Source organism: Sphingobacterium puteale (assembly GCF_003627955.1).
Classification (GTDB): domain Bacteria; phylum Bacteroidota; class Bacteroidia; order Sphingobacteriales; family Sphingobacteriaceae; genus Sphingobacterium; species Sphingobacterium puteale.
Map to the genome: position 1 here is coordinate 1 of NZ_RBWS01000024.1, position 57,671 is coordinate 57,671.

Sequence of the window (57,671 nt, forward strand, 5' to 3'; positions counted from 1 at the left end):
ATATGTTCACCCGTGTGACCCTGCTTGTTGACAATAGTGATGCTACCGGTACATTCGGTACTGCAAACTATGTAAAAGGAGGTTACCTTTCGGAGGTGCCAGTTCAGGCGGAATGGGTTTCATCTTTCGCTAACCCAACTGTCGACCTGAGTACCGGTGAAACAGTATCCGCCACGAATGCTACAAACGTGCCCCCTATTTCAAATCTTGATGCAACAGCGCGGACTTTTATCGTCAACCAGAGTCAGTCGACCAATTTTTCAATTGCATTAACCATACCAAGCGGCCAGATCAAAATCGGTCATGATGTCAATGCACAGGCGGTAAGCTTTAATTTTTCAAATGCGGGTCTGGGTTTAAAACCCGGCTTTTCCTACACCATGAAATTACGTTTCAACAGCGACCGCTTTGTCAACGCATCGAATGTTACCCGTAGCACTTCTGATGCTGATGCACGCTACGCTGTAATTGGAGGCCATCGTTGGGATCGCTATAACCTCGGTGTGGCGAATGTAAACCCTGCAACCAATAATCCTGATGCCGTTCCTTCCGTACAGGCACTATATGGGAATTACTATCAATGGGGCCGTCAGGCAGCAGTAGCAAATGCTTATAGTGGCGATGGCGCTATTGCTGGATGGAATACTACATCTGCTCCTGATGGTTCCTGGAACAGTGGTACAGCAGCAGCACCTGTAAAAGCTCCTTTGGATCCATGTGGTACGGGTGATCGAGTACCTAGTCAAGCTGAATATACCCGTTTGGGAAATTATACCCGCCATACTTCCATTGGAAACTGGATTCCAAATACAGGAACTTCTGCTGGATTATCGGACTTTACTGCGGCACATATCATGACCAGCAGAAAGAGCAGTGATATTAAGTTGAGCTTCCCTGCGGCCGGTCATAGAGAAACTACTAATGGATCTCAGCGTGTTAGACAAGCTACTGCTATTTATTGGTTAAATATGGAAGTCGGCGGTAATGACAGAGCATTTCAAGGCCGTGGATTCGAAAATGGTCCATGGGATACACAGAATTATTTTAAGCGTGCGGGTTATCCAGTACGTTGTATCCAGGATAAATAAGAAACTTAAAAATTTTCATAAGTAGTCATTATATAAATCCCTATTTGACTAGAAATTCCTGTTGAAAAAGAGGAATCAAAGCCCGGCTGGTTTATCCAAGCCGGGCTTTTCAATTTAAGATATCTATAAGCTCTTCCCCGCCCCGGTGGACTTCGGATTACATGATGGCTTTTTCTTTATATCGAAAAATGAACCCCTGCTTTTCCTTCGTCATCATGATATCTATCGGACAAATTAAGGGGACGGACACTGCTCAACTATGCGCAAAAGAGCCCTATCCCCACATGGTAAATAAGATTCCTTAAGACGCAGATCAAAATTTCTTTATTACGGGAGAAGCTTAAACATGGGCAGATAGGATCACATGTTCATATACAAGCAAAGCCGCAGCCAGATCTTCTATCGCTAAACCCGCCGACTTAAATAAAGTGATTTCCTTCAAAGATGATCTTCCCTTAATCTCGCCACAGCAAAGTTCTTTAATATCCCCTTTGATACTGTTTGGATCAAGAATTCCTGATGCAATCGGAATCGCCAACTCCCCCGTCTCATGTATTGCCCCGGCTCGAGAATCCACAAATATGCTACTCTTCAATATAGCCATGTCATCTACTTCGCGTGTTTTAGGCGTATGGGATCCAATCAGATCCAGATGTGTACCTGCCTTTATCCACTCTCCTTTTACCAAAGGTTCATGGCTTAGGGTTGCACAAGAGATCACATCTGCCCTACGCACAGCTTCTTCCAAATTATCGGCATATAGCATCTTACTAAACCCTATCTGCTGTAAGCTGGATACCACATCTGCACCTTTCGATGCATTTCTTGTCCAGATCAAAATTTGGTCATACTGACGGACAACCGAATGTGCTTGCGCAAGATGCTGGGCAACTTTCCCACCCCCAACAATTAACAAGGTTTTTGAGTCTTCCCGCGCTAAGTAAGAAGCCGCTAAAGCAGAAGTACAGGCTGTCCTCCGCGAGGTCAGCCCTGCAGCGTCCATCTGCGCTAAAAATTCTCCGGTAACTGCATCCAACAAGGTATACAGGGCATGTATTGCCGGTAGGTTTTTGCTATGATTCCCGGGAGCGACAACAACCTGTTTGATTCCGATATAAGTATCTGTCCAGGAGGGCATCAAAATAAGCGTATTTTCAATTCCCTCAGTATTTTGATAAAAATGATGATGCCGGACAGGCATCGTAAACGTCGATTGAAAAACCTGGCGCAGCGCTTCAATCAAATTATCATATTTAAGGACAGTATCAATCGTTTCTTTATCAATGATTTTCATATTTTCAACAGTATAAGGTAAAATCATAAACATAGTGAATAATTAGCCCTTCGCATCCTTATAAACTAACCATTGATCACCGTTTTTTAGCCAAAGCGTCGTAAATGCTTCATAGACAATGCGACGTTGCTATACCTTTTTTGGTCGTGATCAGGATCGCACCACCGGAAGCTCTTGACCCATAGATTGCAGAAGCATCTCAACAAGTTGATGAAGTTGTTATTCTTGATTAAGGCAATCAACGAAAAGCCATAAAACTAGTATTGCCATATTCTGATATCTTCAAATAAACCATATCCATCCTGATTATTGGTCGCTATCTGGTACAAGCCCACACGCAGTTTCTGTCCCGCCCAATCTGTACGCAGAAACGGCGTATTGGGCAGATCAATCCAGGAAATACCATCCTGTGAACTTCGCAGGAAGAAATAATCACCTATCTTTTGTACTTGGAGATAAGGAAAAAACTGTAATCCCGTTCCATTATTTCCTTCTTGATGTGTTTGATGGCCTATGCTACGCGCTAGATTACCCAAATTCCAGCCCGTTAGTACTGTATTATTGATATAAGAATTGGATTGTTCACCCGCCTGTATCATGATACCAGCTTCACTGGACATACGGTTTTTTGCGGCAAGTCCAGCGACATCTTTTACATAAACTTGAATGGTGAAGTCACCTTCTAATTCTTTATACACAAATGGAGGTAACAACGCCTTATCGCCCCATTTTGTGTGTTTGGAGCCCAGTGTCCATTGTCCACCAACCCCGTTTATGCGAACCTGTGTACTATCTGGATATGCCCCAGCTTGATAAGCATCCCAATAGGAGATTTCTTTTTGCCCCAAACTAAATATCTGGTTAACAGACGGAGCGATCAACGGCGGTTTTGACTTCGGAATATCGATTACCAATGCTTTACTCACATTTCCGAACTCATCTTTTGCAAAAACTGAGATAGTCTTGCCTAGATGTGCTTGATCGAATAAATGATAAGGCTCTTGAATCCAACCTGAATGGTAATGTTCCGTAGAAAATAAATAGACTAAGCCTGATCGATCACCAACGATCTGTACAAATAGATTGCTATCATTTATCCAAGACGGCTTGCCCGCTGTAACCGGGACATAATCTTTCAGATCCGTTGCACTTTTAGCTTTCCAGATCTGATAATTTTCGTGAACCTGATCTAAAGAAAACTTTTCAGGGTAAGCGCTAAAAAAATGAACAGCATGTTTCAGTTCAACTTGATTTTTTTTTATCTGCAACAGTTTATTCATCTGCTTCACCGGTGTATGTTTACCATTGTTATAAAATACAGTCTTCCCCTGATCATGTACTGCCAAACCATGATTCCAAGCCTGGCCATCAAACCAATCAAAAACTAAGGTATGGGACGGTTGAGTAATAATACACGACAATACCGAATCTTTCAATTCATCCATTTTCATGGCGGTCCGATTGCCCTGTAGTAGCACTTCTCCCTGTTTAATCATGATATCATGGTGACTACTGAACCCCTGATTTCGAATCTTGTTGATTTTACCGATAGCAAGATCATCCGTCTGTATGACGAAAGACCTATTTTCAGGCGGATAAAAAGCATTCTTTTCCTTTAATAGCGTAGCGGATAAATCCACATTGGCAACCTTAAAATCTGCCAGATAACCCGAAAAATGTTGATCCAGCAAATCCGAAGCTCCAACCACAAAGTTATCAGCGGGATTAACAAACAACATTCTATTTTCCTCCTGTTGCAACTGCCCGTCGACGTAAATACGTTCCATGTAACCGTCAAATGAGATGATGATATGGTGCCATTGATCCGCTACCGGTAACCTCTTAAACCCCATATCTGGCCAAGCACCATGAATGACAGCACCCCGCTGAGCATCTGCTCCGTAACCGAATATCGCTTTGCTGATATCTTGATTCCCTTTCGACCAAGCCACCACGTTTTCAAATCGATCTATTAAGGGATTGTTGATCCGCATCGATACCGTGTAGGGACTATTACCTGCTAACGATTGCGGGACTGCAAATGTCGAACGAAGTGATGTGGAACCATTCAAGAAAAAAGCTTTCTTCCCTTGGTAGTTCTTGACATAGACCGGTTTTTCACTCTTAAAGCTTCCTTTTAATATCCCCTTGTTGTGGATTGTTGTTATACGTTCACCTTCCTTATAGTCCAGCGCATCCAAATGGACTAAAGAACCAAAAGTCGTATCAATCGGAGCCATATTTTGCGGCGCAGACCATATTGTTTCTTGCTTCAGGGCTTTATCATAAACCTTAATATTCCATACTCCTCGAGGTAGACCTGCTAATTGTGTATTCAATACCTGTACACGTACATATCTCGCCACGGCCTTGCCATGCGACAATACGGGACTAGCCCAACGGTTATTCTGCGACTGATCCTCATAAGTCACCCAATTTTTAGCATCCGTGGAAGTTTCGATCCGATATTGGTAAGCATAGGTCGGATATTCAAATTGAATGGCCACAGTCTGTATTGCCGTTATTTTTTCCAGGTCAATCATGAGCCAAGCGGGTTGATGATTGTCTTTTGCTCTCCATAAAGTTCCGTTATTGTCATCAACCAAAAAAGAGGGCCTAAAATCATCATTGTAAAAAGAAGAAGTCGTTACAGGCTTTCCAAAAGCCCGATCCTCGGGATCAGTTTTTGATTTGATGAGATCAGTAATTCCCTGATGTGTCGGAGCAATTTTTTGGATATCGCCCTCTGGCGTAAAGAATAGTTCATCTACCGCAATCTGCCTGTGAAAACCACCACCTGAATGCGGATTGTTATGCCGATGATACACGATGTAGTAGCGCCCCCCTTCTTCCAGCACACTGTGATGCCCCGGACCATGTATTGTACCGTCATCATTTGTCACCAATATCGGATTAGCAGTAGGATATTCAAAGGGTCCCATCGGTCCGACCTTACTTTTTACATATTGTACGCGGTAGGTGTGGTCTTCGCAATGCCCAGATGAATACATCATATAATATATGCCCCTGCGTTCAAACATATATGGTGCTTCAAAAAATTCCTTTGCCACCGTATTGGGAATCAACTCTATTTTTTCAAAACTCTTCATGTCCTGACGCATTAAACCCACAGCGCATCCGTGGTCCGGATAAATACCCCAGGTACCCCAATACATATAAATTCGTCCATCGCGATCAGTAAACGTCTGGCCATCCAAGGTAATCACTCCCGGAATCATATAATTGGGTATAATAGATTTATTATGATCCGCCAGAGATTGCCAAGGACCGGTAGGTGTATCCGATACCGCACCGAATATTTCAACGGGCTGACTATAATATAAATAGTACCTACCATCATAGCCTTTTGTCATATCTGGAGCCCAGTACCAATGGGTATTCGGCCAGTTCATCGGCTGTATCGTCCAATTTTTAAAATCTGTGGAGGTCCATACCTGCGATGGACCAGCTCCCCAGCCATTCCCATCCGTCGTCGCATAGATATAATATGTATCGCCTATTTTTTTGATTGTAGGATCAGCGAAATACCCCGGTAACAAAGGGTTTAAAGCATGAGCTACTTGATGCTTTTTCAACGACTGAGCAGATCCAGTTCCCATTACAAGGGCGAAAAAGGCAAAAAAGAATATTTTTTTCATCTTCTATATTTATGATAAAGGGGTACTTCGTCAAGCAAAGTACCCCTCGAAATTTTTAGCATACAGTGCACTTATTTTAAGGTAACATCCAGATAAACTGAGTGTCGTCCATAGGTATCATAAAATGGTTTAAAATCCACTCCATCAATCTTAAACGCTAAACCTTGCGGATCACCTGTTATAGATTTGCTGATATCCTTCGCATCCAGCGTCACTTTACGCCAGTCTTTTCTCGCCTCGGGTTCCTGAGCCGCCAATAAGATCGGTCCATAAAATAAACTGGCGATGTTCTGTTGATCCATGACTGGATCTAAATGAAACTGGAAAGGCATTTTTAGCTTGATACGATCACCGTTTTTCCAATTGCGGCTCAGTTTCAAATAAGTCCCCGGCTGTGCCCGTACATTTTGATCTTTCCCGTTGACAGTCACGTAAAACCCTTTGGTTGCCCAGCCGGGCACACGAACATGCAGATCAAATTTGCCATTTCCTTTAATGGTCAGCTCCGTCTCGTCTTGCTTTGGAAAGCTCGTCTTCTGCTCCACAGTCACCTTCCGTTCGGTCCATTCCAACGTGGAAGGAATAAATAGATTGACATATAAAGCCTGATCATCTCTGCTTTTAAAATAAATACTATTTTGCAATTTGGTGCTACTCTCGATTGCAGTACCGTTACAACAGGTAAAGCCGGTCATATCGGGATTCCCAAATTGCTTTATTGCTCCCGGTCGCAGTGGCACATGGTACGTATTAGCAGGTGTATTTTCAGCCACAGAAGCTAAAATATGGTTATACAATCCGCGTTCGTAGTAATCCATATATTCGGTGCGTTGATCAAAAAGAAACAAGTTGCTTGTTAATTTCAGCATATTGTAAGTTGCACAGGTTTCATTCTGTCCTCCTTCAGAAAAACCATTTTCATATAAGGTCGCCGGTTCTGCTGTAAAAACTTCCGCATTGGCCGGATTACGCGCACCCGCGACCCCGCCTATACTGTACATGTAATCATTTACAGCTTTGTACCAAAAGTTGTCGGCCACCCGGTAGTATTCCGGCAGATTGGAAACCTGATATAGCTCGATACTTCCCACAATCTGTGGAATATGCTGATTGGCATGCAATCCACGAAAAGTATCGACATTCTTGGCTAATCCATGTGCATGATTCGCATTGCCAAAGAACATATCAATGTTATCAAACAATTGTGCGGTTTTCAAATAATGTTCCTTATGGGTGATGCGGTAGAGATGAGCCAATGTCTCATTCATTCCTCCAAATTCACCGGCAATGTATGTATTCCACACCTGTATCAGCGTTTCTTTCGACAGCTGACTAAGCCGCGCATGCACCCAGTCTGCCATACCCGTTGCCACCTGAAGCGCCTTTTCATTGCCGCTCACTTCATAGATATCAATTAAGCCTGCCAAAATTTTATGTAAAGTATAATAGGGCGCCCAAACCTGTGTTTTCTGCCCCCCATATTTCGCCCCTTTTTCCAACATAATAAATTGATCCGGTGGATAGGCGCTAATATAGCCAACCCCCCAATTCCAATAATCCGTGCGGATTCCTTCGCGGCTCAGATCCGAGTCATAGGCTGATTTACCGGGACCATAAGGTATGGCGGTCGGGTCAGCTGTAGCCACAGCACCTGCCTGCTGAGGTTTACCCGACAATTGGGCCAGGTCATACAGTGTATTGACCATGTAGTTCATTTTTTCGGCAAAATTAGCTTGCAATGTTTTATCATATCCGGTACTCGCATAAGCCTGTGCGATCGCAGTCAGATAATGCCCCGTAGCATGGCCTCTGAGTTTGGTATCCTGACTATCCCATACCCCCAGCGGTTTAGCGCCCTGCGGTTGTGGCTGTCCAAATGCATCGCGAAACATATAGAGAAAAGAATTGGGGTCAGTAGCCGCCAAAGTCTTGATAAATTTATTCCGATTTTCAATAAATTTTGTTTCTTGATTTTGCGCGTCAGCTTGTAAAGAGACCTGATTCAGTCCAAAAGTTGCCAACTTCAACCGTGGTGCCGCAGTGGTCTTACTTGGTTTAACGGTCACGATTGCTTTAGGCTGTAAATCCGTTCCCGGAACCCGTCCTGTAATGGTATAACGTCCAGCTTCCAAGACGGTACTGTTATCATTTGGCGAAGGCCACAATACCCGCACTTTGGGACCAACGATATCCTCCTTATAAGTTCCTTGGACATAACTTGGTAAACGTGGTAAATCGCCTAATGCCGTTTCCACCTGCACATCTGGCACTGCAAGCAAGTAAGCATTATAGAGTTGCGCCCGGGTCAATGGAAACTCAGGCAGGTTGTCTTCCACTTTGGTCACATTTACGGCGCGATTACTTACCCCACGTTGTGAATTGGAATAAATCGCAGTAAGCTGATTTTTACTCAACGGAACACGGTAGATGCGAAAATCATGCAACATGCCATCGAAGGCCGGAGATCCTGCCAGCAGTGATTTCCCGATATACAGCTTGTTCTTATCTCCAGAAGATCCAAAAACTTCGGTCAACTCACGCGGTATCTGCTTCGATTCACCAACAGGTACAGCATCGACATAAGTTGTCATCGTTTTGGCCGGAATATCCACCACGATCGTCAGGTAAACCCACCTGTTCAATGCCAATGCTGGCGCGACAGCTCCTTTTTGATTATCTCCCCCTGTCGTCATTACACTCTGGAAACCATCTTGGACATTCGTTCCGGAAGGAGCCGCAAAGAAATGCTTATGCGCATCCTTTCCAAAGTCAAAAAAAACCTGGCCTTTTTTCTCCGAACGCAGATAAATCCAACCCGAGATACTCAATGACTCCATATCGGTCAGCGCATCGGCAGGGATCTGGACAAAATCATTTTTTTCACCCGACAACGACAGTACTTTTCCAAAGCGCTTATCGTTGATAAATGTAGCATTTTGGCCAGCAGTAGCATGCAAATTGTTGCGGGACCAATCTTTCAGATCGCCATTAAAGACATATCGCGCGATCATGCCCGTTTCGCCGATTCCATCCAATATCTGATCACCACTTTGTGCCTGTCCCGGGCTGATCCCTTTCGTTAGGATTGTGGCAATGAAGATAAAACGTAAAAAAACTCTATAACTTTTCATCTCTATCACTTTATGAGCTCGAAAGCTCGATTTTTGTTCGTTAATAAGCCGTCCAAGCCGGAGGTTCCACACCGAGTAAGTGTTTGACAAAATAATCGCGGCGTTTCTTTTCTCCAAAATCACCACCAGAAGCATGTCCCATCCCCGGGACCATAATGAAGTCGTGATCCTTACCATGCTTGATCAACTGATTGACAAACTGATAAGTCGATGCCGGATCTACATTATCATCCAGCTCCCCTACGATCAAGAGCAACTTTCCTTCTAATCTATACGCATTTTCGATGTTAGAACACGCTGCATATTCAGGCCCGATCGGCCAGCCCATCCATTGTTCATTCCACCATATTTTGTCCATACGATTATCATGGCAGCCACAGGATGAAACCCCTACCTTATAAAATTCAGGATGAAACAAGAGCGCTCCGGCAGAAGACTGTCCTCCGGCAGAAGTACCATAGATACCGACTTTTTCAATATCCATAGACGGATATTTAAGCGCGGCAGCCTTCATCCATGCAATACGGTCAGGAAAACCCGCATCTTTCAGATTTTTCCAGGCAACATCCTGAAATGCTTTTGAGCGATTGGATGTTCCCATTCCATCGATCTGCACAACGATAAAACCCAGCTCTGCAAGCTCAGCGAGCCCTGCCGGATTAGCAGAAAATGATTTGGGGACAAAAGCACTATGTGGACCAGCATAAATATACTCGATCACAGGATATTTTTTGTTTGGATCAAAATTTCGTGGCCGGACAATAATACCCCAGATATCAGTTTTACCATCTCTGGCCAAGGACTTAAACACCTCAGGTTTACGCCATCCTGTAGCCTCCAGATCTGAAATATCCGCCTGTTCCAGATTCATGACGATCTGTCCGTCGGCTACCCGACGTAATACGGTCTGTGGAACCTGGTCAACCCGGGAATATAGATCGACAAATAAAGAATGATCTGCATTAAATGTTGCCTGATGATTGGCTGCTTCCGGAGTAAGCTCTTTCAGACCTTTGCCATCAAAACCAATTGCATAATAACGGATAAGATATGGATCCTCATCCTTATGCATGCCACTCGCCTCAAAAATAATCTTTTTGTTATCTTCATCGACATTGACAACTTTGCGCACCACCCAATTTCCTTTTGTAATCTGCTGTTTCAATGCGCCCGTTTTTGCATCAAATAGATACAGATGATTCCATCCGTCACGTTCCGACGCCCAAATGATATCCGCTGTTTTTTTGAGATCGTTCCGGTATTTCTTTCCGCTATAATCAATAAATGTTGCGCTACGTTCTGAAATAATTGCTCTGGTTTTTCCGTCCACAGCACTCAATTCCATCACATCGTACCGTTGATGACCACGTTGGTTATATTCAAATGTAATTCCACTGTTATCCGCTTTCCATACAAGTGCAGAAAGTGAAAATTGATTGGCTACCTGAGCAGGGTCTACAGTTATCACGCGTCCCCCGATGATATCAATAATGGTCGGATAGTATTGCGACAGCGCATCTCCGGGTTTATTATAGTCTCTAGTTTGTAATTTTGGCTGCAATTGATCGGTCGGCGAAGACTCCAATAAAGTCAACTGTCTGATTTCAGCCTTCCTCACTTTTGAAGCAGCCAATTTTTTTGAATCATTGGACCATTGGATGCGGGCGCTATAATACTCCCCGGGACTTCCGTCAAAGGTCAGCTGGCGCTCACTTTTTGAATCCCCTTTTTTACTGATATATACATTGCTATTTTTAATATAAGCCGTATAGACCTTATCGGGCGAATCTATCGGTTCACCTTTGCTATCGTCCCAACGTGCTCCCCAATATCCACTGGATCGACGGTCAGTGCCAGTTGTAGGGATATCATGCAATCTGCTCAGCTTATTTTCCTCCCCATTCCACTTCCACACCACGTTATCTTCCTTAAACTCAACCTCGTTTGCCGACAGCACTTTCAGATCCCTTCCCCACAAAACACCTAATTTTACTTCTTTACCCAGCTGGGCAGACAACTGTTTTTCAATCATAGCAACATCGGTAGCTATTTTTTTTCTGTTGAGCGCATCCACCAGATATAAGCTCCTTTTGCTGTCTTTCTGATTCACCCAATAACAAAAACTATCTCCTTTTTCAGACCAGATAATCTGCTGTGGTACCTGATACACCTTGCCAAATGCACTTTTGATCTCTTTGGCACGTTTATAGTCCGCCAATGTCCCCTGTGCCATTGTAGTAAGCTGAAATATCGTCAATAAAACAGCTGTAAATGTTAACTTCATATCTGTTATTCTTTAAATCCTTGTGTTGATCTGCCTCCCAAAGTAGTTTTATGTCTTCGATTCCTTTTGTTTCACAAAATAATATAACGGAATCCCCAAAAGTGTGATAATAATGCCCGGCCAGGTAAATTGTGGTTTATAGATGACCAACAAAACAATAAACGAGATCCCCATCAAAATATAGACGGCCGGAATAAGAGGATAGCCAAAAGCCCGATAAGGACGCGGCAAATCCGGACGCTTATGTCTTAACCAAAAGATGCCGATGATACACAGCACATAAAACATCACCACTACACAGGTGATCATATCCAGCAGGTCACCATACTTGCCAGTCAGACACCATATCGATGCAATGAGCGCCTGTAACCACAACGCGTAAGCCGGTACTGCATTCTTATTTAGCGTACCTGTCCTCTTAAAAAACAAACCATCCTGTGCCATGGAATAATAGATCCTTGCACCAGCCAAGATCAGTCCGTTATTACAGCCAAAAGTGCTGACCATAATCATGATCGCCAAGATGGCGATTCCAACAGGACCGAAAATTTCTTGCGCCACGAGCATAGCCACGCGATCTTTAGGCGCGCTGGCCATCTGCTCGACCGTCAACACCCCCGTATACATCACATTGGTCAAAATATAGATCACCGTCACGATCAGGGTACCCAAGGCTAAACTCAAACCAATGTTACGTTGCGGATTCTTGATCTCGCCTGCTACCGCAGAAGATGAATGCCAAGAATCACTACTGAACAAAGCCCCCACAAGTGCTGCAGACATCGCACCAAACGCACCAAAGGTGGCATAATCTGCTGTCGATCCATCCACATTTAATTGTTGTAGATCCCACCTATTGGCTGAAGACCAATTTTGATTCCACACCTCCATATCGAAAGCCGCAAAACCGAAAATAACCAATAAAACCAGGCTTAATATTTTGATCAAAGTCAATACCGTCTGTACTGTTTTACCATTCTTTACACCACCTGTATTAATAAAGGTGAGCAGCAAAATAACAGCGATAGCCAACAGCTGAGCGGATGAAATATGATAGTCACCTATTACCAGCAGATAGACATCTTCATCCAGTAGCGGAAACAAATAAGCTGTAAACTTAGCAAAAGCTACCCCCACAGCTGCAATCGTAGCCGTCTGGATAACAGCAAAAAAAGTCCAGCCAAATGTAAAACTGACCACTGGCCCATAGGCTTCTTTGAGATAGATATACTGGCCACCAGCTTTCGGAAACATGGCACTGAGCTCGCCATAGCTCAAAGCTGCGGCCAGCGTCATAAAACCGCAGATCAACCACACCACCATCAGCCAACCGGCAGAACCCGTATTTCGGGCGATATCGGACGATACGATAAAGATCCCCGAACCGATCATACTTCCGGCAACGAGCATGGTTGCATCCAATAAACCCAATGATTTTTTGAAATCTTGACTATTTTCCTGATTATTCATAATATAGGGTTGGATTGCACTTATTTAAATTTATAAAATTTCCATTTTGCCCGATGGTCAGGTTCAAGCTGCTGGTTTGTCAATACCGCCCTGAGCATCTCCATGGGCAAGTAATTTTCCTTGATGACCCGGTCATGAAATTCGCTGTAGGACATTTTCCCCGATCCTACCAATTCATCACTGATACTCAGCAGCTGCAAGCCACCGATCAAATAAGCCAATTGATACAAAGGATCGTAAGAACCTTCAAATGATCGTTTCACCTCACCATGTGCGTTTGCAGGTTCATGACCGACCTGATTAACCAAATAATCAACACATTGCTGTGGCGTCCATTCACCCAAATGAAATTTAATACTGAATGTAATCCGTGCACAACGATGCATTCGCCAGAATAACATCCCGATACGTTCTTCCGCTGTCTTTGCAAATCCCATTCTATAGAGCAATAATTCCCAATATAAAGTCCAGCCTTCCGTCCAAAATGGTGTATTAAAATTTTGCTCCCGATAGGGTTTATACCGTTTATTCATGAAATATTGCAGATGATGCCCCGGATTGAGTTCATGCTGTACCGTACCCAATGAAAAATGCGGATTATTACCCCGCATACTCATCATCTTCTGCTCATAGGTCATCGTATTGGTCGGATAGGAAATACTGATCTCGCGTCCGCCCGTAAAAAAAGGATTGACCAATTGCCGTTCAGGTGTCATCATAATCATTCCCCAGGTTTCATCCGCCAATTCAGGGATGGCGATCAGGTCGTGCTGTTTGATAAATGCCTGGGCTCGATCATATAACTGATTGATCAGACCGGGCTGTTGACCTTCGGGCACATAGGTATTTTTAACCTTTTCTTGTGCTGCTTTCCAATCATCACCAAATCCCATCTCACGGGAAGCTTTTAATAACTCGGCCACACACCATTCCCATTCCTTATCAGCGATACGCAATAACTCATCCGCATCATAAGCGATCATTTCCTCCCGCAATTTTTTGTTGAGCGCAACTTTTCCGATCGGCTGCCCGCCAATATTACTTCCATCATTAAACACTTTCCAATTGCTCTTTGCCTGCAATGCACCTTTATAACGGATCAGTTTTTCGTTTAAACTTTCATAAGATTTGGGCACCCACCAGGTAAACATAGGATCATAACCATTATAGAAATCGAAGGCACTCTCCAAACGGGTTCGCAATGACTCCACCATATTGATTAGGAAGTTGACGTCTGCGGATTCGATCGCTGCGATATTTTCTAACTTGTGGATTTCTGCTTCAACCTGATCTCCCGTTTTTTCCAGCAAAATGGCAATATCCTTTCCCACAACTGTAGCACCTCGACGACGTTGCTTTTCAAATTGAAGAATATTTTCGGCAAATGGTAAGTAAGGTTTCAGCCGATTGTAGGAAGATAATTCTTCTTTGAGTTCTTCTTGATGTCGTTGCACTTTCTGGTTCAGTAGGATATAATCGACCTGACCATTGGTGTTCAATTTCTTATAATCAAATGCTCTTAACTTAGCTAAATAGTCATCGTCGATCTTGAGCAGTCTATTGATCTGCTCGGGTGAGGCTGCGGATTGCTGAAATCCCCAATTTTTGGGCATTGGGCCATAAAAATAATTGACAGCCTGCAGATCATGTCGATATTGGATGATATAGGGCTCAATGGGTGTGGTGTGTTGATACAAATCCATATCTTGGGCATCTGTTAGCGAAGAAGCCATACAAAGCACGCCAATGACTATAAATTTCTTTACGTTAGGGTTATTGTTGTTTTTCTTCATCATTTCGGTTTATCGGTTTATATGTGTCTATTGAAACCGATCCGGACTAAAGCCTGAGATATCCGTTTCCGTGGCTTTGCCGGACAATAAGGCCGTGATAGCTTTTCCGTAAGCAGGTCCGAGGCTCAGCCCCATCATACCGCCCGCCCCCGCAATGCTGACATTGCTGTATTTGGAAGTTCTGCCCAAATAAGGAAGCCCATCCGGTGAACATGGTCTGTAACCAAACCAGATATCCTTCGGATAATCGACCTTTAGATCCGGGAAATATTTAGGGATAGATTCGACGATACCTTTGACACGATTAGGGTATATCTTATCATTGGCAGGACCTAATTCCATGGTTCCACTAAAACGAATCTGATTATTCATGGGCGTCACCGCTACACGAGCCTCCAATAGCAGGGCTGCATGTATCATCCGGTTATTGTCTGTTGTATCATACATGAAAGAATACCCCTTGCCGGGCATCAAAGGCAATTTCAAGTGTAGCTTCGAAGCCAATGCAGGTAGCCCTGCTCCCCCGGTTACGACAATTTCATCGGCATGAAATGCTCCTTTTGACGTAACGATTTCGGAGACCTTTTTGCCTGAAAATCTAAAACCTGTTACCTCCGTCTGATAGTTGATCTGCACGCCATGAGCAAGCAGGTAGTCTGTCAACATTTTCATCAATTGGGGCGGATATAAGATACCGTCACATTTGTATAAAATACCGCCGATCGTATCCATTCGGAGATTAGGCTCTAAGGCCTGAATACCTGCTTGATCAAAAACTTCCACATCCAGGCCCAAGTTTTGGGCCTTTTCTGCCAGCTCAATTTCTTCGTGTGCGACATGATTAGATTTGTAGAGCATCATAATCCCATTTTGCCTAAGCTCAAAATCAAAGCCTTCCTGTTGGGCCAATTCATCATATGACCGGCTACTGGCAAGATTCAGATCACGTATCGCGGCTGCATTTCGGTGGACATGTTTTTCATTGGCATGTTTCAGGAATTTCAATCCCCAATCGATCAGTGAAAAATTCAATGCGGGTCTGACGTAAAATGGACTTTTGCTGTTCAACATCCATTTTACACCTTGTGCCACGATACCCGGCGCTGCCAATGGAGTGAAATGACTGGGAACGATCATTCCTGCGTTACCGTAGGAACAATTGTCCTGTCCGTCACCTTTCTCTAAAATCTGAACTTCCCAGCCATCCCGCAAGAGGTAATACGCGCTAGACAATCCTGCGATACCTGTCCCTATGACAGCAACTTTTCCTTTATTCTTTGTTGACACGTTTTTTGATATTTTAATAGTAATTACATAACCTGAAATCCTTCTTTATAGGGATCTTCATCATCAATAATGATCTGACTATACCCCGTCATTCGTGCCCAGCCTTCCACCGAAGGAATGATGGCCGCCCGCTCGGATATCGTCGTTTCCTGTTCAATACGACCGACGAATTGCGAACCTATGTAACTCTCATGAACAAACTCATCGCCTTTTTTTAACTTCCCTTTGGCATACCACTGTGCCATGCGCGCAGAAGTGCCCGTACCGCAGGGAGACCTATCCAATGCATTTTCGCCTACCAACACCGCATTTCTTCCTGTAGAATTTTCTTTCGTTGGTTTTCCGGTCCATTGAATATGGCTAAGACCATATATATTTTCATCTTCGGGATGAATAAAATCTGTTTTCTCATTGAGTAAGCGACGGATAATTTTTCCATAATGAATGAGCTGGCTCGCCGAAAAATCACTGATATCCCCAAAATTTTTCTGAGGATCAATGATGGCATAGAAATTTCCACCATAGGCAACGTCGGCTACAATCTCCCCCAGATCAGGGCACTGCACCGTCAGCGCTTCTTTATAGAGGAAAGACTTCACATTCGTCAGCTTAACCGTTTTGACTTTTAGACCTTCTTGTACATAATCAATGAGGATTAATCCCGCGGGTGTTTCCAGACGCAGCTTACCCGGTACTTTTGGGATGACCAAACCCTCTTCGATTGCTAGCGTCACGGTACCGATTGTACCATGCCCACACATCGGAAGACATCCGCTTGTTTCGATATAAAGCACGCCCGTATCATTATTAGGGTCTGTTGGAGGATAAAGAATACTACCGCTCATCATATCATGACCGCGCGGTTCAAACATCAATCCTTTCCGAATCCAGTCATATTCTTCCATAAAGTGCAGCCGGCGTTCCATCATTGAGCTTCCGTTCAAGACCGGAGCTCCTCCTGCCACCAATCGCACAGGGCAACCACAGGTATGGGAATCAATACAAAAAAATGTTTTCTTCATCAGTTGCGATACAAATTATCCTAAATACTTTTTGTTGTCACCACAGCACCGTCCACGATGCGAGCGATACCCAATGGGTTTTCATTTTTTAACTCTTCTGGCAAAAATTCATCTGGCCAATTCTGAAAAGCTAAAGGACGCACAAAGCGCTTCACCGAATCCGGCCCTACCGAGGTAAACCTCGGATCGGTACAAGAAGGAAAAGGGCCTCCATGCTGCATTGCATAGACCACTTCTACACCAGTTGGCATGCCATTAAATAAGATACGCCCGGCTTTATCTTTCACCACATGAATAATATCCTGATGCTCATTCACATCCTCCTTGGTCGCTGCAATTGTAATCGTCAATTGTCCTTTAAGTTGCCGCGCGATGGCCAATACTTCAGCATCATTTTCGGCTTCTACCACTACCGCAAAAGGGCCAAAAACTTCCTCGCTCAATACTCGGTTTTTCAAGAAATTGCTGGCTGAGGTACTGACCACGGCAGGACTTCCCTGCCCTTGGGCGGCAGCTATACCCGATTCGGCGATGATAGCCACATCCACCTGGCTACTTAAGGTTGTTTTATTTTTCTCATAATGCGCATAGATGCCCGTATTGAGCATTGTAGCCGGTGCCGTAGCAACGATGGCTGATGCAAGCGCTTTTTTGAAACGCTCCAGACCATCCCCTTTTACCGCTACGAATACCCCGGGATTGGTACAGAACTGCCCCACACCCAAAGTCAGCGAAGCCGCGTATTCCTGCGCGAGAACTTCTGCGCGATCTGCTAAGAGATGTGTAAAGGCAAATACCGGATTGATACTTCCCATCTCGGCAAATACCGGTATCGGTTCTTCCCGCTGATTGGCAATATCAAACAGGGCCTTTCCGCCCCAATATGAGCCCGTAAATCCCACAGCTTTGACAAGCGGGTGGGCAGTCAGGTAGGCCCCTATTTTTGTATCAGTGCCTTCGATATTATTTCCAAGAATATGGCTAAACACGCCCTCCGGCCATCCAATTTCTTTGATCACAGCGGTTATTGCTTCAGCCATGATCGTCGATGTCTGGGTATGTCCCGAATGGCCCTTGACGATCACCGGACAGCCCGCCCCGATAGCACTCGCCGTATCGCCGCCAGCCGTAGAAAAAGCAAAAGGAAAGTTGCTTGCTCCAAAGACGACAACGGGCCCTATCCCCACATTAGACTTCCGGATATCACTTTTACCTGTTTCACTATTTGCTAGGTCGATGCGGGCTTCGGCATAAATTCCCGAAGCGACCGCATTGGCATAAGTGCGCCACTGGCCAACCGTACGAGCCTTTTCCCCTGTAAGCCGGGGCAAAGGCAATGCCGTTTCCGCATGGGCAGTCTCCAGCAACTCGGCGCCTAATCCTTCAATTTTATCTGCAACGGCATGCATAAAAGCGGCACGTTGGGCAACCGTAGTAGATTTCAAAAATTGAAATGCTTCTGCGGCCATGCGAACACGCTCATCCAAAAATGCTTCTGATTGATTCATTATTTATTCCGATTTTTCTTTATAAAAATAACCTTTAGGCGAATAGTATCCACTGATCGCCCGCAGGCTTTTACATGCTTATTAATCCGTAGATTTTAATTTAAGCGCGGGCGACTGGCAATACCATCAGCAATCACTTTGTGGATCCTTTCCGCTTCTTCGCCAATTAACGGAAGCCGAGGTGCACGAAGATGCGGAGTACCTATTCCTTCGGCTGTTGCTGCGAGCTTAATATATTGAATAAGTTTGGGGTGAATATCCAGTTCCAGCAAAGGCATAAACCAACGATAGATTTCCAATGCCTTCTCGTAATCACCATTAACGGCATAATTATACATTGCAACAGTTTCATTTGGAAAAGCATCCACCAAACCAAAAACCCATCCGTCAGCACCCACTACTATTGATTCCAAAGAGATTGTATCCACACCACCCAATATTTTAAAGCGGTCGCCAAATTGATTTTTCATCCGGGTTATATTTGTCAGATCCCGGGTAGATTCTTTTACCGCAGCAATCGTCGGGCAATCTTTCAATTCATCAAACATGGCGGGTGATACAAATACTGCATAATCAACCGGATTATTATAAATTAGTATGGGCAGATCTGTCGCATTCGCTACTGCCTTAAAATAAGTGACAACTTCACGGTCATCAGCCCGATAGCGCATAGGTGGCAATAACATTAACCCATCTGCACCTAGTTCTTTTGCTTTAATAGCAAAATTAACCGCATTTTTAGTTGTATTTTCTGTAATATTCAGTATAACGGGCACCCGGCCTGCAACAACCTGTCTTGCGAAAGTCAATAATTCAAACTTTTCATCCGTATCCAGTACGGCGGCATCGCCCAATGATCCCGCAATGATAATACCATGTACCCCCGCTTTGATCTGTGCTTCTGTATTCTTCGCAAACATATCAAAGTCAATCTCACCGTTCTCTTTAAAGGGAGTCAATACTGCCGGGTATACACCCTTCCAATTTAATTCAGCCATAGTTGGTCTTTAATTATGTAATTTAAATTTTTCTTGTTCAAAGAAAGCAACTATAAAAACACCAAACTAACCGGCTTTTAATCATTACTTACAGGATATTGACATTTAATAATCTATTCGTAAAAAAGGTTTCTATAATAGCTGTCCTGTTCCCTCCTTGATCCAGATTAACTGATACTCCTCATGACGGTGCAAATAAAGATAAAAACTTATCCAACACATCCTTCTGAATAAAAACAGTCCTATCTTTGGGAATAGGAACTTGGTCTTGAATTGGTTTCATAAATTAGAATCGTTTAAGGTTAAAATGATTTTTTAATAAACGTCAATTATACACTAAATTTAGTATTTAGTAGTTTACAAAACAACTCGTCCGGTAGAAATATCAAAAACGTAATGTATTAGGTTAAAATCTGGCAATTAAAAAAGATCCTAATCGATCAACTTTGTACTAGTTCACGCTCTGATCCGTAAAGAATAATAAATTTATAAACCTAACAAAATGAATCTAAAGAATAATTACTATATCCTCATTACCTTACTCTATATCCTACCGACCAATTCCGCATTTAGCCAACAGGAGGAGCATCCCGTATGGAAAGCTACTAAAAGCCAACCTGCAACTTTGGGTATCGATCAAGGATCTAAAAGCTTTGCTTTAGCGCAGCTCAAAATAAAGGTGCTCAATCACTCACAGACTTTATCAGCTTTTCAACAGGTACATGGTGATGCTGCTTTCGACTATACGCCTGTGGAAATGTTAGCGAAGCGGGACCGCAACAATTTCTTTCATATCGGCGACATAAACGTCAGTCTTAAACGTCAGGGAGAAACGCATTGGTCGTATTATTCTTCAGCCAAAGACCGCAAGAGGGTAATCGAATTACCCCCTTCCAAAACGATCTTAGCTGCCGCTGACATCACTCCGACATTAGGCGACATTCCCCTAAAAGTCAAGCGCAGCTGGGAGAATGTGGGGGGCGATCTGATCTTAAAATTTCAGCTAACAAATCCTACCGGTCAGGCTATTGAAATCGGATCATTGGGAATACCCCTTCCATTCAACAACAATATGGATTGGAAAAACCTGAATCAAGCACATGCACAAAATGTATTCTTCGATCCCTATATCGGCAAAGATGCAGGTTATCTCCAAGTGAACCATCTGCATGGAAATGGCCCGAGCTTATTGGTGCTCCCTTACGGCAATGCCGGATTTGAAGCTTACAGCCCCTTACTTGATGACCCTACGCCCAGAAGTATTACGTTCGAAGGTTTCCATGAGTGGATGATCCACAGTAAAGCACTTGCCGAAACAGCATGGAAAGGCGTAGAACAATGGAACACACCAACTTCAACCCTATTAAAACCCAATGAATCAAAAACATTTGCCCTCAAGTTTGTACTAGCTCCAAGTATCAAAGAAATTGAAAATACACTGCTAAAAAATAACAGACCTGTGGCCATCGGAGCTCCCGGCTATGTCGTTCCATTAGATAATCCTGTCAAATTGTTTATCAAGCATAACAGAGCCATTAAAAACATTGCTGTCTATCCGGAGGGCGCTCTAAGCATTCGCAAGCTAAAAGACACACCACAGCAATGGCATCACTATGAGGTCAAAGGTCAACAATGGGGACGTGCACGCCTGACCATTACCTATCAGGATGGCACCGAACAAACTATTCAATATAAAGTCATTAAGTCCGAAAAAGATGTCGTCAATGATCTTGGCAATTTCTTAACGACCACCCAGTGGTACGAAAATGACAAAGACCTTTTTGGACGGTCACCATCTGTTATCACCTATGATTACGAAGAAAAAAAACTCGTTACCCAAGAACAGCGCGCCTGGTATGCCGGTCTGAGCGATGAAGCCGGAGCAGCAAGTTGGCTGGCAGCTATCATGAAACAGGTCTTGCAACCCAATCCTGCTGAGATCAGCAAATTAAAACGTTTTGTCAATGAAACGATGTATGGTCATATCCAGCACAGGGAAGGCAGTCAAAAATATGGGGTGGTCAAGAGCTTGTTTTACTACGAACCGGATACTATGCCAGCAGGCACTTACCGAACAGATATCAACTGGAAGACCTGGTCGGCATGGCCTAAAAAAGAAGCTGATAACATCGGACGCTCCTACAACTATCCCCATGTTGCGGCGGCACATTGGGTCATGTATCGACTCGCTCGCAATTACCGCAATCTGGTACAAGAAGAAAGCTGGGATACCTATTTAGACCGTGCTTTTCAAACTAGTATGGCCATGATTGAAAAAGCGCCTTATTACGCACAGTTCGGACAGATGGAAGGCAGTATATTTTTGCTTGTCCTCCAGGATCTGCGTCGTGAAGGTTTCACAGATCAAGCTAATCAATTGGAAGATGTGATGCGCAAACGTGCCGAACACTGGAAAAGCCTTGCTTATCCTTTCGGCAGTGAAATGCCCTGGGATTCAACCGGACAGGAAGAAGTCTATTTATGGTCCCGATACTTTGGTTTCGACGACAAAACCCGGGTTACCTTAAATGCGATCTTAGCCTATATGCCTACCGTGCCACATTGGGGATACAACGGTAGTGCCCGTCGTTACTGGGATTTTGTCTATGGTGGGAAATTATCCCGGATCGAGCGTCAGCTACATCATTATGGTTCGGCTTTAAATGCAATCCCTGTATTGACCGAGTACCGTGACCATCCGGATGATTTCTATCTTCTTCGCGTGGGGCATGCCGGTATGATGGGCGCACTGGCCAATGTCACTGCAGATGGCTTTGGTCCCGCAGCATTCCACTCCTATCCTTCGACATTGGCTAACGATGGTATTTCGGGCGATTACGGCACTGGGTTTTATGGCTATGCTGTCAATTCAGGCACCTATATCATAGAACATCCAGAATTTGGCTGGCTGGCATTTAGTGGCAATCTTAAAGAAGATAAAGATCACATCGAAGTAGCCATAAAAACAGCTTCCAAAAGCCGCATTTTCTTAGCAAAAGAAAATCTGTGGTTGACCACTGATGCCGGAGAAATCGAAACACTAACATACAATAAAAAAGATAAAAGTGTGATCTTGAAACTTAATCAATCAGCTCTGGTGCCACATGTATTGCTGAATATCAATCCAGCGAGTGGCTATGAAATTGAAGGTCCCCAAAAGAAGGATAAATTCAATCAATATGAATTGTCCCCTTCTACTAGCACGCTAATCCTTAGAAAAACAAAATGATACTCGCTTACGGTCTCATCCCTCCTGTAGGCGGATGAGACCATCACCGTATTGGGTCCATAATAAGGCAAAAATGAAGTAAAAACGAAATCGGATGATAGGCTATAGAACTTTCGTTTTTTATTTTTGAAAACAATGTCCTAAATTAGCTCTACAAACTAGTATCAACTCAACAACCCGGTGCAGTACGATTACCACAATTTAAAAGAAGATACGCTCTTCCAACTTGTAAAGGCCAACGATGAGTTAGCCTACAGGGAATTGTTCGATCGTTATAAAGAACTCCTGTTTCGCCATGCTTACCGAATGACCCAAGACAGCGAGCTAAGCCAGGATATCGTTCAGGATGTTTTTCTCGTCCTCTGGAATAAAAGAGCAACTATAGAAATCAGCCAATCACTCGAACCATATTTGATCAAATCTATCCGCAATAAAATACTGGACTATTTTAGCCATCAGGAGGTGGTAGAAAAATATCGGGTGGATATCTTATCTTTTGTCGAGGAGGGTATCAGTTATACGGACGACTTCCTGCTGGAAAAAGAACTTGCTGCGATGATCGAACACGAAAAGAGCAAACTGTCACCCCGTACCAGGGAAGTTTATGAACTCAATCGCGAGCAGGGCCATAGTTATAAAGAAATTAGTGCGCTATTATCCACCTCCGAAAAAACAATTAAAAAACAGGTTCATAACGCCCTACGCATATTGCGGACAAAATTTGGTTCCTTCTTTTTTTTCTGATTATTTTTTTTTATTTTTTTTATACTCCCTTTTCCCTGTTCGACCGTCATTACTATTAGATAGCCTTCTTATGGCTATCGGCCTAAAGAATGGAGAAAGAAACAATACAGGAACTATTCCGAAAATATAAAGCGGGAACCGCATCGCCTGAAGAACTGCGGATCATTCATAGCTTCTATCTGCACAAAGCAAAGCGTACGTCCACGGAGCTGGAAGATCAGTTTATCCAGGAGCAGCTTGATGCGATGGACAGGAATTTATTTCCACAAAAAACAAAACGTATTGCAGTATGGAAATATGCAGCAGCAGCAGTCCTCACACTCAGCTCAGCATTTGGACTATACCAGTATACGCAGCAGCAACTTACCGAAAAAGAACCCCAACAGGCTACTGAACAGTTTGCCGCCATAAAACCGGGACATGACCAGGCAACACTTCGCCTGCCCAATGGCGAAGTCATCGCATTAGGTCAACAGGACAAACTGATCAATAAGAATGGCGTCGTGCAGCTGAATACAGGCAATATAGATCTCGGCACAGCGGTGGGCAATCGAATGATCACGTTGGAAACACCCCGTGGTGGACAATTTCAGGTTCAGCTCGAAGATGGCACCAAAGTCTGGCTCAATGCCGGATCAACCATCAGTTACCCCGCTAAATTTGTTACTAATGAACGATCTGTCATTTTAAAAGGTGAAGCTTATTTTGAAGTTGCACACAATGCGAAAAAACCATTTAAAGTGACCGTTGGAAACGATGAAATTCAAGTACTAGGTACAGGATTTAATATCCAGAGTTACGATGACAACCTGACTCCGATCACCACATTGGTCCATGGAAAGGTAAAAGTCACCCGTAATAATAAAGCACAGCAAACACTGATCTTACAGCCTGGACAACAAACTTTAGCACAGGCAAATCTACAAAAGGCAAATACGGATATAAGCGGTATTACTGCCTGGAAAAATGGACTTTTCAGCTTCAAACGGAGCTCGATAAAAAATATTGTCCGTGAATTGGAACGCTGGTATAATATTGATTTTGTCGTTGACCAAGCCGCAGCCGAAAATCGCCTGATCACAGGAGAAATCCCTAGAAACGTAAATCTTGACGATGTCATGCAGATCCTTTCTTATTTTGACATCCAAGGCCACATGAAAAACAATAAAGTGTATTTAACCCTCAAAAAACAATAGCATAAACAGATAACTTAACCCAACACCTATATGAAACAAACCTATTCGTCCAGGCTCAACAAAAAAGCCAGGGCCGTGCTGCTCTATGGCTTTTCGGTACTGTGCAGTTCCTACAGTTTTGGCCAGATTAACATCCAGGCCAATAACGAATCAGCACTCGCAGTCATGAAACAGATTGAAAAACAATCGGCCTATCATTTTGTCTATGACGAGACACAGTTAACGATTCCAAAAGTTAAACTGCGCCTCAACGATGTCTCGCTCAAGGAGGCTCTGGATGCGACATTTACAGCCAACAACATCCAGTACAAGATTGTCAAAAACACCATTTTATTAAAAAATGCACCTACCGGAAGGTCCACTTCCACAGCGCCCTCAGTACCCAGCCAACAGTACACATTGCACGGCAAAATTTCCAATGCTGAGGGTACAGTATTAAGTGGTGCTACCGTCACGATCAAGAACACAACGATCTCCACAAAGTCTGATCAAAACGGACAGTTTGAATTGACCTCTCCTACTCGTAGCGCCATACTGAGCGTTTCCTACTTAGGTTATGAGCCTCTAGAAATTAATGCCAATGAAGAATCTGCTACGATCGTACTCAAGCCAAGCAATACCAGTCTTTCGGAAGTTGATGTGACCATCAATACAGGCTATCAGACCATTGCCAAAGAACGTGCTACAGGAGCATTTTCGAGTCTACCGAAAAATAGCCTGCAGCAGCAGCGGCTTAACAACCTGGAAAGCTTGCTGGAAGGCCGCATTGCGGGTTACCACGACGGCCTACTTCGCGGAACAACTTCTATGAGAGGAGCTACATCTCCCTTGTACGTGATCGATGGTTTCCCGGTAGATAATTCTACAATGGATGTCAATGGCCGTATAGTCGAGAATCTTCCGGATCTCAATCTGGAAGATATCGCGTCCATTACTGTCTTAAAAGATGCGGCCGCAGCCTCCATTTATGGTGCCCGGGCAGCCAATGGGGTTGTGGTTATTGTCACCAAAAAAGGAAAAAGTAAAGGAACCGAAATCAATGTTTCGGCCACACTAACGCATACCCCCTATTATTTTAACACCGATCGTCTGGCATCATCCGCAGACATGATCGGCATTGAGCGGGAATGGGCGGAGAAAAATCCTATTTTAAAAACAATGACAGCCGAGCAGGCAAAAAAAACGTTAAACGATATGTCTTACCAGAGTCTTGGTATCCGCACCATCCTTAAAAAATATGCTGGTGAGATCAATGAATCCGAAATGAATGCTGAGCTGGACCGTCTCTCCCGACAAGGCTATCGTTATTATGACGATGTCGCGAAATATGCCAAACGGAATCCTTTTTCACAACAGTACAACCTGAACCTTTCCAACGCTACGGAAAAAAGTAAATTCTACTTTTCGACGACCTATAAAAAGGATCTGCTGGAAGACCGCTTCAGTAAAAACCAGAATCTGGGCATCAATCTCCGGAATATCACCCAGATCAACAAATGGCTGGAAGTCGAGATGAGTACTTTTCTCAACTATATGGATAATGACAAGCAAACCTATGATATACTGAAACCGGGCATTTCTTTTCTGCCTTACAATAAGTTAAAAAATGACGACGGTAGTAATTATACGGCTCACATGGCCGATTATATGAGCCTGGACAAAATTAACAGTATCAAACAGTACGGTCTAAATACGCTGGACATCACGCCATTGGACGAGCTAAAAAACAATATTGAACAGTCCAGTGGCTTCTCCAACCGAAGTTTCCTCAAATTGAATGCAAAGATTGCAGACTGGCTCAGCTATTCGGCCTCTTTTCAATATGAAATCAGCAATAAAAAAGTCGAACTTCTCTACGGGAAAAACTCCTATTATACACGATCACGTGTCAATCAATTCGCGTTAATTGCGGATGGAAAAGCGACACTAATGATGCCCAATGGCAATATTTATAAAACAACAGATCTCAAGAATAATGCATTCAATTTCAGGCAACAGATCAATATTGACAAGGACTTCGGCGAAAAACACAGCCTGAATGCCATATTGGGAAGCGAGCTCAGGAACAACAGGATGCGTTCGCAGATTCAAAATCTCTACAATTTCGATCCCGATGCGCTTACCTACACCATGCTGGACCCGGCTATAGGTAAGGTGGGTTCTTTCAATCAGCTCAATGACAATGCCAGTCAATACGAATTCACCAATCGTTTTGTTTCCTTTTATGGGAATGTCGGCTATGCCTATTCGAAAAAATATCTTCTCACAGGAAGTCTGCGCTGGGACCGGTCAAACCTATGGGGAACAAGCTCAAAATATCAGGACAAACCGATCTGGTCGATAGGTGCGGGATGGAACCTGCATGAGGAAAATTTCGTGCAGCTGGACTGGTTAAATCAGCTTAAGCTACGCACTTCGTACGGTATCGGTGGGAATATACTGCAGAATATCGCTCCTTTTATGACAGCGTATTACAATACCAATTCTCACGTCGGGGGAACACAAGGTACGGTATCGGACCGCCCCAATCCGTCGCTTTCGTGGGAAAAGACGACCACCACGAATATTGGATTGGATTTCGGTTTGTTCAGAAACCGTATTTCGGGAAGCTTGGATTACTATAGAAAACAGGGGAAAGACCTCTTCGCTTCCACGATGGGGGTACCCGTCGAAGGCTTTGGCTATTCCACCTATGTCATCAATAATGGTCAGATGACCAATCATGGTCTGGAATTAACGTTGAACGCTAATATCCTCCAGAAAAATGATTTTAGTTGGAACAGCAGTGTCCTATATGCCTATAACAAAAACAAAGTTACTTATGTCAATGTCAAAGCCCCAGTCTATTTCTTACAATTGGATTACCCCGATGCTTATCCCCGCATAGGAAATCCATACCAGGCGATTTACGCCTACAAATGGGCTGGACTCGATCAGCAGGGCATACCACAGGTATATGACGAAAACGGGAACAAAACCACGCAAACGCCGACGACGTTAGAATCGATTGTATACGCCGGAACAAAAGTGCCTACGCATACCCTTTCCTGGACAAATAGCCTCTCTTACAAAAACTTTGATTTTTCAATGATGCTTACTTATGAAGGCGGTCATAAGATCAGAAATAAGGATCTACCGTATATGGGTGCAGGTAATTATCTGACATTCACGACCCTTGCTCCGATGAACAAAGACATCCGTAACCGTTGGCAACAGGAAGGCGATGAACTGCATACCGATGTTCCGCGTCTGGTATTTCCAGAAGAAACAAATCTATACAACTCAGCAAGTGGAACCGTCTATCAATATGCAGACATCAATGTGCTGGATGCACGCAACGTGCGCATCCGTAATATCAGTCTCGCCTACCGGCTTCCGGCTGACTGGATAAAAAAGATGCGCCTGGCACAGGCAAGGTTACAGTTCAACGCTGAAAATGTAGCCATGTTTACCAAATCCAGCAATGCAAAATTTATGCTGGAAGGCTATCGTGCCCCGAATTATGTTTTTGGCGCTTACCTCACCTTTTAATTTAAAATTCTTATGAAAAAGATACCATACCTACTTGCGATCATACCGGTTCTGTTTTTCGCTTCCTGCAATAAATATTTGGACATATTACCCAAAGGCAAGAAAATCCCCCAGACCTATGCGGATTTTGAAGCGCTGTTGCGCGATGAAGCAACTGTTCATCAGGTTCCTATCCCCCAGGCTATTATTTTGCCCAATGATCGATTTGTTTCCCCTTCCAATCTTAACTATTATAAATTATGGGATATAAACTATAACTGGAAGGAACAGGAGGACCGCAAAATCTACAACAATGCCGATGAAAGCACCTTTTATTATGCCTATTCGAGCATCTCTGTCTGCAATCTCATTCTAGAGCACGCGCCGACGATGACTGAGGCCACAGCCCAACAACGGGATGAACTGATGGCTACTGCCAGAATACTGCGGGCCATCAGTTATTATACCTTAGCAAATTATTATGCCGCAGGTTATGACAGTAAAACGGCGGGCCAATTGCTATCAGTTCCACTGATTGAAAGTGCGGATATTGGCGCACCTTCAAAACAGGTTACGATTGCCGAAATCTACGACTATATGATTAAGGATATCAAAGATGCACTCCCGAACCTGCCTACCACAGGACTAACTATCCTTCATCCAGGCAAAGGAGCGGCTTATGCTTTACTGGCACGGATCTACCTGCAGATGGACAACTATCCGGATGCATTGGAAAATAGCGAAAAAGCACTGGGATACAACGATAAACTATACGACTGGACAGCCTACTATAATGCCAATAAATCACAGATCGAAGACCCTAACAATTATACCTTGAAGAAAACGCCGATGGATTTTACCTATGTTGAGAATTACTATTTCAGACATGGTCAATCGCCAAACTATACATCCGCTGAGTTAGCCCTACAAGTAGAACGTGCAGCTGGTTTTGAAAAAGGAGACAGTAAATTCGCTTCGCGCTGGAAGTTGCGCACAATCGTACCCAACACCTATTACACCAGTACGATGGACGGATTCTATAATACCCAAGGACTGACGACTGTCGAAGTCTATCTGATTGCTGCTGAATGCCAGGCACGGCAGGGAAATATCCAAAAAGCAATGGATCTCGTCAACAAGGTGCGCAAGACAAGGATCCTTGCAGCAAATTATAGCGACCTAACCGCACAAAATGCCACAGATGCCATTAAAAAAATACAGCGGCTTAAACAGAATGAATTGATTCATTCCATTACCCCGTTTGCCGATTACAAACGCCTCAACAAAGAATCTGCTTTTGCGACAACACTGAGCAAAACGATTGATGGCAAGACGGTCCAACTGAGCCCGACATCACACCTCTGGATTATGCCTTTTCCATTGGGAGCAACCGAGAATCCGGGCAACGGGTCCATTAAACAGAATGTTGAAAAATAAAACAAAGAACCATGAAAGTAAAAGCTTTAACACTAGCACTCCTGCTGGCAGCAACGGCAGGTTATGCGCAACAACAAACGGCGAATAGATACGAACAATACCTTCCCATTATTGAAAAAGGTACATTGGCACAAAAAGATTCTTTGGCAAAAGCATTACTTGCAGAAGTAAAAGGTTACAAAACGGAAGCGGACTATCGTACGACCATCAATATCCTCCGTTCGCTGGACAAAGAAAACGAAATGGTTACCGTTGAAAATATCGCGAAAAAAAAATACCCAAAAGGCGCAATAACGCGCGATGTCTTTATCACGGATGTCTTCTACAATGCAGGCACGTCAACGGAGAAAGAAAAGGCCTATAGTGAACTGATCAAAAAATGGCCGGTCAAAAACTTCAGTGAAGAACCCCTGACCTATGATTACGTTCTGGCCAATTTGGCGCAGAGTTTTGCCAATGATGGAAATGCCCCAAAGGCTGTTCATTACTTGGGCGAAATGAAAGAGCGGTTCTGGCGTGGAAATGGCTATATTCCAGTTGGTCAGATCCTTCTAAAGGCAAGCGATACAACGACTGCCGCGCCACTTTTGAAGACTGCAATGGATGACAGTTATTATTACCTCACGCTGCCAGAAGAGCAAAAGGACAATAAAGCCCGCTTTGCATCGATGGGTTATGCCAGCTCGATGTCTGCTTATGTAAATATTCTTGTTGCGCAGAAAAAATATGCTGAAGCTCTCGAATATATCGAAAATGCGCTGAAAGCGGCGCCCGAGCAAGCCGATGGATTAGCCATGGTATACTATAAATCGCTGATGGGAACAGGCAGAAAGCTTGAGGCCTATAATATTTTAACAAAATTATATGCCAAAGGACAGTTTGCTGTCGAAAATGATCTTAAAAGATTATATACCGAATTAAACGGATCAGTCCAGGGTTATGAGCAGTTCAATGCTTCCCTGAAAGCGGAGTTAACGCAAAACATCCGCGACCATATCAAAGAGATGGCGACCTTTAGACCGGCCCCCAATTTCGAGCTCCTCAATCTAAAGGGTGAAAAAGTATCCCTCGCCAGCCTAAAAGGAAAAGTTGTAGTATTGGATTTCTGGGCGACCTGGTGTCAGCCTTGTGTACGCTCATTTCCTGGAATGAAAGCTGCCCAAGAATCCTATGCGAATGATAAGGATGTTCAATTCCTGTTTATGAATACCTGGGAGCGGGATAAGAACTACAAAGAAAATGTTGTATCCTTTATTACAAAAAACAATTATCCATTCGAGGTGCTGTACGACGATCAAAAAGATCCGCAGACAGGAAAAGTCATGGCAGCTCAATATGGTGTCAATGGTATCCCAGCCAAATTTATTATTGATAAGGAAGGAAATATCCGATACTTTCTTACTGGATCCACGTCCAATGTGGACTATATCAAATTGGAAATGAAAGAATTGATAGAAGCCGCTAAAAAACCTTACAAAGGCTAATAATCTTGTCTGCCTCTATCCAGAGGCAGACATACACAGCTCCTACTTTTATTCACTCACTTCGTGCTCATGAGCAGTTTCCGGTGTTTGTTTCCCCACTGGCTAAGTTGAGCTCAGATCGGAATCAATTCTTTGGCCGCTTCCGTCAACTCATATCTTACCCGAGGTGGCACTTCCTGGTTTTCCACCTACAGTTATGTTGATTTCCCCATTCTTAACCTCACAAAAATCTTCCAATATTTTTCCCATCATTTTATAATATCTGCTTTCGTTATACACCTCGACTAGGTCAGACGTATGGGCATCAAAATCACCACTGCTGATAATGATTTCGGAAAATGTTTTTTGATCGGGCCACAATGTTTTGAAAGCCTTAGCATCGCGGTTTTTTATCGCTTCAAATGCTTTGTGCAAATGTTTCTCAGCGGCAGCATTCTGCGCCATCGCTAGTGTATTTACTAGCATAACTAGTACGAGTAAGAGGTGTTTTTCCATAAAAGAAATAAATAATGAATTTTTTAAATATAAAAATATTCATCCCTGAAATGGGTAGTCATTTAACATTCGTCGTACTCGTTTTAAGATTCGTGTTGTTTGTGAACAAGGAAAAAGAGTGAAGCATTAGGAGTATCTAAGATGATGAGGGATATCAAAAAAACAATTGGTAAAATAGCTTCAGGCATTTTATTTTTAAAAATTGCAATTTTTCACTTCCTGAAACTATGAACAAATGTTGACTTTTGCAGTACCGCAAGATCTATTTAAAAACTAAAATAAAATAGGCTAGGGAATCAATCCCTAGCCTATAAAAAATACAATTAAATCAACTGCCTACGGTATCGAAATCCCGTCGTCAGTGCAAAAGGTTTTAAAAATTTTCTGTCTTTTTCACTATTCTTCATTTGCTACCGATACTGATTTTATCCGTTCACGGCTTCCTGTATTAGATTCGCTACGATTTGGGCAGGCTAAATTGATATATCTCGTGGCCCTGGTAGTCGATAATCTGGCATTTCAGCCCTTCTGCATTTATCGAAAAGTAGAAAAATCCATACTGATCCCTCGCGAAACGGCTGTAAGGAAGATTATTTTTGACCGGGGTTATCTCCGATCCTGCACCCGAGATAAACTGATGAAACTTCTTTCCTTCCACTTTTAGATGCTGTAGTGAATGTTCATGCCCAGAGAGGTAAATATCTACCCCCCGTTTTTCAAACATCGTTTCCAATACCTTTCGCACGGCAAGTGTATCGTAATTATCGGTACGTGGTCCGGCCGTATATAATGGATGATGACCAACAACAATTTTCCAATGGGCATCCGAGTTTTCCAACAGCTGATCTAACCATTCCAGCTGCTTTTCGGGCTGCTGTCCTGCCACATGAGGTCCATATTCACTGTTGGTATAAAATTCGGGGATCATCGGATTCGTATCAATAAATGCCATTAATACCTTTTTATCATCCCTGAGCTTAAATATCCTGCTATAGTAGCGTGCGGGCATCTTCCAGCGTCTGCTGATACCACTATAGCGGACCTGTGCATCCGGATCGGATTTGTAATCATGGTTACCCAGGATCGGATACCAATCCCATTGCAATGAAAATGCCGTATAAATATTCTCAAACGAATAATGCCATAAGGGATCATGCTCACTGACTACCCCCGAAGGATAAAAGTTATCACCTGTAGAGATGATAAAATCATTGGCATGCAGATCGGCCCATTTCCCCATTTGCTGTGCTACAGCGAGCTGGTGATCAGCGCCATTGCGTCCCCAATCCCCGACAGCTATAAAATGAAGATCATAGTCATCTTTTGGTTTGAATAATTGCTGTATATCCTCGCTTTCAAGCTGCGTCGGCTCTGCCAGTCCGAAGCTGCTTAGCGAAATTCCCCCCAGGCCAGCTGCTAGCGCCGTGCCGAGGGAATTTTTCATAAAAGTTCTGCGTTTCATAGATCAATTTAATAGCCAGGATTCTGCTTCCAATGTGTGTTTACGTTCAATACGGTAGTCGGTACCGGAAATATACGACGGAATTTCTCACTCATTCCAGCTGGGTAAAGTGAGCGGAAACCCCAGTTATCTTCAAACTTACCGTAACGGATCAGGTCATTCCTACGCCAGGATTCATCCGCAAATTCCCGTGCGCGTTCGTCCAGAATATCCTGTAGCCCCGGCGCGACCGTCAGCGCTGGTGCATTGACATAGGCGCGGACCTGATTGACCAAAGATTGTGGCGTCTGACCATTAGTGGGGGTTGCACCGCGAAGTATCGCTTCGGCTTTCATCAACAGAATATCAGCATAGCGAAATACAGGTACGTCGTTGCTCTGATTGCGCTGATTGGCTGATGTCACGGCTACATCCATATAGAATTTTATGGAGCGATATCCCATGGACCGCCCTTTTTGGTCATTGCCGGCATTTAATGTAGCAGCACCATCGGGACGCAAGACAATATCCCGCGAGGTTTCCATTTGCCAGTCAAATTGCACGTCAGCATCGGCACCTTTATAATCCTGATCTATACCACGTTTAGAAGTTTTGATCAGGAAAGGACGGCTTTTATCTTCAGCGTAGTTAGACCAATAATATTGCTTGCCACCGATATACGATGCGTTGCGTTCGTCTCCTTCCAAATTAAATTTGTCCAGGTAAGATGGTAACACACGAAAAGTACCCCCTACACTTTGCGGCAATTGGGCGAACTGATTCTGCCCACTGCGGTGGATCCAAAAACGTGCATAGGTCATCCCTTGCTGTTTTTCCCGGTCAAAGGGCACGGCGAAAATAAAATCTTTGATCTGATACCCATTGTCAGGGCGAAATTTGGCCATAAACTTATGACTCGTGAGGTTAAACTGACCAGAAGCAATGATCTCGTCGCATAGGGCAACAACATCATTTAGTTTCTGATTCGGGGTAGCGGGCGAATAGCTGGCTACATCCGCCGTCGTGTAGACGTTCCAGTTGAGGTACAATTTTGCCAACAGCGCTTCAGCCATATATTTTGTTGCTTTTCCGTATGTTGCAATGGACACCGTTGTCGGCAGGAGATCTTTTACGGCCAACAATTCAGACTCAATAAAGCGGCAGACGTCAGCCCGGCTGGAACGCTCAGGTACAGCGTCGATGGGCCCGGTAATCAAGGGTACTGCACCAAAGTTATCCATCAGTATAAAATAATAATATGCACGAATGGCGCGTGCGGGGGCAGTAAATTCGGCTTTGTCGGCACCGAACAGCGTAATCGCATTATTGGCTAGGGTGATGCCGGTCGAAGCCGAATTCCACATACTGGGCAGCAAACCATTGTCTGCGGTCCAGTTGTGCAGGTGAAATTCACGGTATCGCCCACCATCGTAATAATCCGTACCGATAGCGACACTGACGGCCTCATCTGCAGAAAGCGTCTGAATCATCCAGTGGTCACGGCCCAGTGCTCCGCGGTAGGCCGCGTATACATCGGCCAAAATCGCTTCGGCGGCACGCTCGGTGTTGGGGAACTCCGTATGCTGTGATTTTATATCAACATCCAGATCGGTGCAAGAAGCTATTGAAAAGGCAAAAGCCGATAGTGTGAATAAACGAATAAAAAATTCTGATTTCATATCTAAATATTATTTGATGAGCCTGCTATGCTCTGTTATCCATTTAATGATTCGATCCATCCCCAGTCTCCTTCGATCTTGTAAAAATCTTTCGAAAGGGGACCTTCCATTGATCAATGTCTTAAAGATTAAAATTTAGGCCAAACATAAAAGTGCGCGTACGGGGGTAGGTCTGCCGGTTATCGATCCCGGGTGTCAATCCGCCCAGCCCCACCTCCGGATCGATCCCTTTGTATTTTGTCAGTACAAACACATTGTTCATTGTGGCATAGACCTTAAGATTTTTCACAGGTATATTTTTGACCGGTAGGTTATACGCTAGCGTGACGTAGGCCAAACGTAGAAAACTTCCATTCTCCAGATAGCGATCTGACAGGTAATGCGCATTGATGTCCGTCATCCGTTCAGTCTCCAGTACACTGGCGAGCAGATTTTTTTGGCCTGCATTTCCGACGACATTCGAATGGCGTGCACGCGTAGCATTCAAGATCTTCTGACCAAAGGTTCCCTGAAACATGCCCGTTAAAGAAAAGCTTTTATAGGATAGGCTATTGTTCCAGCCCAGCGTCAATTTCGGCTGCGGACTTCCCGTTACGGTCTGATCTTTCTTTTGCGGGGTGATCGTGGTCTCGCCGGTACGTTCACCGGTCTTTTCATCCCGCGCATAGAATACAGACACACCATTATCGTTATAGCCAGCCCATTCCCAGGTATAGAATTGCCCGATGGGCGCACCCGGCGTCAAACGCTGCTGAAAAAAATTACTTTGACCGGCCCCACCTAGATCCGAAAGCTCAATATAATCCTGAGTGAACTGCTGATTGGCAATGCTCACGACCTTATTACTGTTATGCGACAGTACCAGTCCAGTATTCCATTTGAACTGCTCTTTATCAATAGCTTTTGCATTTAGTGTAAGCTCAATCCCTCGGTTTTCAATTTCGCCCACATTGGCTGTCAGTATCGGAAAGATGTATTTCGACTGGCTTACCTGATAATCGTAGATCAGATCATTTGTTTTCTTCTTGTACAGTTCCAATGATCCCGTGAGGCGATTATTGACGAATCCAAAATCCAGTCCGAGATTGATCATGCTGGTAGTTTCCCATTTTAGATCCGGATTGCTATTTCGCAGTACCTGCAATGTCCGCAATGGACTTATCAAGCCTTGCGCATTCACATAATCAAAGAACTTCGAAGATGCCCCTTGGACACTTTGTGCGGTAAAGGCATCAAAGCCGAGCGAATTCCCACTTACACCATATCCCGCACGCAACTTTAAGTCATCAAAAATCCCCATTTCACGAATAAAGGATTCCTCAGAAAGCCGCCATGCGGCAGATACCGAAGGAAAGGTGGCCCAACGGTTATTGGTACCAAAAGCTGATGAACCATCGCGCCGTACTGTGGCCTGGAATAGATATTTGCTGTTATAGGCGTAATTTATCCGTCCGTAGACCGAGATCATGCGCAAAGTCGAAAGATAATAATTTCCAAAGCCCAGCAGATCGACCACATTCGCCATTCCCGGATTATAGTAACTTAAATCATCATTGTAGTAATCGGACGTCGTCAGTTGGAAGCCATCGTTGTTGTTATTCTCTTCCCAGGAGTAGCCCGCCAGAGCCGACACTTTATGTTGACCGGCAAATGTTTTTTCATTGTTCAGGTTCATTTCCATCACTTTGCGTTCGTCTTCTACCGCAGCACGGATAGACTTGCCATTTTGTCCGCGTGCAGCCATTGAAAACATGGAGTTGTACTGCGCATTGTTGAATTGCCTGTTTTGCAGGGAAAGATCAATGTTATACTTCAGTCCCGGCAATATTTCATAGCCCAATTTGGCATGCGCTTGCAGTACTTTGGTTTTGGAAAAATTTGTATTTTCCTCGATCAGCGATACCGGATTGGCATATTGTGAGCGGTCAGGTTTTTCAAACCAGGAGCCATCGGCTTTTTTGACAGGAGATACCGGCAGATAGTAGTACATGCCATCATACACACTGAGTCCTTGATCCAGGGCGAGTACATCGTTCTGTTTGGTGATACTCGCATTGATATTAAAGGAAGCAGTCAACCGGTCGTTAAGCGCTTTGGTTTGCAAAAAAGCCCGGGCGATCTGCCGCCCCATATCCGTTCCCTTAATGACACCGTTATTTTTGATCGTATTAAGGCTGATGCTATATTGAGTTTTTTCGGTTCCACCCAGGATTGAAATATTATGGTTATTAGACACTCCTATTCGTTCCACTTCACGCTGCCAGTCGGTATCGGCCCCTAGATCATCCGTGGGCTCCATGGAAAAACCATTGTCTTTAACATACGAGCGATATTGCGCTGCATTCATCATCTCGTAATGTTTGGCCACCTTGTCTATCGCCAGGTAACCATTGTAACTGATGTTTGTCTGACCTGACTTTCCACGTTTGGTGGTAACAATGATAACGCCATTAGCTGCTTTGGATCCATAAATTGCTGTAGCTGAAGCATCCCGTAGCACATCGATGGAGGCGATATCGTCCGGCGCTATCAAAGCCAGAGACGCCCCGGGGACACCATCAATAACATAATAAGGTTCCATCGCTTCACCACTACGCAATGTTGAAGCTCCTCTGAGGCTGATGGAAGGCGTTGCATTGGGATTACTATTGTTTGTCGAAATCGTTAAACCCGCCACTTTGCCCTGAAGCATCTGCGCTGGCGAAGTAAATACACCAACATTGGCGTCTTCAGCTTTGATGGTGCTGATCGAACTGGTTACGTCTTTTCGGGACACACGGCCATAGCCGATGACAACTTCATCCAGTTTAACCGAACTTTGCTGCAGTTTTACACTGAGCGACAATGGCTTTCTGGCCTCAATAACGAAACCCGATAAGGTGTCCGCCTGAAACCCGACGGCGGAAAACACAAATTGATACCCACCCCGTTCGACTAAGTTCTGAAAATGGAATAAGCCTTGGCTATTTGTACTTGTCGTCACGCTTTGGCCTCCATTTACCTGGATAGCCTTCACGCTTACACCCGGAAGAAATTCACCTCTTTCATTCTGTACAGCTCCCTTCACTTGATCCTGCTGGGCATGTACATGACCCAGTCCAGCAGAAAGCAGCGCAAGAACAAGCAGGTTCTTTTTTTGTGGATTAGTTTTTTTGAGCATATCTGTTAGTTGTTTAAATTTTCGGTTTTCGTTTTTTCCTGTTTATAAAGGGTATAACTTCCATCGGGATTTGTGACATAGCGCAATTCATTGATCAGGCAGATTGTTGTCAGGATATCCTTCAATTTCTCTTTGTGTATATCGATCTCTCCTGTATAATGAATCTCGGAAATCAGGTGATCGGCGATATGGATCTTATGTCCAAAAGCATTCTCTAGCCCCTGGAGCACGATAGGCATGGGGATATTTTTCAGGTTTAACAGCTCGGTTGCTGACAGATCAGGTTCTTTTGCGATACGCTTTTTACGCGGTATCTCCACGGTTGTAAGCCCCCGTCTGTTCACAGACAGTCTCTGTCCGGGGCCATTCAGAAATACCTCCCTGAAACGGTTAGAGACAGAGGATATAAGCACCTTGCCTGTATGTAGGGCTACGGTCACGGCTTTATTCTGCATAGAAGTATTGATCGTAAAGGAAGTACCGAGCGCTGTGGTTTTAGTCCCGGCGGCAAACACAGAAAATGGGCGCCCGGGATCAGAAGCGACATCAAAGTAAGCTTTACCGACCAGCTGTATATCTCTGCTCTTGCCTGTAAATTCTTTCGTGTACCGAATATGACTTCGAGAAAATAACCGCACACGGGACCCGTCAGGTAAGTCCAGCAGCATGCTTTGTGGATTCTTATTTTCAATTAGCGTCCAACTGGTATCTTTGTCTGCAGCTGGCTGTTGCGCCACAGCGCCCCCTTTATTGGATAGAGCAGGTTCCTCTTTGGTCCACTGGCTGATAAAATGAAAGGAAAAAAACACAAGAACCGCTGCTGCCGCTGTATAACGCAACATACGAACGACCCTATGTTTACGAATGATCTTCCGCTCTTTCCGCTGCTCCGCTGCCAGAATTTCTTTCTGGATGAATGACAGCATTTTATCCCCGGGAATCTGTTTATCGGACTTTGCTCCATCGAATTGCGCCCAATCTTCGTCCTTGAAAAGACCGTTTATTAAGAACGGCATTTTCCATATCTTCTTTCGGATGTTATCCTGCTTTTTATCCTGCTTCATATACCTATTACGCAGGCCAAAGCCCTATCCCTTACTTCTTAACAATTATTTAATACAGGTAAGGTTTTCTTAATATTAAGGACTTATAACATAATCGTATAGAGGTGCTGTTTAAGCTGCAAAAGTGCTTTGCTGATATGTTGTTCCACTGTTTTGGTGGAAATGGAAAAGCGGGCGGCGATTTCTTTGTGTGAAAGCCCTTCTTTACGGCTGAGTTCAAAAACTTTTCGACGCATATTGGGCATATTCTGGATATCCATCTCCATGATACGGAGCAGATCCTTACTTTCAACGGAGTTTATCAGACTATCTGTAAATGGGGTAACAGCAGTCTGGCCTTCATATTTAAATCTGGCCGCTTCTTTACGTAATAAGTCTATCATTACCTGTCTTGCCATTCCAAAAAGCTGAACCAGAATAACACGTTGCTCGTCCAGCTTCGCTCTCTGATTCCATAACCTAATGAATGTAAGCTGTGTAACCTCTTGGGCGATGTATTCCGATTGTGTCCGCTTGAGCACAAAACCATAAATCTGTGTATGATATTGTTCATAAACTAGATTGAAACTTTTCTGATTATCGGATTTAATGGATTTGATATGTTCCATGCTGCTCCAAAATTAACGGGCCTAATGTTAATTTTTTATAAAGGTTTGGTAAATTAATGCCTTTCATAAAAAACATGAATTCCTAAGGAACCATGGCTATTTAAGTTGGACCCTGAATGGCTATTCCCAGTCCATGGCATAGGCAACTTACTTTCCTTCATGCCTGTTTTCATTGAAAAACAACGCTTCCACTCAGGACCAGCTGTTCAGCATACAGCAGCGTGCCCCCGAATCGTTTATTTCGTCCTCCTATTGCCGACTTTTGATCCAGTAAAGCAGATTCAGCTCGTATAAAAATTGTTTAACAGCTGGATTACACCACAATATTTTGTAGTTTTAACACACGAACAAAACAAAAAATGAGCAATAGGATATTTATTAAAGGAATTATTGGAATTTTTATTTTGGCGAGTGCGAGTTCATGCTCTAGTCAGAAGAATACAGTTCATATGGAACAACAAGTTTCACAACAAGAAGTTATAGGAACCATTACCGCCATTGAAAACGGAAAAGATGGATATATGGCAACCGTTAAGGATAAAAAGGGTGCAATTTCGATTGTAACCATAAGTATTGTCAATCTCCAGAAATCAGGTGGAACATTCAAACGTTACAATATTGGTGATAGGATCCAAGCCAAAGGAGAATTTTGGAGAGACCAGGCCGGTGTCATGCATATCACTGCCAAGTCTATAAAGGAAGTCAAATAGATTTATTTCCAGTCTGCCGAATGTGCATAGGATAAAAGGACGGCCGGCGAAAGTCCGTCCTTTTATTTGTCATAACCAAATCAATCGAATCCAGTCCGCGATATCTTATCTTTTTAGTTATCAAAAAGTTCCTTCAGTTTTTCACTCAATGTCTCACCACGTAGGTCTTTGGCAATAATCACACCGTTGGGATCAACAAGCAAGGTACTCGGGATTCCCATAATACCATAGTAAGAAGAGACTTCATTATTAAAACCTTTTAGATCAGAAACCTGAGTCCAGGGCATCGCATCGTCCTTAATGGCCTTTTTCCATTTGTCTTCATTATCATCCAGTGAAATACCCAAAACCGTAAAGTTCTTATCTTTATATTTATTGTATTCTTTCAAGACGTTGGGATTCTCTTGCCGGCATGGCCCACACCAGCTTGCCCAAAAATCAACGAGTACATATTTTCCTTTAAACGATGAGAATGACACTAATTTTTTGTCGAGGTCTGCCTGCGAAAAATTTAACATTGCAGTACCGATAGCACTACGTTTTAATATGTCTAATCTATTGGCTAGCGCTTTTCCCTGCATGGTATTTTTCATCGCTGCTGATAATATGGCATATAAGGGTTGAATGTCTTCATACTTACCCACCATAGCACGGTCAGCAACTAAACTAAGGCTATAAAAACTGGACGGATACTTTTTGATATATTCTGCGGCGCGTTCCCTTCTAATATTTCTGAAATTACTAATCTTCGCTTCAATTTGCTTTTTTTCTTCCGCGGTCGCTTTTCCATACTGTTGATAGAGCGGATTTTCCTGATCTGTTATATCTTGTAAAGAGTTTTGATAGGCATCGGCTTCGTCTTGTAGGGAAGATCCTTTTACTTGTAGTTTGTCTAATTCTTCTGCCGTTCCGGTTAAAGACATATTTTTTGCTTCTGCAAAAAATTCAACATACCGTTCTGGAAACATGATGGAAATTTTCTGCGGTTCATGGATTGCTGCTGACCAGGTAAACTGGCCGCCTTTAGTCTGAACGGTGTCCATTTTGGGCGCTCCGTTTACTGATCTATAAAAGACGATCTCCCCATCTTTTAATCCTTTAATATTTCCGTTGAGCTGCGCTTTCTGAGCCCATGCAGTGCAGGTCACTACTAGTAATCCTGCCGTTAATTTAATTTTGTTTATCATTTAATATTTTTTTATATGTGATCATAATCCTGTTATGTCTATCGGAATATTTCAGTGAGCTTTTGATCGAGGTCTGCATCCGTGCCGGCGCCACTACCATAGCGTCCAATGATTAGGCCTTGAGGATCGATCAATATTTTTGTTGGTAATGTAGATATGCCGTATTGACCACCGATGTAATTATCATCCCGCTCTCCTTTTCGTAATTTCTCGATATTTTGTCCTGACAACACGTGCTTCCATACAGCAATCTTATCATCTTCGACAGCTTTTCGCCATGCCTTTTCATTCCCATCATCAGATGCTACACCAATGATTTCAAGGCCTTTTTCCTGGTATTTAGTATAAAGGGCCAGTAAATGTGGATTTCCTTTACGACAAGGCACACACCAACTTGCCCAAAAGTCCAGCAATACATATTTGCCTTTGTGAGCCGATAAAGTTAATGGGGTACCATTGATGTCTGTACTTGTAAAATCGGGCGCATTTACCCCCACAGACCCACGGCGAATGGCCTGTATCTTAGATTGGACATAACGACCTGCGATACTGTGTTTGGCTCCAGTGCTGAGGGCTTCATATCTTTTCGCAGACTCTTCCACCGGCAACTGGCCTACTGCATACATCAGTCGATTTGCGGCGGTAAATCCGTTAGGATAATGTTCCAATACTTGATCCTCGGTCGCACGAATTTGTGCATGAAATGGCTCCATTTCTTTCTGAACAGCATTCATTTCAGCCCGTATAATTTTTGACGATGCCGTATCTTTCTGTTCTCCTATTGCCAGGTATTTCTCCACCACACGATTATAGTGTTGTTGAGCGGGTTGCATATTGATCCGGATGCTGGCTTGTTTTTTATTGAGCATTTCTTGTTCCGCATTGGAAATAGAGCCTTTAAGCTCGCCTAGCCCAAATTGGTTGTAATCGATGGTTAACGTCATCTCTCCGGGCTCAAGAATAAGGGGTAAACGCTTATTTGCTGAGCGTTCGCTCTTTTTTTCCATCAAAACTTCGGCTTGCGTGGGGTAGGCGAGCTGTCCTGTGAAGACAAATTTCCCTTGATTTAACTGCATGCTATCCATCCGTCCATTTTCGCCGTCTGCAATCGAGAGGTAGATATAACCATCCGCTTTTCCAGCTACTTTTCCAATTAGCGTAAATGATTTGGACTGCGCGAAAAGTGGCCCTGCCACCAATAGTAAGCTAATTTGTATTATGATTTTTATTGCCTTCATCTGTAAATTATTTACCAAAAACTGCATTCAATTTTGCATCAAGATCAGCATCAGATCCGCCTCCGGAACCATAGCGACCAATAATAACGCCTTGGGGGTCAATCAATATTTTGGTGGGAAGCGTATGGATCCCATAATGTTCGGATATGTCCTGCGAGCGGTCGATGACGTTGTTTTCCATTTTAAGTCCACGAAGAACATGTTTCCAGATCTGTATCTGATCCTGCTCCACCGCTTTCTTCCAGGCAGCTTCGTTACGGTCGTCATCAGAAATACCGATGATCTCAAAACCGGCATCTTTATATTTATTATAAACGCTGATCAAATGTGGATTTCCCTGTCTACAGGGCACACACCAGCTCGCCCAAAAATCGAGTAGCACATATTTGCCCCTGTAATCTGCCAAACTAAGAGGTTTACCATCTATGTCAGGTTTCGAAAAGACATAGGCCGGGTTCCCTGGGGACCCGCTACGCATTTTTTTGATTTCATCAAAGACCTCTTTTCCATAACTGCTGTTTTTTACGTCGGAAGTGAAAGAATGGTATACTTTTTCAGCTTCCGCCAATGTCATCCCCGATATCTTAAAACGCATCAGATAGGCAGATACAATAGACTGTGGGTTTTTCGCAATAAAGTCGCGGTCTATTTCTTCCTGCTGCTTTTGGAAAGGTTCAAACTTGTCCCGGAAAGCATAGTTATCAATTTTCATTGCCTCTACCTTCTTTTCCATTTCTTTTAGCGTTTTGCTTGCTTTGGCATATTCTTCATTGCGCTTCTGATACTCTGCACGCAACGGCTCCATGGCTTTATTGATCGGTGCCTTTTGCTCATCGAGGCTTTTTAACTTATCGTTCTCTTTTGATCCGGTAAGTATGCTTTTATTTATACTGTCCGGATCAAGCGTCATTTTCATTGTTGTAGGTTCAAGAACAACTGAAAAGATATTGTCAAACGAAAGTGCCTGCCCGCCCAAGCTGATATAGCCAAATGTTGGCCCGGCAACGGCTCCCGTAAACTTGAACTTCCCGTTAGCAACTACGACACTGTCTTTTATTTGATTATCGTTACCCGTACCATAAGACAGATGGACATACTTTCCGTTCAGCTCTGGGGCCAGTCCGTTAATCACAAATTTCTTTTGGGCTGACACGGTTAACGAAGTCATCATTACGGCCATAAGCGCTATAAATTTATTGCTAGTATTCATGTTTTATCTCTTTAATTTTTAGTTTTTGTTTATTCCTGTCAATACTTTTTAAGCCAGGCATATCTGCTATTCTGTTGGTGTCAATTATAGTTATGGGTTCTGCACGAGGTTTGGATTGCTCGCAATTTCTTCATCAGGGATCTTCATCAGTATTTTTCCTTCGGTAGGTTGTACCGTCATAGACGAAGATTTGCCCGATGCATAATCGCGTACCATTGAAAGACCGTTTCTAAATTCATCATAACTCGCATGGCCTTCAAAGGCAAGTTCGATTTTACGCTGTTTTAAAATCTCTTTGAACAGCGCCTCACCCGCTAAGTTCTCAAGCGCAGTCAATCCGGCACGTTTCCTGATGATGTTTACATCAGCAAGAGCCGCAGCATTTTTTCCCAATTTGACCGATGCTTCGGCTCTATTTAAATACATCTCTGCTAATCTTAGGTAACGGTACGGAGAACGGCTGTATAAAGAAGCATAGCCAATATTGTATTTATTGCATGCCAAGTGATCCTCTGGAAAGCCCGGTGTTATATTTTCGACATAGAATGCTTTTCTAAGGTCCTTTTCATCAAACAGGGATAGAAGATAAGGTGAAGGTCGATAGAGCCCACCTGTATAATTTATTTGAGAAGGCATCTTAAAGAGGTTGGCAATCAAACCATTCATAAATTCACCATTAATAGCAAATATGTCTTCTTTGTTGTTCAGGTTGTCCGTATCGTAATATTTTTTAAAGGCATCTCCTTGTATAAGTTCATAGCCCCCTTGACGAATGACCTTATCAGCGTATTCAAAGGCTTTTTGATTCGCTTCGTTATTTGGTGACGAAAAAGTACCGCCCCTGTAGAGTTCTACCCGGGACAATAGTGCTTCTGCCGCCGAACTACTCGCGTAACTATTGGATTTCTGCTGTTTAAATAATGGGACCGAAGTCTTCAGATCGGATACGACCTGCTCATATATTTCAGCGACGGTTGCCCGTTTGGGTGCGAGGCCCGGTGCAAATTCATCATTGACCACCAACATCACGCCGAGCGAATTTCCATTACCTTGGTAGAATGGCATTCCATACAAACGGACCAGATTAAAGTAAATATAACCACGAAGAAATAATGCTTCCGCCTTTGCCTGCAGAATTACTGGATTAGTTTCGTCGTCTTTCACGTTGGCAAGCACTTTATTAATGTGCAACATAACGTTGTAGCTATTACGCCAAAAAGCATATGTATAGGAGAGATCTCTATTTGAAGAATTAATATAGTCAAATAGGTCAGTATTCCGGTTTACTTGCGCATCAAGGGCACGTATGGTATTTCCCCTGGCTTCTGAAAGAAAAATTTGCAAGTCCGTAAAACCAACCCCTATTGCGCTTTCTGACCCAACAGCAATTAGGTTATAAATACCCGACACTGCTTTTGAATAGCCAGACGGCGTATCAAATTGTCTTTCTTCAAAAATGACATTATGCGGCCTGAGCTCATCAAGTTGTTTGTTACAGGATGTAAGACCTAACCAAGTCAGTGCGATTAGAACAACATATCGTAATGTATATAATTGTCTATTGTTATATTGAATATTTTTCATCATTTACAAATTAAAATGTCAGCTGCATCCCGAGTAAAAACCTTCTTGGATTGGCAAAACCGGTACCCGCCCCACCATAGCTTGTGTTTACCCCTCCTAAGACGGCTCCTTCCGGATCTACGCCTACAAAATCCTTATGCTTGATCACATATAAATTATCGCCGCTAACAAAAACATCTGCGCGAGCTAGCTTCAAGGCTTTTAACACGCCGTTAGGCAAGCTATAGGTGAACCTGACATTGCGCAAACGGGCATGACTTGCATTCCCCCACATTTTGGATGAACGATAGGTGAGTGCAGTCCATGCATTCGGATCGGTGCTGAATACATCAGGATAATTCGCTTGCATATCCCCGGGCCCCTGCCAGACATGCTGATTATCGGCAAAAACAACATTATTACGGCCGAGCCTAGGCGCAGTTGGAGCCTGGAAATTATTCACTAAAGACATTTGGGTATAGTTGCCCACCTGAAACCACCACTCGACATTTAAGCTGTAATTTTTGTATTGAAAGCTGTTGGTAAATCCACCGAAAAAGCGTGGCGTAGCCTGCCCTACCCGTTGCCAGTTGGCCAAGTTGCTCACTTGCCCAATACCTTCCACAATTATTTGATTACCCTTTTCATCAAAATTATAGTGCTGCATATTACCGTTCTCAGGATTGATGCCTGCAAATTGGATCGCTTTGATCACATTGATATCTTCGCCAATTTTTCGATAATATGATCTGGAGTAAGAATCCAAAAGCGAATCCTGATACAGTCTGGTAAGCTTATTTTTATTGTAACTAAAATTAAAACTGGTATGCCAGTTGAAATGAGCAGACTTTACATTATGGGTGCTCAACGATACTTCGATACCCCGGTTAACGATCTGTCCAACATTCTGATATTGTGTTAATGCACCCTGTGCAGAAGGCAAACTGACCTGCTGTAATAGACCATCACTACGTTTGTGGTAGATATCCGCAGACAAATTGATCCTATTCTTTAAAAGTGCGATATCGAGACCGATATTGCTGTTGTGAAGTGTCTCCCAAGAAATCATCGGATTAGCCAATTGCGTGATCACTGCGCCGATATTATCGACCTGCTCATATCGAGCTGTCTCCGAATAAAATGTCGTATTTAGGTATCCGTCGCCCAGGTCTCTACCAGATGTACCGTAAGAAGCGCGAAGGCGCAAATTATCAATAGCCTTAATGTTTTTAAAAAAGCTCTCTTTGGATATATTCCATCCGCCACTGAACGAGTAAAAAGTACCGTATCGTTTGTCGCGTCCAAAATTGGTCGTCGCATCCGTACGAACGGAAATTGAAGCCATATAGCGGCCTGCATAGCTGTAGTCAGCCTGCCCGAATACCGAAAAGGTGGCGCGTTCCTGATAATTTCCCGATGGTTTGTAAGGAAATCCATATGCCACATTGATCACACTTCCAAAATTTTGTGCGGCCCCCATATTCCGCTCACTGGGCAATACATTATACATGTCTATGTCCATGATTTCTGTGGTCCTTTTGCCCCATTCTTGTCCTACCAACGCACTGATAACATGATTACCGCCGACCGTCTTGTTGAAATTCAATGTATTGGACATAAGGTAATCAACGAATTTAGTATCATCAATCTCTAGCGTTCCATTAGGTAAAACGGCACTTGTCGGAGAGAATAAATAAGGGTATCCACCATACTTTCCGGAAAATGAACGTGGATCTAAGTAAGAATTGACATTGGTACCTACAAAATTAAGCGAGTTGGAAGTCTGAACGCTTAAAAAAGGAAGTATATTATACCGCAGACTTATGCTGGCTAAATGATTTTGTACCTTTGTCAGCTTCGTATTATCATATCCCGTTTCCGCAAGAAAATTCTGCGTCCATGTTGTGTAAGCAGGTCCATAATTACTCGACTGTCGCACAGGCAGACTGTCCAATAGATTGCCGGCATTATCATACGGATACATAAATGGCTGGATCATATATAATTCAGGCACCCCGTTGCGTTTGGTGATCCGGTCAATAATAGAGCTTACATTGATACGTGCAAGTAATTTACTTGAAATAGCATGGTCAATATTAAATCTTATATTTTTTCGGTCAAAACCATTATCATATAATGCTCCATTTTCCTTAAACCACCCGACTCCCATATAAAATTTAGTTTTATGGGTACCATGACGTACCCCTACTTCTGTATTGGTAAAATTTCCATTGCTATAAATTTTATCTTCCCAATTGAAATTACGCGTACGATCTTCATCCGTATAGACGCGGCGTTCGCGAATAAAATCGGCGACGTTCGGAAATGTCGTCCTTATGGAAGGAGTTTGCTCCCAATAGCGTTTCATCTGCGTATCCATAAAATCAATAAGTTCGGTCGTGTTCATAAACCGGATGTCCCTTACTGGCTGTATTACCCCAGCCTGCACCCGCGCTTCCACTGTGCTTTTACCAGCCTGTCCCCGTTTCGTAGTCACGACAATGACCCCCTGTGCAGCCCGGGATCCATAAATAGCTGTAGATGCAGCATCTTTTAGCACGCTGATATCTTCAATATCAGCCGGATTGACCGCATCCTGTAAGGACTGATAATTGGTGATCACACCATCGACAACAATCAGTGGACCGAGGTAATTGTTTGTAGGGGTGGTCATTGACGATTGTCCCCTTGCAATCACCTGACCTTTTGCTCCCGACTCTCCGGTACTCTCCGTAATATACAGACCTGTCGTTTTTCCTTTAAGCATCGATAGCACATTGGGGGTGCTGACGCTGTTACGAAGTTCTTCACCCTTGACAGATTGTACCGCGCCGGTCACTTCAGAAGCCCGTTTGGTCAGGTATCCCACCACGACAAGCTCTTCGAGGCTTTCAGCAAGAACATCCATCCTGATTGTACCGATATTTTCAGTCGCAGCCAGATTAAGGCGACGGTAGCCAAGCAGCGATATTTCCAAAAAACTTTGTTTTGGTACGCTTTCGATAATGATTTCCCCATGGCTATCTGATTTAGAATCCTTTATAACATGTTTATTTGCCGAAATGACCCTGATGGTTACGCCAATGAGGGGCCTAGCCAGCGAATCGACCACCCGCCCCCTAACTGTTATCGTCTCTTGTTGTCCATTATCGTCTATTTGCGCAAGATTAGATACTGTTGGGGTGTTTTCTCTTTCTCTGATGGTGATGAGCTTACCCTGTATCTTGTAGCTCAGCTGTAAACCATGAATAATCTGCCGGATGGCTTGATCCAACTCCATTTCTTTTATATCAATGGCAATTCGGGTATTGCTATTGACCCGTTTTGCAGACCACAGATAATGGTAACCAGTTTGTTTATTGACTTCGCGAAAAGCCTCTTTGAGTGTGATGCTCTTATTTTTCAGTGTCACCTTTTGCGCGAGAGCCGTAGCACTTATCTGTAGACAGACCAAAAAACAGCTGATGGTTGTCAGTGAAATTTTCATAATGTAGGGTTTCGTTCGACTAAAAAGCCGATGCACATCTTTTTTAATTATTTTATACATTTGTTTGGTTAGTTAGGTATTAAATGAGTTTTCAAGATGATTTGATAACGGCTAACTTCATGATCGGGAGCGCTCCAACGCTCCTGATTATTTTTACTGTCCATACGTTATCTTTTTTGTCGCTTTTTTACTTCATAGGCTATCGGGTATTTTAGCTGGTTTGTTTATAAAATCTATTTTCTTTTCACGTATACGGTATTCGAATGAACAGTAAATTGGACTTCACCGGTACTTGCTAAGGCTTCCAATACAAAATTTAAATTCTGGTTACGGGGTAATACCCCTTCAAATTTCAGTTTTCGCAGGCTTTCATCCTCATATTCAATCTTTACATTATACCAGCGGCCTATTTGATTCAGAATATGATTTAGGTCTTCATCAGAAAAGGTAAATGTGCCATCTTTCCACGACACATAATTTGCTGGGTCAACCGGAATAAAAGAAATGCTGTTATTCTGGACAATTGCTTGCTGATTGGGCTGCAGTTGATGTAGTTTTTTATTTCCTTTTATATTAATAGCCACTTTGCCTTCGACCAAAGTAGTCCGCGTAGCCTCGCCGGGATAGGCCGAAATATTAAATGCTGTACCCAATACCTGCACCGTCTGGGCGGGTGTCTTAACAAGAAAAGGTACTTTGATCCGCTTGTTATTCTGAAGCATGTATCGTGTAGCCACCTCAAAAAATGCCTCACCTTCCATTTCTAATTCTCTAGGTTGGCCTTTACTTCTGATTTTATATGTTAATCTGGAGTCCGAATTTAACCAGATCTTAGATCCATCTGCCAATATGATGTGGTAAGTACCACCTTTCGGCACCGTGATTACCATGTCCTGATGTATCGGTTCATGACTTTCCAAACCTTCGATGGAAGCTCCGTCTGCGTACATGAGTTCATCGCCAAAAACGATACTTTCGTGTTTATTACTGAGCGCAATTTCTCTTCCGTCGGCAAGCCGTAATGAGGCAATACTTGTACCCGGTTTTATCGTATTTCGTTCATCGTTATCCAAACGCGACAGCATCCACAGAGACGCTCCGATACTGACGACCAGGAGTGCCGCCGCGGCTACCGTTTTCTTCCAATTCCAGTTTAAATAGCGCGTTTTAGATCGGGTGCTTCTTATATTTGCCAATACATTAGTTTCCAACTCTGCAAACCAGTTCAGTTCAACATGTGGATACTCTTCCATATTGGCAGCTATTTCATTATCGATCAACGAACGTAAACCTTGCTCCTGATCATCCGACGCCAGCAAAAGTTGAAGTTCTAACATTTCATCCTTGGTTAGCGTATCGTTGAGATATTTATTGAACAGCTCTTCAAATCTAGGGTTTTGCATACGTTCTTTTCTTACATATACGTTTGGAAATGAAAAACCAATGAAGTGAATTCAAAAAAAAATAAAGAAAATATAAAATTAGGTTTAAGAAATTGTTAGGCGTGCAACATTTTGGCTGAAAGCAATGCCAGCACTATAAGGAAAGACAGATCCGGCCGCTGCTGAAAATAATTTCTAAGTGTCGTATTCGCGTTTGTAATATGGGTATTTACTGTTGCCACCGAAATTGACAATAATCGGCTTACTTCTTCATAACTTCGGCCTTCAATCTTACAGAGTATAAAAACACGCCGGCGCTGCTCTGGCAACTGTTCGATTGCCTGATTTAAAATATCTTTCGTTTCCTGGTTAAAAACCCCTTCCTCGATATGGGAATAAACTTCAGTAAGGTGCGTAAAATAATCCGCAACAAGACGTTTTTCATGCGCTAATTTACGCAATCGATCGTAGACCAAATTACCCGCGATCCTATATATAAAAGCATGAAAAGACAGATCGGTATCGATATCCTGCCTACGTGTCCAAATACGGATAAAGAGCTCCTGCAGCAGGTCCTCTACATCTTCCTGCGACTTAAGGATACGCATCATCGACTGCGCTAACGTGCTTTTATATTTCGTGATCAATTCCTTCATGGCTAATTCATCTCCATCCTTGAGGCGATTAATTATTGAAGTATCTACAAGACCATTGCTTTTCAAATCGATGCTTTTATTAGGTCTCTAAAGGTAGTTAATCACATGTAAAACTCCAAATTTACAGCTTATCAAGTTTCTACCCCATCTCCGGATACACACGATTACTGAGACCACAGCAATTGCCGTTGATCCACCCACCTTTAGCCTAATGATTCTAAACAAGTATAAAGTCCAGCCCTTAAGGCGCAGAAACGGCATGAACAAGCAATACACCTTTTTTTAGGCCTCTGCTTTGCGCCTGTACCTGAATCTTGCCGGCCTCTTCGGCAGCCTGCACGATCAGGGTAAGCTGTCCGTTAAACAAGTGCATCTGTGGCTTATGAAAAGCCTCGAGGTTGGTCGGATCGCCATTGGCCAAGGCCTTGAATGTACCCGCTCCTTTTACGTCAAATTGTACCAGCCCGTCTGCATGTGGGCACAAATTTCCATCTTTATCCACTGCCTTGACACGAATATAAGCCAATGCACGTCCATCAGCAGCAATCGTGCCGTGCACAGTCTCCATTTTTATCTGGTAGGGTTTTCCCGCCGTCCGTACAATTTTCTCATCTGCGGTTTTTCCATTTTCATCATAGGCCACCACCTTGATTTCCCCGGGCTCGTAAACCGTATTCATCCACATCAGGCGATAACGTGCTTCGATTGATGCTTTGCTTTTTCGTTGTATCCCCTGGCTCTTACCGTTGATAAATAGTTCGGCACTTGGGTAATCCGTATAAACGAATACCGGAGTTTGTTGCCCCACACGATCAGGCCATGTCCAATGTGGCAAAATGTGCAAGGTATGTTCATTTTTATTCCAAAGGCTCCGGTAGAGGTAGTAGCGGTCCTTGGGTATGCTTGCCAGATCGATAATACCAAACATTGAGCTGTGGTTGGGCCAGGCATCCGTATCGTAGGGCGATGGTTCGCCGAGGTAATCAAAACCCGTCCAGACAAACTGACCCATGGTCCAATGATGGTCTTCGGCCAATGCAAAATCCTCATCCGGCAAGTTTGACCAGGAACAATGTTCCATATCATAGGAAGAAGACTGATGATCGGGATACAGCATGTCTCCCTTTTTCACGACCGGAAATTTATATACACCACGGGAACTCACCGTTGAGGCCGTTTCCGAACCCAGCACAAGGTTTTGTGGCAATTTGGCATAAGCTTCTTCATAACGGTGCGTACGGTAGTTGAGCCCCGGGACGTCCAGCAGACTGGCAAAACCATTTTCCAGTACACAGGTCACTTGGTCCATCCCACAGGTAACAGGCCGCATAGGATCTTCGCGATGGCAGATATCCTGCAAAAATGAAGCAACCTTATACCCATCGGCACTACACTGCGTCGGTACTTCATTTCCGATGCTCCACATCACCACCGAAGGATTGTTTCTAAAATGATGGATCATATTGACCATGTCGCGTTCTGCCCATTCCCCAAAAAAGCGATGATAACCATTCTTGCATTTGGCAATATCCCATTCGTCGAAAGGCTCGATCATCATCATCAGGCCCAATTCATCACAGAGGGCCACTAACTCCGGAGCGGGCATATTGTGCGCCGTACGAATGGCATCACAGCCCATATCTTTAAGCAACTCCAACTGGTAGCGCAAGGCCGAGACATTGATCGCAGCCCCCAAGGGGCCGAGGTCATGATGATTGCAGACCCCTTGAAATTTTCGAATTTTACCATTTAGCATAAATCCCTTATCCGCAATGATACGGACTTCCCGAATCCCAAAGCGGGTTTCAAAGTTATCCGTCAATTTGCCGTCGACATATACTTGTGTTGATGCCCGGTACAGATTGGGATGTTCTGGGCTCCATAGCGCAGGGTTCGTCACCTCAAAATTTTGTACGAAAGGCTTGCCGTAGTTTATTTTTTGTTGATTTTCCTTCTGCGCCACCACACGCCCCTTCGCGTCGGTGATGGCTGTCACCATCCGCAGCAATTTGCCATCGGCATTTTTCAGGTTAGTTTCGAGTTTCACCGAAGCCAGGCTATCCGACACAAAGGGCGTCGTTATATACGTACCCCAGACCGGCACATGCACCTTTTCGGTAACGATCACATGGACGTTGCGGTAGAGACCCGCTCCCGGATACCAGCGCGAGGACTGTGCTTTATTTTCCAGGCGCACAGCAAGCTTGTTGTTCATTCCATCGGCATGCAACAGCTCCGTCACATCACAATGAAAAGCATTATAGCCGTACGGCCAGAAGCACGCTTCTTTTCCATTGACATAAACCCGAGCCTCACTCATGGCGCCATCGAATTTCAGGACCACACGTTTTGTGTTGGCGTCAAATTGAGGAATATCGAACTGATTGCGATACCAGCCCACACCGACATAGGGCAAACCACCTGTCCGGCCCGTCTTTACGGAAGCTTTCTTCTCTCCATTCTGTGTTACGGCCACATCCTGCAAATCATGTGCACGGTCAAAAGGTCCATAAATAGCCCAGTCATGCGGCACGGTAACATGTTGCCAGGTTGCATCATCCAGTGCAGCGGACTCACCCCCGTCGACCTCACCCTGAAAAAAACGCCAGTTTTTCTCCAGTAAAAAAGAGTTTCGGGTCAGCTGTCCCAGTGATGCTGTCGGAATCAAGAAGAGCAAAAGGAACAGAAAATAAGTAGCATGCAGTAATTTCATCATTCAGGTGTTTATCGTGTGTCGTTTAAGCTAATCATTCGCCATTTAAAGCGTATAAATATACTATTATTTAAATGCATTCAATGCCTTTGTCGGCCGTCCATTGTTATCCAAGGCGCCTAAGGTATAACCATTCCAGCCGTTGTGCGCCAAGGGCTCCCAATAAAATATGCCCAGCACGTTTTGATCGGGGATTGCCTCCACCATGTTGAAAAGATCGTTGAGCCAGATTTCGGCCGTATCTGCTTCATCCCAGCTCATGCCCACCTCACAGATCATTACCTGCGTGTTGTACCGTGCAATCATATCCTTGATATTGCCTACACAGGCAGTATTGCGTTCTTTCCAATTATCTTTTGTTGGATACAGTGACATCCCGATCACATCCCATTTTCCGTCGTTATTTTTCAGCCCATCAAACATCCAGCGGAACAGCGCATTGTCGTAGCCATTATGGAGGTGTATGATGACTTTAGCCGCCGGAAAAACAGCTTTCACCGCATCGTAGCCCGCATTGTTCAAAGCGGCATAGTTAGCCATGCTGACCGAGGCTCTACCCTCCTCCCACAGCATCCCATCTCCGGTTTCATTGCCCACCTGTACCCATTCCGGTTCAATGCCATTGTCCTTCAGCAATTGCAATACCGCAGTGGTATGGTCGCTTACAGCCTTCTTTAAGCCATCAAATGACAATCCTTTCCAGGCCGCAGGTTTTGTTTGCTGCCCCGGATCCGCCCAGTTATCGCTGTAATGAAAATCCACCATGAGACGCATCCCCAAATGATGCGCCCGCCGTGCTTTGACCAAAACATCATGTTGATTACACCAGCCCCGTTCGGGGTCTACCCATACCCGCAGGCGTACCGCATCCATTCCCAGTCCATGCAGTAGCTTGAGCCCGTCCACCGCTGCTCCCCCGGCGTTAAAAAACTGCACACCGGCAGCCTCCATTTCCGTCATCCAGCTGACATCCGCTCCTTTGGCCAAATGCGTTGTATTTTCGGCTGGCACAAGATTATCCTTGTCGCTGCAACTTGACAGGCCAAAATACAAACCTATTAGGCCTAAGACCATTCCTATTTTTAGTGCTTTCATTAAATCTTTTTTTTATAGCGTGTTATAGCCTAAAATGACTACTCCACATGATATTTGAATTGCTTGGGATCAGTCAGATCGAGGATCAGGGTATGCGTACCCACCTTATCGTAGGCAAATCCACTTCCATCGGCCGTATATAATGCACAGTTGCCCTCACCTTCTGCAGCACCAAAAAACCAGGTCCAGCTGCCGTTGATCAATACTTTAATGCCCCATTGTTCGGCGGCCGTGGTTGTAATTGTTGCTTTCCATACCTTTGCCGCCTGATCATAAGCCATCGGAGTGGCCGTGGCGCTCCAACCATTAAAATCGCCGGTCACAGCCAACGACTCCACGGAGGTTTCCTTCCAGCTCATCTTATTGACGTCAGCCGTTAGGTACAGGTAGCCGCCCTGGCTCGTCCAGCAGTTCCAACGGTCTGCCCCGCTATATAAGATATATTGGCTACCGTCCAATGGATAAGAACCGTAGATCAGTGAAGCATTTGCACTTTCTTCGTTTGTTAAATAAAAATTATACCACTGGTCGAGGCGTACAAATCCATCGTAAAACCCATCTTCTTTGCGCGAACACAGTTTCCAAGAAAATTGGTTCAGCTCCTTATTCGCCAGATAGAGATAAGCAGCCTCCTGGATGGGTGCATAGGCAGTAACCGCAATGGAGACCACGTTGCTATAAAGCCAATCCGTATTGGCTCCCAGCCGCGAGGCAATGCGGACATAAAGCGCTTTTTTCTCGCCGGGTACAAATCCCATACCTGAGACAAGACTGTTTAGCTGCTCATGGGTATAACTGATTGCGCTAGCCTCCTGTTCAATGCTTTTCGCGAGGGTTGAAAAAGAGGCGTCAGCAGCTATCTCAATCTTATTTTTCAGAGCCGACTGCGCCATTGCCGCAGCACTCTGCAAGATCGCCTCATCCCAGACGAGCTGCAGCGCGACGGCTTTTCGATCCGTGGCCTTTAAGGTAAGCTCCTGTGTGCTGCTGTGCAACACCGCTGGCCTGATGCCAGTAACGGCAGGCATTCCGCCTTCCTTTTTACAGGCCACAAAGAGCAATGCCAAGATATAGAGTGTCAATTGTTTCATGTGTCAATATTTATCTTTAAAAGGCCATATGGGAATATCCTATTTTGGCCTATTTCTTTGTCGTTAACTAAATTCAACCATTAATAGCCCGGATTTTGTACCAGATTGGGGTTTGCGCTCATATCCGTCGTCGGAATTGGATACAGGTTAAATTTAGCATCCACACTGCGGCCATTTATTTCACCGCCTTTCCATTGCCAGAGGTACGCGTTGCCGGTAAATCGTCCAAACCGGATCAGGTCTGTACGACGCGTGCACTCCCAGAACAATTCCCGGCCCCTTTCCGCCAGGATAAAATCCAGTGTCAGCTGCGCCTGATCAATAGATCCAGTAGCATTTCCGTAGGCACGTTCACGAAGACGGTTGACCAGCGTAATGGCTTCCTGTACACTGCCGCCACCGCCACGCAATACCGCTTCGGCATACATCAGATAGACATCAGCCAGGCGGATCATCGGAAAATCCGTGCTCACCAATCCTTCATCCGTCTTATAGCTGCCATCATCGTTCAAATTTGTAAACTTAACCATTCCGTAGCCTTGGCTTGACGCCCCCGGGTCTTCCACATCCAGTGACTGCCCATTTTTCCAAAAATCCCCCCTTTTATCTTGTACCTGAAATAAGGCGACAAATTCACGTAAGGTACGGAAACTGTTCCAGCCCGACAGCACACCATAATCTGATGCTTTCATGCTGCCTACAATCGGACCGTTGACCAGATAAGTGGTGGCACCCCATGTCGTCGTATGTGCCACATCAGCCTGAATCGGAAAAATGATCTCATTCGTACGTTTATCATTGTCCGCATTAAACAGCTGCTTGTAATTGGAATGGAGCGCGTATCCGCCGTCGATCACTTTCTTGGCATAATTTAGGCAGTCCGCATAGCGCGCGGTGCCCGTATAAACTTGCGCATTCAAATAATTCTTAGCCAATAAAGACCATGCCGCAGCACGGCTCACACGTCCATATTCATTCTGGCGAGCTTCAGGTAGCAGCATAGCTACTTCGGTCAATTCTTTTTCAATAAATGCGAAAAGCTCGCCCCTTGTCATCCTTGGCGGAAAAAATGCCGCTACCGGATCCTTTTCTGTTACAAAAGGAACATTTCCATAAAGATCCATGGCATGGCTATAAGCCAATGCACGCAGAAAACGCGCTTCGGCGGCAAAAGCAGCAATTTGAGCCTGTTCAGTCGAGCTGAAGGCGGCCAATTTTTCCGCTGTTGCATTCCGTAAAAACTCGTTGCAGATCGCTACCGTATAGTAAATCCGGTAATACATCGCATTGACCCATGTATCCGAAGCACCCCAGGTCATATACTGGATATCGGTCATGTTGTCTCCTCCGGCCCAGGTATAGATCACCTCATCCGTCGGTACCTCCTGTAGGTTAAAATACACCCGAAGGTAGCCCCAGGATGCGGTGCTGCTCGCCATATCCGGATCGGCATCCCCACGGCCATTGCCCGCTACAGCAAACGAGCCGTATAATTTGGCAAGCACAGCCCGGTAGCCATCCACCGAGGTGTATACCGACTCTGAGGTCGTCTCCACCGTAGGGTATTGGTTCAAGTCTTTTGTGCAGGACTGCAGCAGCAAAATCATGCTCAGCAATCTAAAACAATATATTCTTATCTTTTTCATCCTTTTCATTTGTTTTTCAACTATTTATCTATTTTTCAGGTATCGCTTAAAAATCCAAATTGAGGCTTAACGAAAACGTCCGCGAGCGTGGATAGAATGAACTGTCAAATCC

At 44.0% G+C, this 57,671-nt stretch carries 36 protein-coding genes (1 of these 36 running past the window's edge); 8 read left to right on the forward strand and 28 right to left on the reverse strand.

All coding sequences use genetic code 11. From position 1 onward, the window contains the following. Nucleotides 1-1,088: fibrobacter succinogenes major paralogous domain-containing protein (locus D7322_RS28605; protein ID WP_121126790.1), on the forward strand; the 1,088-nt coding region annotated here is incomplete at its 5' end. 340 nt (nt 1,089-1,428) lie between these two features. On the opposite strand, the gene lhpI is transcribed toward D7322_RS28605, so the two are convergent. The 10 genes from lhpI to D7322_RS24360 all read right to left on the reverse strand — a co-directional run bounded on the left by lhpI (nt 1,429) and on the right by D7322_RS24360 (nt 19,534). Next, entirely contained in the window at nt 1,429-2,382 is a 954-nt protein-coding gene (lhpI, locus tag D7322_RS24315; protein ID WP_121126857.1) for a bifunctional Delta(1)-pyrroline-2-carboxylate/Delta(1)-piperideine-2-carboxylate reductase, read from the reverse strand. A gap of 257 nt (nt 2,383-2,639) precedes the next feature. After that, complete coding sequence (locus D7322_RS24320; protein WP_121126791.1) at nt 2,640-6,041, reverse strand: family 43 glycosylhydrolase; 3,402 nt, start codon at nt 6,039-6,041, stop codon at nt 2,640-2,642. Between the two features lie 71 nt (nt 6,042-6,112). Then, nucleotides 6,113-9,172, reverse strand: a complete 3,060-nt coding sequence (locus tag D7322_RS24325; RefSeq protein ID WP_121126792.1) for a beta-L-arabinofuranosidase domain-containing protein — start codon at nt 9,170-9,172, stop codon at nt 6,113-6,115. A gap of 40 nt (nt 9,173-9,212) precedes the next feature. Then, nucleotides 9,213-11,456, reverse strand: a complete 2,244-nt coding sequence (locus D7322_RS24330; protein ID WP_121126793.1) for a S9 family peptidase — start codon at nt 11,454-11,456, stop codon at nt 9,213-9,215. Nucleotides 11,457-11,504: 48 nt separating this feature from the next. After that, the gene (locus tag D7322_RS24335) at nt 11,505-12,926 is read right to left on the reverse strand and encodes an APC family permease (protein ID WP_121126794.1); all 1,422 of its coding nucleotides are present in this window, start codon (nt 12,924-12,926) and stop codon (nt 11,505-11,507) included. Nucleotides 12,927-12,946: 20 nt separating this feature from the next. Next, on the reverse strand, nt 12,947-14,722 hold the full coding sequence (locus tag D7322_RS24340; RefSeq protein WP_220700165.1) for a DUF885 family protein: 1,776 nt from the start codon (nt 14,720-14,722) through the stop codon (nt 12,947-12,949). A 24-nt stretch (nt 14,723-14,746) separates the two neighbouring features. Continuing rightward, a complete protein-coding gene (locus tag D7322_RS24345; protein ID WP_121126796.1) occupies nt 14,747-16,006 on the reverse strand; it encodes an NAD(P)/FAD-dependent oxidoreductase in 1,260 nt (419 codons plus the stop codon). 23 nt (nt 16,007-16,029) lie between these two features. Then, a complete protein-coding gene (locus tag D7322_RS24350) occupies nt 16,030-17,028 on the reverse strand; it encodes a 4-hydroxyproline epimerase (RefSeq protein ID WP_121126797.1) in 999 nt (332 codons plus the stop codon). A 20-nt stretch (nt 17,029-17,048) separates the two neighbouring features. After that, a complete protein-coding gene (locus D7322_RS24355) occupies nt 17,049-18,536 on the reverse strand; it encodes an aldehyde dehydrogenase (NADP(+)) (RefSeq protein WP_121126798.1) in 1,488 nt (495 codons plus the stop codon). 95 nt (nt 18,537-18,631) lie between these two features. Continuing rightward, nucleotides 18,632-19,534: a dihydrodipicolinate synthase family protein gene (locus D7322_RS24360; RefSeq protein ID WP_121126799.1), complete on the reverse strand. Its 903-nt coding sequence runs from the start codon at nt 19,532-19,534 to the stop codon at nt 18,632-18,634. Nucleotides 19,535-20,036: 502 nt separating this feature from the next. Here D7322_RS24360 and D7322_RS24365 point away from each other — a divergent pair. From D7322_RS24365 to D7322_RS24390, 6 genes are all read left to right on the forward strand, one after another. Next, nucleotides 20,037-22,763 carry a DUF5695 domain-containing protein gene (locus D7322_RS24365; RefSeq protein WP_121126800.1) on the forward strand — a complete coding sequence of 909 codons (2,727 nt, stop codon included), beginning with the start codon at nt 20,037-20,039 and terminating at the stop codon, nt 22,761-22,763. Nucleotides 22,764-22,943: 180 nt separating this feature from the next. Further along, on the forward strand, nt 22,944-23,507 hold the full coding sequence (locus D7322_RS24370; protein ID WP_121126801.1) for an RNA polymerase sigma-70 factor: 564 nt from the start codon (nt 22,944-22,946) through the stop codon (nt 23,505-23,507). An 89-nt stretch (nt 23,508-23,596) separates the two neighbouring features. Further along, a complete protein-coding gene (locus D7322_RS24375) occupies nt 23,597-24,703 on the forward strand; it encodes a FecR family protein (protein ID WP_121126802.1) in 1,107 nt (368 codons plus the stop codon). A 30-nt stretch (nt 24,704-24,733) separates the two neighbouring features. Continuing rightward, nucleotides 24,734-28,234, forward strand: a complete 3,501-nt coding sequence (locus D7322_RS24380) for a SusC/RagA family TonB-linked outer membrane protein (protein WP_121126803.1) — start codon at nt 24,734-24,736, stop codon at nt 28,232-28,234. Between the two features lie 12 nt (nt 28,235-28,246). Beyond that, a complete protein-coding gene (locus D7322_RS24385) occupies nt 28,247-29,650 on the forward strand; it encodes a RagB/SusD family nutrient uptake outer membrane protein (protein WP_121126804.1) in 1,404 nt (467 codons plus the stop codon). Nucleotides 29,651-29,661: 11 nt separating this feature from the next. Continuing rightward, nucleotides 29,662-31,134: a TlpA disulfide reductase family protein gene (locus tag D7322_RS24390; RefSeq protein WP_121126805.1), complete on the forward strand. Its 1,473-nt coding sequence runs from the start codon at nt 29,662-29,664 to the stop codon at nt 31,132-31,134. 150 nt (nt 31,135-31,284) lie between these two features. On the opposite strand, the gene D7322_RS24400 is transcribed toward D7322_RS24390, so the two are convergent. The 6 genes from D7322_RS24400 to D7322_RS24425 form a co-directional block, all read right to left on the reverse strand. Further along, nucleotides 31,285-31,599, reverse strand: a complete 315-nt coding sequence (locus tag D7322_RS24400; RefSeq protein WP_147430540.1) for a hypothetical protein — start codon at nt 31,597-31,599, stop codon at nt 31,285-31,287. Nucleotides 31,600-32,086: 487 nt separating this feature from the next. Next, entirely contained in the window at nt 32,087-33,073 is a 987-nt protein-coding gene (locus tag D7322_RS24405; RefSeq protein ID WP_245971452.1) for a metallophosphoesterase, read from the reverse strand. 26 nt (nt 33,074-33,099) lie between these two features. Further along, complete coding sequence (locus tag D7322_RS24410; protein WP_121126808.1) at nt 33,100-34,749, reverse strand: RagB/SusD family nutrient uptake outer membrane protein; 1,650 nt, start codon at nt 34,747-34,749, stop codon at nt 33,100-33,102. Between the two features lie 121 nt (nt 34,750-34,870). Further along, nucleotides 34,871-37,909, reverse strand: coding sequence for a SusC/RagA family TonB-linked outer membrane protein (locus D7322_RS24415; RefSeq protein WP_121126809.1), 3,039 nt, complete (start codon nt 37,907-37,909; stop codon nt 34,871-34,873). 5 nt (nt 37,910-37,914) lie between these two features. Beyond that, nucleotides 37,915-38,973: a FecR family protein gene (locus tag D7322_RS24420; protein WP_121126810.1), complete on the reverse strand. Its 1,059-nt coding sequence runs from the start codon at nt 38,971-38,973 to the stop codon at nt 37,915-37,917. Between the two features lie 83 nt (nt 38,974-39,056). Continuing rightward, a complete protein-coding gene (locus tag D7322_RS24425; RefSeq protein ID WP_121126811.1) occupies nt 39,057-39,581 on the reverse strand; it encodes an RNA polymerase sigma factor in 525 nt (174 codons plus the stop codon). 359 nt (nt 39,582-39,940) lie between these two features. Between D7322_RS24425 and D7322_RS24430 the strand changes: the two genes are divergently transcribed. After that, nucleotides 39,941-40,291 (forward strand): hypothetical protein, encoded by a 351-nt coding sequence (locus D7322_RS24430; protein ID WP_121126812.1) that lies wholly within the window; start codon nt 39,941-39,943, stop codon nt 40,289-40,291. Between the two features lie 113 nt (nt 40,292-40,404). Here D7322_RS24430 and D7322_RS24435 read toward each other — a convergent pair whose 3' ends face one another. The 12 genes from D7322_RS24435 to D7322_RS24490 all read right to left on the reverse strand — a co-directional run. Next, nucleotides 40,405-41,478, reverse strand: a complete 1,074-nt coding sequence (locus D7322_RS24435) for a TlpA disulfide reductase family protein (RefSeq protein WP_121126813.1) — start codon at nt 41,476-41,478, stop codon at nt 40,405-40,407. 38 nt (nt 41,479-41,516) lie between these two features. Further along, nucleotides 41,517-42,716, reverse strand: coding sequence for a TlpA disulfide reductase family protein (locus tag D7322_RS24440; RefSeq protein WP_183078830.1), 1,200 nt, complete (start codon nt 42,714-42,716; stop codon nt 41,517-41,519). A 7-nt stretch (nt 42,717-42,723) separates the two neighbouring features. Beyond that, nucleotides 42,724-43,926: a redoxin domain-containing protein gene (locus D7322_RS24445; RefSeq protein ID WP_121126815.1), complete on the reverse strand. Its 1,203-nt coding sequence runs from the start codon at nt 43,924-43,926 to the stop codon at nt 42,724-42,726. Nucleotides 43,927-44,016: 90 nt separating this feature from the next. Then, complete coding sequence (locus D7322_RS24450) at nt 44,017-45,513, reverse strand: RagB/SusD family nutrient uptake outer membrane protein (protein WP_121126816.1); 1,497 nt, start codon at nt 45,511-45,513, stop codon at nt 44,017-44,019. Nucleotides 45,514-45,520: 7 nt separating this feature from the next. Next, nucleotides 45,521-48,976, reverse strand: a complete 3,456-nt coding sequence (locus D7322_RS24455) for a SusC/RagA family TonB-linked outer membrane protein (protein ID WP_183078831.1) — start codon at nt 48,974-48,976, stop codon at nt 45,521-45,523. A gap of 233 nt (nt 48,977-49,209) precedes the next feature. Next, nucleotides 49,210-50,379, reverse strand: coding sequence for a FecR family protein (locus tag D7322_RS24460; RefSeq protein ID WP_121126818.1), 1,170 nt, complete (start codon nt 50,377-50,379; stop codon nt 49,210-49,212). Nucleotides 50,380-50,474: 95 nt separating this feature from the next. Further along, nucleotides 50,475-51,080, reverse strand: coding sequence for an RNA polymerase sigma factor (locus tag D7322_RS24465; RefSeq protein WP_121126819.1), 606 nt, complete (start codon nt 51,078-51,080; stop codon nt 50,475-50,477). A gap of 175 nt (nt 51,081-51,255) precedes the next feature. Further along, nucleotides 51,256-53,730, reverse strand: coding sequence for a DUF4982 domain-containing protein (locus D7322_RS24470; protein WP_245971455.1), 2,475 nt, complete (start codon nt 53,728-53,730; stop codon nt 51,256-51,258). 63 nt (nt 53,731-53,793) lie between these two features. Further along, on the reverse strand, nt 53,794-54,822 hold the full coding sequence (locus tag D7322_RS24475) for a glycoside hydrolase family 53 protein (RefSeq protein ID WP_121126820.1): 1,029 nt from the start codon (nt 54,820-54,822) through the stop codon (nt 53,794-53,796). Between the two features lie 38 nt (nt 54,823-54,860). Further along, on the reverse strand, nt 54,861-55,913 hold the full coding sequence (locus tag D7322_RS24480; protein ID WP_121126821.1) for a DUF5111 domain-containing protein: 1,053 nt from the start codon (nt 55,911-55,913) through the stop codon (nt 54,861-54,863). An 80-nt stretch (nt 55,914-55,993) separates the two neighbouring features. After that, nucleotides 55,994-57,559 carry a RagB/SusD family nutrient uptake outer membrane protein gene (locus tag D7322_RS24485; RefSeq protein WP_121126822.1) on the reverse strand — a complete coding sequence of 522 codons (1,566 nt, stop codon included), beginning with the start codon at nt 57,557-57,559 and terminating at the stop codon, nt 55,994-55,996. Between the two features lie 46 nt (nt 57,560-57,605). Next, nucleotides 57,606-57,671, reverse strand: the 3' portion of a protein-coding gene (locus D7322_RS24490; RefSeq protein ID WP_121126823.1) for a SusC/RagA family TonB-linked outer membrane protein. 2,919 nt of this gene lie beyond the right edge of the window; 66 of the gene's 2,985 nt are visible here — the last part of the coding sequence; its start codon lies beyond the right edge, outside the window; its stop codon occupies nt 57,606-57,608.

Coding starts and splice junctions, on each gene's coding strand:
- D7322_RS24485 (WP_121126822.1), bottom strand. CDS start 57,559: ATGAAAAAGATAAGAATATATTGTTTTAGATTGCTGAGCATGATTTTG.
- D7322_RS24335 (WP_121126794.1), bottom strand. CDS start 12,926: ATGAATAATCAGGAAAATAGTCAAGATTTCAAAAAATCATTGGGTTTA.
- D7322_RS24400 (WP_147430540.1), bottom strand. CDS start 31,599: ATGCTAGTAAATACACTAGCGATGGCGCAGAATGCTGCCGCTGAGAAA.
- D7322_RS24455 (WP_183078831.1), bottom strand. CDS start 48,976: ATGAAAATTTCACTGACAACCATCAGCTGTTTTTTGGTCTGTCTACAG.
- D7322_RS24330 (WP_121126793.1), bottom strand. CDS start 11,456: ATGAAGTTAACATTTACAGCTGTTTTATTGACGATATTTCAGCTTACT.
- D7322_RS24390 (WP_121126805.1), top strand. CDS start 29,662: ATGAAAGTAAAAGCTTTAACACTAGCACTCCTGCTGGCAGCAACGGCA.
- D7322_RS24325 (WP_121126792.1), bottom strand. CDS start 9,172: ATGAAAAGTTATAGAGTTTTTTTACGTTTTATCTTCATTGCCACAATC.
- D7322_RS24480 (WP_121126821.1), bottom strand. CDS start 55,913: ATGAAACAATTGACACTCTATATCTTGGCATTGCTCTTTGTGGCCTGT.
- D7322_RS24320 (WP_121126791.1), bottom strand. CDS start 6,041: ATGAAAAAAATATTCTTTTTTGCCTTTTTCGCCCTTGTAATGGGAACT.
- D7322_RS24475 (WP_121126820.1), bottom strand. CDS start 54,822: ATGAAAGCACTAAAAATAGGAATGGTCTTAGGCCTAATAGGTTTGTAT.
- D7322_RS24420 (WP_121126810.1), bottom strand. CDS start 38,973: ATGAAGCAGGATAAAAAGCAGGATAACATCCGAAAGAAGATATGGAAA.
- D7322_RS24435 (WP_121126813.1), bottom strand. CDS start 41,478: ATGATAAACAAAATTAAATTAACGGCAGGATTACTAGTAGTGACCTGC.
- D7322_RS24355 (WP_121126798.1), bottom strand. CDS start 18,536: ATGAATCAATCAGAAGCATTTTTGGATGAGCGTGTTCGCATGGCCGCA.
- D7322_RS24470 (WP_245971455.1), bottom strand. CDS start 53,730: ATGATGAAATTACTGCATGCTACTTATTTTCTGTTCCTTTTGCTCTTC.
- D7322_RS24340 (WP_220700165.1), bottom strand. CDS start 14,722: ATGATGAAGAAAAACAACAATAACCCTAACGTAAAGAAATTTATAGTC.
- D7322_RS24385 (WP_121126804.1), top strand. CDS start 28,247: ATGAAAAAGATACCATACCTACTTGCGATCATACCGGTTCTGTTTTTC.
- D7322_RS24425 (WP_121126811.1), bottom strand. CDS start 39,581: ATGGAACATATCAAATCCATTAAATCCGATAATCAGAAAAGTTTCAAT.
- D7322_RS24430 (WP_121126812.1), top strand. CDS start 39,941: ATGAGCAATAGGATATTTATTAAAGGAATTATTGGAATTTTTATTTTG.
- D7322_RS24460 (WP_121126818.1), bottom strand. CDS start 50,379: ATGCAAAACCCTAGATTTGAAGAGCTGTTCAATAAATATCTCAACGAT.
- D7322_RS24445 (WP_121126815.1), bottom strand. CDS start 43,926: ATGAATACTAGCAATAAATTTATAGCGCTTATGGCCGTAATGATGACT.
- D7322_RS24375 (WP_121126802.1), top strand. CDS start 23,597: ATGGAGAAAGAAACAATACAGGAACTATTCCGAAAATATAAAGCGGGA.
- D7322_RS24365 (WP_121126800.1), top strand. CDS start 20,037: ATGAATCTAAAGAATAATTACTATATCCTCATTACCTTACTCTATATC.
- D7322_RS24350 (WP_121126797.1), bottom strand. CDS start 17,028: ATGAAGAAAACATTTTTTTGTATTGATTCCCATACCTGTGGTTGCCCT.
- D7322_RS24405 (WP_245971452.1), bottom strand. CDS start 33,073: ATGAAAAATTCCCTCGGCACGGCGCTAGCAGCTGGCCTGGGGGGAATT.
- D7322_RS24410 (WP_121126808.1), bottom strand. CDS start 34,749: ATGAAATCAGAATTTTTTATTCGTTTATTCACACTATCGGCTTTTGCC.
- D7322_RS24450 (WP_121126816.1), bottom strand. CDS start 45,513: ATGATGAAAAATATTCAATATAACAATAGACAATTATATACATTACGA.
- D7322_RS24415 (WP_121126809.1), bottom strand. CDS start 37,909: ATGCTCAAAAAAACTAATCCACAAAAAAAGAACCTGCTTGTTCTTGCG.
- D7322_RS24360 (WP_121126799.1), bottom strand. CDS start 19,534: ATGGCTGAATTAAATTGGAAGGGTGTATACCCGGCAGTATTGACTCCC.
- D7322_RS24440 (WP_183078830.1), bottom strand. CDS start 42,716: ATGAAGGCAATAAAAATCATAATACAAATTAGCTTACTATTGGTGGCA.
- D7322_RS24380 (WP_121126803.1), top strand. CDS start 24,734: ATGAAACAAACCTATTCGTCCAGGCTCAACAAAAAAGCCAGGGCCGTG.
- lhpI (WP_121126857.1), bottom strand. CDS start 2,382: ATGAAAATCATTGATAAAGAAACGATTGATACTGTCCTTAAATATGAT.